Below are 49,929 nucleotides of genomic sequence, written 5' to 3' on the forward strand. Positions count from 1 at the left end.
CCTGGAAACCATCATCGAATTGTCAGCCAAACTGGGCCTGGGCATTGTCGCCGAAGGCGTGGAAACCGAAACGCAGCGCGATTACCTGGCTAGCCATGGCGTGGACTATCAGCAAGGCTACCTGTTCGCCAGGCCCATGCCTGCACAGCAGTTTCTCGAAGCGCTGGCCACCCGCCCCGGCGCCTCGCGGTTGCCGCAAGCCGCGCCCCCTGAGATCATTGGCGGCTGACCTTACCGCTCCACTCCTGTATTCGAGGCATTCGTGTCAAAAGGCATTGTTTCATCCGTCGTGGCGTCCTGCATGTTCGCCGTGATGTACTTCTATACCTCGTTGCTCAGGCCACTCGATGGCGAAGAGATATTCGGCTGGCGCACGCTGCTGACCCTGCCCTGCCTGACCTTGTTCATGCTGGTTTCGAAAGACTGGAAACGCGTCGGCCAATTGCTGGGGCGCGTGCGCCGCACGCCGGTGCTACTGCTCGGCATGCTCGGCACTTCGTGGCTGATGGGGGTGCAATTGTGGCTGTTCCTGTGGGCGCCCCTGCACGGGCGCAGCCTGGAAGTGTCGATGGGCTACTTCCTGCTGCCGCTGGCCATGGTCCTGACCGGGCGGCTGGTGTACGGCGAGCGCCTGTCACGCCTGCAGGCAGTGGCCGTGGCCTGCGCCGCACTGGGTGTGGGCCACGAACTCTACCAGCATGGCAGTTTCGCCTGGGAAACCCTGGTGGTGGTGACCGGCTACCCCGTCTATTTCGTACTGCGCCGGCGCTGCGGCACCGACCACCTGGGTGGCTTGTGGTGCGACATGTGCCTGCTGCTGCCCTGGGCGCTGTATTTCGTGATGCAGGGGCCGCTTTCCAGCGCTGACCTGCAGGCGCACCCAGGGCTGTATGCGCTGATTCCGCTGCTGGGGGCGATCAGCGCCTGCGCCCTGATCGCCTACGTGCTGGCCAGCCGCTTGTTGCCGTTCAGCCTGTTCGGCCTGCTCAGCTACGTCGAGCCCGTGCTGCTGGTGGGCGTGGCGTTGCTGCTGGGCGAAACCATCGGCCCGGACCAGTGGTTGACATACCTGCCGATCTGGGCCGCCGTGCTGGTGCTGGTGCTCGAAGGTTTCAAGCACCTGCTGCGTCAGCGTCGCCGTTCGGTGTAAGCCGCACCTGCCTTACCCGCCGTTCTTCGATCGCCTCCACGGTCAGCGTCCAACCATTCCAGCGCAACTGATCACCCACCATTGGCAGGCGGTCAAGCAGGCTCATCACCAGCCCGGCGAGGGTCTGATAGTCCTCGGTGGCCCGGGCGCTGAAGCCGGTACGCGCCTGCACCTGGCTGAGGTTCAAGGCACCACTGACTACGAAACCCTCACCTTCCTGCACGATGCCAGGGCCGTCAACCTCGCTGGCATCCGGCAATTCGCCAGCGATCGACTCCAGGATGTCGGTCATGGTCAGCAGGCCGGTGAAGTCACCGAACTCGTTGACCACGAAGGCAATGTGCGTGGACTGGCCGCGCATCTGCTCCAGGGCGTTGAGGATACTGAAGCTTTCCAGCAGGTTCAGCGGTACCCGGGCCATGCCTTCCAGGTCGGGCTGGTTACCCGACAGCACCTCCTTGAGCAGCTCTTTCTTGTGCACGAAGCCCAACGGCTCGTCGATTCGGCCGCCGCGTATCAGCGGCAGGCGCGAATACGGCGAGTTGGCCAAGGCCTGGGCAATGGCCTCGGGCGGCTGCGCCAGGTCAATCACATCGACCTCGGTACGTGCGGTCATCACCGTGCGAATCGGCCGCTCGGCCAGGTTCAGCACGCCGCTGATCATCACCCGCTCGCGACGGTCGAACAGCACCTGTTCTTCGCCACCCTCGACCAGGTCGGCGATTTCCTCGCCCACCTCGTCAGCTTCGACGCGGCGGCCGCCCAGCAGGCGCAGCACGGCATGCGCAGTGCGCTCACGCAGCGGCTTGTGCTGCTGCAGGCTGCGCTTGCGCCGGGCGCGCGCCAGCTGGTTGAACAGCTCGATCAGGATCGAGAAGCCAATGGCCGCGTACAGATAGCCTTTGGGTATGTGGAAGCCCAGGCCTTCGGCGGTCAGGCTGAAACCGATCATCATCAGGAAGCCCAGGCACAGCATGATCACCGTGGGGTGGGCGTTGACGAAGCGGGTCAGCGGCTTGCTGGCAACGATCATGATGCCGATCGAGAAAATCACCGCGATCATCATCACCGACAGGTGCTCGACCATACCCACCGCAGTGATCACGGCGTCCAGCGAGAACACCGCATCCAGCACCACGATTTGCGCGACGATTGGCCAGAACGCAGCATGACGCAAGGTGCCGCTGGCTTGGGTCACATGCCCTTCCAGGCGTTCATGCAACTCCATGGTGGCCTTGAACAGCAGGAACACACCACCGAACAGCATGATCAGGTCACGGCCGGAGAAGCTCTTGCCGAACACCTCGAACAGCGGTGCCGTGAGGGTGACCATCCAGGAAATGCTGGCCAGCAGGCCCAGACGCATGATCAGCGCCAGGCTCAGGCCAATGACCCGGGCACGGTCGCGTTGATGCGGGGGCAGCTTGTCCGCCAGGATGGCGATGAACACCAGGTTGTCGATACCCAGCACCAGCTCGAGGACGATAAGCGTCAACAGGCCTAGCCAGGCAGTAGGATCGGCTAGCCATTCCATTAGCGGGTACTCACGAGGGCAGCGTCACGAGGACGGGGAAGGTTTGGCCAGGACGGCCACGAACTGGGGGGCTCCGCGAAGGTGCTCATATAGACCTTGATAACAATTAGGGAGAATGATGCTACAAGGACATCAGGATTGTCCGACAGCGTAAAACTATTACAAAACCTGTAACAGGCCGGCGGGCGGAATGAGGCCGGCCGCTGGGCGCGCATTTCGACGGGTCGCCTGGTGCGGGTACTTTCGTTCAATACACCCCACCGCGCGACCGGCCAGCATAGCCGCCTCACAACAAAATGGATCGCCTTCATGAGCTTGTCCCTCTCCATGGCCGCCTTCGCACTGGCGGCTTCCATCTCCCCTGGCCCGGTCAACATCGTCGCGCTCGGCAGCGGTGCCCGCCATGGCCTGCGGGCCAGCCTGGGCCATGTGACCGGCGCCACGCTGGGCTTCTGTGTGTTGCTGGTGCTGGTCGGCCTGGGCCTGCACCAACTGCTGGTGCGCTGGCCGGTGCTGGGCCTGCTGTTGCACTGGGGCGGTGTGGCGTTCCTGCTGTACATGGCATGGAAACTGGCCAGTGACAGCGGCGAGCTGGGCAGCACGCACCCCGAGCAGGCACCGTCGGCCTGGCACGGCGCCGCCATGCAGTGGCTCAACCCCAAGGCCTGGTTGGCAGCGGTGGCCGGGGTTGGCGCCTACACGGGCGGCGAGCAGCAGCTGCTGTGGCTGTTCACCTGGATCTACGGGCCTATCTGTTTCATTTCGGTAGCCTGCTGGGCCTGGGCCGGCAGCGTTATCCGCCAGTACCTGGGCAACCCGCGGCATATGCGCCTGCTCAACCGAGGGTTGGCCGTGCTGCTGGTCGGCAGTGCGCTTTACCTGGTGATCTGAGACCGGCCCGGGCCCGCCTTTGGCGGCAGACGCTGGCCTATGCAGGCGTGCAACCGCGGGCGCCAGCATTGCGGTAATGCCCCGGTGTTGCCGCCAGGTGCTGCTTGAAGGCGCGCTGCAAGTGCGCCTGGTCGGCGAAACCGGCTGCTTGTGCCACCTCGGCGATAGCCCGCCCTTGGCGCAGGTGCGCCCGCGCCAGTTGCACGCGCTGGTCGAGCAGATAGCCGTGGGGGGTCAGCCCGAAGTGTCGGCCAAACGCGCGGATCAGGTAGGAACGCGAAAGGCCACAGGCAGCACAGATATCCTCAAGCCGCAGTGCATCGCAGCGATGGGCACGGATGAACGCGGCTGCGGCCTCCAGCCGTGGGTTACGCACTTCGGCGGCCTGCGCGCTGCCCTGCAGCAGGGCGGGCAATTCGCGGAACAGCGTGGCCAGGCGCGCCTCGCGGTCCGGCACACTGGCATCGAACAGCTCGGCAAAAGCCTGCAACAGCCGCTGGTACAGCACGGCAGAGGTGCTGAGTGTCTGCACCGGCAAGGTGAACCCCAGCGCCTGCAGCCACGGCCAGTCGACGAACAGCATCAGATAGGACCACGGCTCCCCTGCAATCGGGTTGCAGGTATGCACGACCCCAGGGTTCATCAGGACGGTAGTGCCCGCCGCAACCTCATGGCGCTGATCGCCATTGAGGTAAGTGCTACGCCCACCGGTGATCACCCCAATGGAAAAACTTTCGTGGGAGTGCGCGGCGTAGCACACCTGGCGCCCGTCGCCTACCTTGCGGGCCTCGACAAAGGGTAGCGCAGGGTCGCGCCAGAACCGTGATACCTCGAGCATTGCCATCCCCAGTTGCCGTGTGCCTGGATACTACACAGTTATTGCGGGAACAGGTCCAGGGTGCGTTCCACTTCACCGATATCGACCCTGAACCCGTCGCCTTCCGGCAGGCCGACCACGAAGCCGAAGTGTTGCTGATCCCGGTCGGTCAGGTACTTGTAGTAGCTGACGAAGCGGTTCGGCGGCTGCAGCGTCAGCAGGCAGCCACCGGGCTGCAGCACATTCACGCCATGCACCAGTTGGCTACCCTCCACCCCAATCACCACCTTGGCCCCGGCACAGGCGGCGATGATGCTAGGCACATCCGACTTGAGCGGGTTGACGATGCGAAAACCCCGTGTAACCCGCAGGTGCTCGGCAAGCGCCAGCTCGTTGCGCAGCAGGCGCAGGTCACCATCACCGCCGCGCAGCAGGAACACCCCCGGGTGCGGCGCATGGGCGACATGCGCCAACAGCTTGTCGCCCATGGCACGGTAGCGGGCATGCCGGCTGCGGTTGTTGCTCTGGTCGTCGAACAGCACCAGCTCCCGGAAAAACGCACTGCGCAGGCGCAGCGGCTGCATGTCCAACCAGTCTTCGTAGGCCGGTGCCTGGGTGAACAAGGGGTACCTGGCCGACGGTGCCGTGGTCACCGGCACACCCTCGTTGCAGGCCAGCGCATACGTGGGGCAATCCTCCATCAGCCAGGTACCGAACCACGAGTTGCCATTCTGCGTGCAGTAGATGGCAGCGCGGTCGATTTCATGGTCCACCACAATGCGCGGGAAGGTGTTCGGCTTCTGCGACAGCCAGTGGCTGGCCTTACCCTTGTACAACGCCCCGTCGACCAGCCAGACATCCTTGATCAGGTAACCACGGGTCGGCCCTTGCAGCGCACTGATACCACCCTCCATGGTGCGCGCCGGGTGCACGTAGGGGTAGAACCGCTTGCCTTCCCATCCGGTGACCCGCTCCAACTGCCCCGGCAGGTAAATGGCCGGTGGCGACACCGTGGTCTCGCCCGGGGCGATGTCCCAACTTTTGCTGGCAAGGCTCTTGACGTCGATTGGCGGGGTTCTGCCCAGCCGTTTGCGTGCGATGTAACGGTAGGCAGCCAGGGTCCAGCTGCGTGGCGCAGCGGCCGGCGAAGCATTGAACTGCGAGATGTCGCTTGTCATGAAGCGTCCCCTTGATGGCGAGGTTCAGCGCATGGCGCAATAGGATGACTCAACGCATCCGTGCGCCCCTTCAACTGCACATGACGCGCTGCATGATGGGGGGAGACTGCTGGTTGGCGTAGCGGTTGCGCAGGGCTTGCACGAAGGTTTCGCCAGTGGCGTTGTCGCCGTAGAGGTAGATCTTGTGCAGGCCGCCGAACACCATCTCATGGTAGCGGCTGGCAACTTCGTCATCGCTGGGGCCTGCTGGCAGGCCCAGGTGCAGGGTCAGTTTGTCGCCTTCCATTGCAAACATGGGCGTGTCCCACAGAAACTTCGCCGTACCGGTCTTTGGCAGCCGCACGAACAGGTAAGCATGGTTGCCCAACGAATCGATGTCGCCCCCACGCCGCCGCTTCCACTTCAGCAAGCCGTCGTCCGGGCGCGCCAGGCACAGGCCGATGTCGTAATAATCGAAGCCGTGTTCCAGCGCCCATTCCAAGGCCATGAAGGTGGTGATCGAGTTCACTTCGCGCAACTTCCTGGCGTCTGAAAACACCGCTTCGCAATAGCCGAAGCGCAAGGTGCTCCAGTAACGCTTGCCATCGCGCACCACCTCGCAGCCGAGGTGGCAGCCGATAACCTCATCGCCGCAGGTAATCAGGTCGAGCCGCCCGACACTCTGGGCAATGCGGAACACTTCGTCGGTGGGAAACTGCGCCGCATGAATGCCCTGCCTGGCAGTCGCGTACGGCCGCAACAGCTCACGGTCGGCCATGGCAATTTCATCATCGGCAAGTGCCTGACGCATCTGGTAAAGCGGGCGGTTCTTGCGAATGCTGCGCCGCAGTTCACTGTCGTAGCGCGCGGTGATGTCTTCCAGGGGGCGCCCGAGTGGCACCACGGCGCTCAGATAGTGCGGCACCGATAGCGCGCCGGTAGTGGGCATTTCGCTGATCAGCACCACATGGTCGGCAGGTGCGCTGGCACTGGCGCTTTCCACGATCGCCGCACTGCCCTGCCCCTTGCCGCCAATCAGCAGCTTGGCCATTTCCCGTTGGTGCTTGCGGCCGATGTAAAGGATCTCGTAAGGGCTTTCCTGTTGCAGCCGAAACCTGGCAACTTCCCAGCGCCACAAACAGGCGCGCGCCATTACCTCACGCACTTGGCTGCCCAACTGTCTGATTTCGTAACGGGTGGAGGGCGATATGAATTTTCGCGCCGCTGCGGTCAAGGTCGCTTTCATTTCTTCTTCCACGTCCTTTGAAGTGCCAGGGTGTATCGGAACAAGACAGATAAACAGCGAAAAAACATCTAACCCATTGATATTCAAAGGTTAGGTCGCACAGTAACTTCACATTCAGTAACAATTTAAGGTGGGCGAAATCACTTTGGCAAGTGGCACTTGGCTGGTATTTGTCTGAATTATTCTGGCGTCAAATTTCCTGCCGCCACTGCGTTAAGTTGCGACAGATTGCTATAAGCGTGCCGACATCACGATAACCGGTTACCACTTCGCTATCGATAACTGGCGTTTGATGCCTTCTTTGCATAAAGAGGTGCATCATCATGATAGGCAACAATCCACACCACGCCCTGCTCGCGGCACAACTGCCGCATTGGGCACGCCGTGCCAACCCCGGGCAATGGGGCGCTTTTCAGGCCAGTCAACATGCCCCGTGGCAGTTGCAGGACTGGTTCGACAATGCCGCACCCGACCTGCGCGAGGCGGTTTGCGCCAGCCAGAACCAGTTGCTGCGTGCGCAAGCAGCGTTGGCAAAGGCGCTTAAAGGGCTCAAGCAGATCAGTGAGTTTGCCGAGCCACTGCTAAAAGGCCGCCTGGCAGAACATGGGCTGGACACGCCCTTGCTCCATACCCAACTACTGCGGGTCGAGCATGATTGGCATTGGCTGGGGCTGCGTCATCTTTACAGCCATCGTCGCGATAGCCTGCTGCAGGCTGCCCTGCAGAACTTCGCCGATGATGAAACCTTCACCCCCGAAAGTGCCATTGCCCTGGGTAGTGATATACAGGTGGTTGCAGTTGAAGTACCCGGCACGGTACCGATTGGCATGCAAGCGCCCCCAGCACATTTCACCCTGCGGTCCGAGCGCTATCTGGTGAAGCGCCTGCCGCTGGCACCCCAGGCATTCGCGGCGCTGTGCCGGGAGCTGGACCTGGGCGGCACCTACCAGACCCACCTGGACCAGCAGTTGGCCCGGCCCGAAACCCGGGCACTGGCTGTGCGCGCGCAGCAAGCACGCTTGCGCCTGGCCGCCGACCTGGCCTACCTGCGGCACCTGCTGGACGGGGCCTCACGGGACGAAATCCAGCGGCTGCTGCAAGGGCACCCCGTGCAATGTTGGCAGCTGGCGCTGTTCGGCATCACCCTGCACGAGGTCATGCTGATCGATGCCGGCGCGCACGGGCTGGTGTTGCATATGCCGGGCCACGAACCGGCCCTGCACCCGTGCAGTGACCTGGCGGCGGTGCACGCCACACTGGCAACCCTGCTGGTGGAACCCGCTGAACGCCAGGCATTCGCCGCCTACATCCGGCAGGATGAACAGGCGCACTTCTTCGACATGCTGCAGCAGAACCTGGATGCGGCCGGCAACACCGCCTTCGACCGCCCATGGCCACGCGCAGCGCAGGCTGACCTGCGCCTGACCCGCCAGGCGATCACGAGCGAACCGTTCGGCTACTGCCATGACCAGTATCTGCTGCGTCTCAAGCATGAGGCCAGCCTGCTGGCCGTGCCCACCGCAGCAGCGGACGCCAGCGCCAGGGCCAGGCGGCTCGAAGCGTGGGAAAACCTGGGCTGGGACGCGCTCAATGCCGCCGCATTCTTCGTGCCCGGTGTCGGCACCTTGATGCTGGCGGTGACCGCCTGCCAACTGCTGGGTGAAGTGGTGGAAGGCTACGAGGACTGGCAAGCAGGCGACCGCCAGCTGGCCCTGCGACACCTCGAAGCGATTGGCCTGAACCTGGCCCTGCTCGGTGGCTTCGTGGCGGCGGGCCAGGCGCTGCCCAAACTGTTCGACAGCCCCTTGATGGACAGCTTGCAGGAGGTGCGCAGCAATGATGGGCGCTACCGGCTGTGGAACCAGGACCTGGCACCTTACCGCAGTGACGTGCAACTGCCGGCCGACGTGCATGCCAATGCCCAGGGCCAGTACCTGCATGAGGGGCGCCTGTTCATCCGCATGGACCGCCACCTCTACGAACAACGCTTCGATGACGCCCGGCAACAATGGCGCATCGTTCATCCGCAAGCAGCCGAAGCCTGGCAGCCGCCACTGGAGCACAACACCCAAGGCGCCTGGCGCGGCGAACACGAGCAACCCGGTGATTGGGCGCTGGAGACAAGCATACGCCGCCTGGGCGAGGCCTATGCCGCCTTTACCCCAGAGCAGGTCGAACAAGCCGGCCGCATCTGCGGCATCGACAGCGAGCAGCTGCGCCAGGTGCATGTCGAAGGGCTGCCACCGCCCCCGCTGCTGCTCGACACCCTGCAACGCCTGAATGCGCAAGCCGCGGTGCAGGCCCTTGGCGACAGCGCACCGCCTGGGCTTTTCCGGCATCTTTACCAGGGTAATGGCGCGGTAGCGCCGGCGGTGCAGCAGTTGCTCGACACCTACCCACGGCTAACGTCCATCCTGGCCCGGCGCATGCTGATGCGCTTGAACGCCGCCGACACCGCTGCCTGGCAAGCGCATGGCAAGCTCCCTGCGTGGTTTGGCATGCAGCTGCGACAGCTGGACAGTGAATTGCCGCTGGTGCGTGCCCTCGAGGGTGTGGTGCAACCGGCGTTTGCCAATGACGACAGCGAACGGTTGTTGTTCAGTGCACTCGACGCTCTGCCAGGCTGGCCCCGCGACCTGAGCCTGCAACTGCGCGCAGCCAGCCCTCAAGGGCCGCTGCTGGCACGGGTTGGCAGTGAACACGCCAGCCTGCACAGCCGGGTCATCAAGTCGGCCGAAGGCTACGAAGCTGACCTGGGTCAGCGACCTGCCCCGGCAAAACGGGATCGTGACCTTTGCCGTGCAGTGGCGCAGGCGCTGCCTGCGCATGCCCGGCAATCCCTGGGTACGGCTGCCGACGGCAATGCCTTACGCGAGCACCTGCTGGGCTGGGTTGCCGAACACCGGCAGACCCTGCCACAGCGCCTGTGGGGGCCGCGGGCCGTGCGGCCCAGGCCAACGGGTGGCTTGCGCGGCGGTCGCCCGCTGGCGCCGCTTGCGCCTGAGCCCCGGCAAACCGGTTCGGTAGAAGGCGCTTATCGGCGGATCTACCCCAATGCCAGCGATGCCGAAATCCAGGCCTGGCTGGGCCATGACGAGGACGAGCCATTGGCCGACGACCTGAGCTCGACCACCCAACGCCTGCGCGATCTGCACCAGCGTCTGCAAGACCTGCGCGGTGACCTGCAACGCTGGGTGCAGGCAGACTCTGCGCGCGCAGCGCAGCGCCAGCCCGCGGTACGCCCATTGGTCAACGCCTGGCGGCGCCTTTCAACCCTGCCTTTTGCCGCCACGGGGCGCATGTACAGCCTTGAGCTTTCCGGCCTGGGGCTGAACGACGAGGACCTGGCAAGCCTGGCGCTGCCGGATGATTTCGCTCATATCGAGCATCTTTCGCTCAGCCAGAACAGTGAGTTGAGCCACCTGCCGGCAACGCTTGCGCAGCGCTTCCCCAACCTCAAGCGCCTGATACTGTCGGATTGCCGCTTCGACCGTGTACCGCGCCTGCCCCAGCCGTGGCAATTGCACTGGCTGGACCTGGACAGCAACCGCATTACCTGGGATGCCAATGCCCAGCGAACACTGGACCGCTACACGCGGCTGGTGCAACTGGACCTGTCGGACAACCCGCTGATCAGCGCACCGGACCTGCGCAATCTTGCGCAACTGAAAACCTTGTTCCTGTCCGGTTGCAGCCTCGTCGAGCTGCCGCAAGGCCTGGACCAGATCAGCGAACCGTTCGTGCTGGACCTGGCTTCCAACCAGTTCCAGCACCTGCCTGCAAACTTCGCGGTCACCCGGCCTGTCGCCGATGCCTTGCGCCTTGAAAGCGAGTGGCTGGGCGCGCCCGTGCGGGCTCAGATCGATGCCTACAACGCCGCGCACCAGGTCGACCTGCTGGTCAGCGAAAGCGACTACCTGGATTTCTTCGACGAAACAGGCCCCGACGAAGCGGCGCTGTGGCAGCGCCTGCCGCTGCCGTACCGCCGTGACCTCAGGGCATTGCTGGACATGGAGCCATTCCAGTCTCAACCGCAGCATGCACGCGTGGAGTTCTGGCGGCGGCTGGCCGTGCTCGACGCCGATCCGGCGCTGCGCCAGCAAGGCCTGATGCGCCCGGCCCAGGCACTGTTCACCCTGGCGCTCTGAGCAATCCGCAGCGCCTGGTCGAACAACCAGGCGCTGCGCTCACGGGTGTACCACACTGGTGTTTTTCCCGGCGCCGGTGCATGCTCAGTGCTGAAGCGATTCACCTGGCTTGAAATCCGCCCTGTAACGTGAGGTGCAGTAACCATGGACCGTCTGCTCGATTCACTCTTCCCCACCGCTGATAGCATCCCGGAAACCTGGCGCCTGGGGGGCCCACTGGAACAACGCGAATACCTGGTCAACGGGCAACTGCGACGCTGGGAAGGCCCGCTGGCCACGGTGCGCAGCCCCGTGTGGCTCAAGCAGGGTGACGAGGAACAGCAGGTCATACTGGGCAGCGCACCCTTGCTCGATGCCGATACCGCCCTCACCGCCCTCGATGCCGCCGTGCAGGCCTACGACAAGGGCCGTGGCGCCTGGCCGAACATGCGGGTGGCCGAGCGTATCCAGCACGTGGAGACCTTCCTCGCCCGTATGCGCGAACAGCGCCAGGCGGTGGTCAAGTTGCTGATGTGGGAGATCGGCAAGAACCTCAAGGACTCGGAAAAGGAATTCGACCGTACCTGCGACTACATCGTCGATACCATCAACGCCCTCAAAGACCTCGACCGCCGCTCCAGCCGCTTCGAACTGGAACAAGGCACGCTGGGCCAGATTCGCCGGGCCCCGCTTGGCGTGGCGCTGTGCATGGGCCCCTACAACTACCCGCTGAACGAAACCTTCACCACGCTGATCCCGGCGCTGATCATGGGTAACACCGTGGTGTTCAAACCGGCCAAGTTCGGCGTGCTGCTGATCCGCCCGCTGCTCGAAGCGTTCCGCGACAGCTTCCCGCCTGGGGTGATCAACGTCATCTACGGGCGCGGCCGCGAAACGGTCAGCGCACTGATGGCCAGTGGCAAGGTCGACGTGTTCGCCTTCATCGGCACGCACAAGGCTGCCAGCGACCTGAAAAAACTGCACCCACGCCCGCACCGCCTGCGCGCGGCCCTGGGCCTGGATGCCAAGAACCCGGGCATCGTGCTGCCGCAGGTCGACCTCGACAACGCGGTCGAAGAAGCGGTGACCGGTGCGCTGTCCTTCAACGGCCAGCGCTGCACGGCCCTGAAGATCCTGTTTGTGCACGAGGACGTGGTCGAGGCCTTCCTCGACAAGTTCCAGCGCAAGCTGGCCGCGCTCAAGCCCGGCATGCCGTGGGAACCTGGGGTGGCCCTGACACCCCTGCCCGAGCCCGGCAAGGTCGACTACCTCGATGGCCTGGTCGCCGATGCCAGGGCCAAGGGCGCCCAGGTGCTCAACGAAGGCGGCGGCCACAGCCGCGGCTCGTTCTTCTTCCCGGCGCTGTTGTACCCGGTCAACCACAGCATGCGGGTGTACCACGAAGAACAGTTCGGCCCGCTGGTACCGGTGGTGCCCTACCGCGACCTGCAAACGGTGATCGACTATGTGCTGGACTCTGACTACGGCCAGCAACTGAGCCTGTTCGGCAACGACCCGCAGACCATCGGCAGCCTGGTCGATATATTCGCCAACCAGGTCGGGCGCATCAACATCAACGCGCAATGCCAGCGTGGCCCTGACACCTACCCGTTCAACGGCCGCAAGAACAGCGCCGAAGGCACGTTGTCGGTGGATGATGCCTTGCGGGTATTCTCGATCCGTACCTTGGTCGCCACACGCTTCCAGGACGCCAACAAGGAACTGATCAGCGACATCATTCGCAATCGCCAGTCCAGTTTCCTGACCACGGACTACATCTTCTGACCGCTCGCTTTTGCGCCTGCATGACCGATTCCCGGCAACAGGGCACCGCACCGGTGCCCATTGCCCAGGAGCATCGACTCGGCGGTAACCGAGCGGCCAGTTGAAAGCGGCAGCGCTTTGCTTGAAGCTTGAGGCTCGTAGCTTGGAGCTGCTTCATGCGAATCATCGACAAAACCGCGACCCAGGTGCGCAGCCTGACCCCCGCCGAAGAAGAGCTGCTGGTCGGCTTTGCCACCGGCACCCTGGGCGGCCCGCGCCTGCTGCAGGCCAACCAGCTGCTGATGAAGGTGCGCAATGCCAACCAGTGGCTGGCCTGCGATTGCCGTAACGACGCCTTGCCGGTGCTCAATGTCACGCTCAATGGCAACACCGGCACGTTGTTCCTGAAGAACAACCCGGGGACCGCCGAGCATGCGGCCGGTTGCCCCTTCAGCAAAGACGAGCGCGAAGCCGCCGAGCGCGAAAACGACCCCGCGCCACCCGCCGCCTGGCTGCCACCCGACACGCCCCTGCGGCTGATTGGTGATTTCCGTGCCAGCAGCGCTGGCGACGGTGGCGAAGGCAGCGAGCGACGCGCACAGCAGCGCCTGCTGGCGCTGTTGCTGACCTGGATCGAGACCAGTGGCCTGAACCTGTATGCCACGCACTTGAAGAAGGACCTGACCGGGCAGTTTGCCGAACTGCGCAGCGTGGCAAGCCGCTACCCGCTGCTGGAGCGGGTGCCGGCCAGCAACTACCTGGAAACCCGCCTGGACATGAAGCACATGATGATGCTCAAGGCGCGGTTGCGCGAAGCCAAGGTGTTCGGCAACCACCGCCGGCACGGCCTGTTGCTTGACTGCGTCGATCAGATCAAGGGGCGCAAGCTGTTCAACAACCGCAACGAAGACGGGTTCGATTTCCAGGGGCATCACTTGTACTGGGGCGGCAGCCGCACCAGCGGACCGCTGCTGGCACTGATGCTGTACTCGCCGACCAGTGCCGGCAGCCACTACTACGAGCTGATCCATGTGGCCAGCGTACCCGTGCTGTCCCGCGCCCACCTGTTCCCCGTGTACCGCGACGAGGAGCGCGAGCCGCTCAAGGCGTTGGTGTCGCTGGTCGACTGGATGGCCAGCAAGGGTGTGAAAGTGCAGATGCGCCGGCCGGTGATCGGCGGCGCGCTGGCAGACGAGTTGGTGATGACCTCGGATCAGGACCGGGTATTGTCGATATCGCTACTGGAGCAACCGCTGGGCCCCGAGCCGGACTCGGAGAACTTCAAGCGCTACGCCGATTTCAAGAGCCCGGAAACCTTCCGCAAGTTCGTTGCCGGGTTCTTCATGCGCGAACGCTGAACATCGCCTGTTGTTCGCACCCATTGGCGCCATGGGCCAGCCTGCACTAGCGTTGTGCTACCAGCCAGGCAAAACGTTCATGCGGAGCCCCAACCCATCATGCCGGACCTGCGCCCGAACCCGACGCTGTGCCTGCAGTACCGTGCCGAGCAGCCTATTCACCAAGCCTTCCTGCAACAGGCTGAGCGTTGCCCCGAAGCCCCTGCAATCATCACCGCGCACAGGCTTTGCACGTACGCCCAGCTGGCGCAGATCAGCCAAGGCATCGCTGCGTATTTGCTGGAAAATACCGTCAATAGCGACGACCGTGTGCTGATTGTTGCCGAGCGGGGCGCGGCGCTGGTCTACGCCATGCTTGGCTGCCTGCGCGCCGGGCGGGCGTTCAGCGTGGCCGATGCGGCCTACCCTGCCGCGCGCCTGCAGCAGCTCGCCAGCAGCTTGGCACCTCGGGTAGTCCTGCGCTGTGGCCAGGCACACGTCGAAGCAGCAGACGCCTGTGTGGTAACTGTCCCCCAGGACCCGGTCGAGGCACTGCATGCCTTTCACCGGCCAACGGCGCAACTGCCCGCGGTCAGCGCAGGGCAACCGGCGTACATCACCTTCACCTCGGGCAGCACCGGCGGGCCCAAGGCGATCGTTACCCATCACGCGCCGCTGGTGCACTTCATCGACTGGCATGTGCACCAGCACGGGCTGACCCGGGCCGACACGTTCTCGCTACTGTCCGGCCTCGGCCACGACCCGGTTTACCGCGATGTGTTCACGCCACTGTCGCTGGGCGCCAGCATTGCCTGCCCGGCCCAGGCCAGCCTTACCGACCCTGCACAGCTGGCCAGCTGGATTGCGTTGCACCACGTCAGCGTCATTCACCTCACCCCACCGCTGGGCAAGCTGATCGAGACCGGCGCGCAGCTGCAGGGCCATCTGTTCAGGCAACTGCGTTACCTGTTCTGGGGCGGCGATGCACTCAGCCCGGCGCTGTACCAGCAAATGCGTGCCGTGGCGCCGAATGCCGTCAACGTAAATTTCTATGGCACCACCGAAACCCCGCAAGCCATGGCGTACCACACGCTCGACCCGACCGCGGAACAGGCCCGGGTGCCCCTGGGCAAAGGCATCGCCGATGCGCAACTGCTGGTCGTGAACGCGGCCGGGCAACTGGTGGGCGAAGGTGAAACCGGCGAAATCCTGATCCGCAGCCCCTACCTGTCCCTTGGCTATTGGGGCGACCCGGCGCTGACCGAAGCCAGGTTCATCACCAACCCGTTCACCGGGCTGGCCAGCGACCGCTGCTACCGCACTGGCGACCTGGGCACTTACCTGGCCGATGGCAGTGCCTGTTTCCTCGGCCGGGCTGACGGCCAGGTGAAAGTGCGGGGGCACCGCGTGGAACTGGCGGAGATAGAAAACACCATCAGCCGCCTGCCTGCCGTCCGGCAGTGCGTAGTACTGGCCAACCATGACCACCCATTGCCCCGCCTGATTGCCTACTGCGTGTTGCATCAGCCCGGCAGCGCCGACGACCTGCGCCTGGCTGTCGCCCGCCAGTTGCCGGACTACATGGTGCCGGCACTGTTCATCTTCGTGCAGGCCATACCGCTCACCCCGAACGGCAAGGTCGACAAACGCGCCCTGCCCGCCCCGGTTCAAGCGCCGACCAGCCAACCCTCGTCAGCGCAGGCCGAGAAGCTGTGCAGCGAGTGGGCACGAATACTGCGGGTGCCGCGCCTGGACCCACGCTTGAGCTTTGTCGAGCTGGGCGGTGACTCGCTTTCATTCGTACAGGCGTCGAGGGTGCTCGAGCGGTTGATCGGCCACCTGCCAGACCGTTGGGAAAGCCTGTCGGTCAACCGCCTGGCTGAGCTCAGCGCACCGCATGAAGGCGGCTGGCGGGTCATGGAGATGCCAGTGTTCGTGCGTATGCTCGCCATCATCCTGATCGTGGTCGGCCACCTCAGCGGCATGACCCCTTGGCCGATCGTGGGCGAAACGTCGGTACTGTTCCTGGTCTCTGGGATCAGCCTGGCGCGTTTCCAGCTCAAGGCCATTGAAACCCGGGGGGATGCACGCACACTGCTGCCGTCCCTGGCCGCCATCGTGGTGCCGACCGTGCTGTATACCGCGCTGCTGCAACTGGTGTTCGACCGGGTGCATTGGCAATCGCTGCTGTTGGTGTCCAACTGGTTTGCGACCGGCGAGGTTGGCCTGTTCAACTACTGGTATATCGAAGTGCTGGTGCAGATGATCGTGATCATTGGCCTGGTGCTGTCGAGCAAGCGGGTACGCCAGGCCGTCAACGCCGCCCCGTTCCGCTGGCTGATCCTGGCTGCCTGTACGCTGGTAGCGGTGGATGTGTTGCTCAACCGCTGGGTGTTCGACGCCAGTGGCCTGCTGCACCGGGTGCCGCAATACTTCCTGGCGGTGATGGTGCTGGGCATGGCCGTGCACCATGCCGATACCCCCGCCCGCAAAGCGGTGGCCAGCGCGGTAGCGGTGCTGGTGGTCGCAGAACTGGACCTGATGGCGGTGGCCGGTATTGGCTGGCAGGCCGTCACCCACTATGTCGATATTGCCTTGCCGGCGATGCTGGCGCTGATCTGGCTGCGCGCAATCCCCGTACCCGCCTGGCTGGCACGTGCGGGTGCGGTGATTGCCTCGGCCACCCTGTTCATCTACCTGACCCACTTCCAGTTCCAGTCGGTGGCGGAGCGTATCGCCCCGAACCTGCTGTTCGAGGTTGCCTTGGCCATCGCCGGGGGCGTGGCGGTGAGTGTGGTCTGGAATACCGCCACGCGCTGGCTGCTCAGCCGCTGGCGCGCTGGCCGAAAAACGCGCGGGGATGATGACGGGGTGCAACGCGTGACCTAGCCCGCCAGTTCAGCCAGGACTTCAGCCGACGTGGTGACCTGGCGGAAGTGGTGCTGCCATAGCTCGATGCCAAGCTTGCCGGAACGGTCCAGCGAGGAGCCGACCGTCATGTCGGTGACCAGGGTAGGCATCAGCCCGGCATCGAACAGGGCAAAGCCGGCGGCCAGCACACAGGTTTCGGTCTGCAGGCCACACACCAGCACGCGCTCCACGCCCATTTGCCGGATGTGGGCGATCGCTTCGGCACTTTGCCCGTAGCCGTGCTTGACGAACACCTGGTCAGCCTCCACCAGGCTTTCGTCCTCTGCCGCCGGGTGCCAGCCAAGCTGGCGTGCAAACGGCGTGACCCGCTCGTCGTGCAGTTCGACCGAGGCTACGGTAGGAATATTGGCTGACAACCGACGCAGCCCATCGACCAGCCACTCGGGCGGGCTGAAGGTGGACTGGACATCGACGATTAACAACACCTGGCGCATGGGCGAATTCCGGCACGGGCAAAAGCGCGGAGTATAACGCGCCTGCACGGCTGCTGTGGCTGCCCACGCCTGGCTAGCGCTCAGGCACGGCCAAACTGCCCTGTAAAGGCTTGCCCCCCGGTCACATCCGGCGCTGTTTCAGCTATGATCGGGCATCCCGCCGAGGACGCCGTGAACCATGCCCGTAGACCTGCACGCGTTGTACCCCAGGCTGATCCACCTGATGCTCGACACGGTCTTCGTGGTCGACCGGGACAACCAGATCATCTTTGTCAGCGATGCCTGCGAAGCGCTGTTGGGCTACCGGGCATGCGAGCTGGTCGGTACCGCAATTACCGACTACATGCACCCCGAAGACCTGGCAACCACTCGCGCTTCGATCCTGCGGGTCATGAATGGCCAACCGCATTATGACTTTCACAACCGCTACATCCGCAAGGACGGTGGCGTGGTGCATATACTCTGGGCGGCCTGCTGGTCAGATGAGGCCCAGGCTCGCATCGGCGTGGCGCGGGACATTACCGCCCAGCACCAGGCCGAAGCCGAACTGCGCTTTCTGGCGCATCACGACTCGCTGACCCGACTGGCCAACCGGGCCATGTTCAACCAACGGCTCGACGCCGCCCTGGCCAGCGCTCGGCGGCATGACCGCCCATTGGCATTGCTGTTTATCGATATCAACGATTTCAAGCAGATCAACGATAACCACGGCCACAGCGTGGGCGACCGGGTACTGTGCACACTGGCCCGGCGCCTGGATAGCTGCGTAGCGGGCAGCGCGACGGTGGCGCGGATGGGCGGTGACGAGTTCACCGTGCTGTTGCCCGATTGCCCGTCAGCCGAGGTCGTGGCCACACAGGTGCAGCATATCCTGGCCGTCATGGCCGAACCGCTGGATGGCGAGTTGGCCGGGCTCCAGGCGCCTTCCTGCAGCATTGGCATCGCGCGCTTCCCCGAAGACGGCACCGATGCCGACATGCTGCTGCGCCATGCTGACGGCCACATGTACCGGGTCAAACGGCAACGCACCGCGGCAGGCTGAACACAGATGAACCGGCGCGACCCTGAAGACGCTTTGCTCGACAGCTGGCAGCACAATGCCCAGGCCTGGATTGACGCGGTACGCAGCGGCGCCATCGAGCGCCGCCGCAAGGTGACTGACGCCCAGGCTCCAGGCCACCGCGTGGTCAGAGCACTGGCTTGCGCACCGCGCCGCTCCGGGCTTTGGCCATGGCCGCCAGGCGCACCGCGACGTTAGCCGCACCGTAGCCGCTATAACCCCCCTTGCGCTGGATGATCTCGAAGAAAAAGCGCTCTTCGAAGGGCTCGGTGTACACGTGGAACAGCTCGCCACCCTGGGCGTCGCGGTCATAGAGCACGTTGTAGTAAGCCAACTCGCTGAGGAACTCGTCGTCGAAATCGAAGCGCGCCGCCAGGTCGTCATAGTAGTTCAGCGGAATTTCCAGCAACGGCACACCGGCCAGCTTGGCGCGGGCCACTTCGCTGAAGATGTCGTCGCAATCGAAGGCAATATGGTGCACCCCGGAACCGCGGTAGCTGGACAGCGCATGGGCAATGGCGGTGTTGCGGTTTTCCGAAATGTTCAACGGCAGGCGCAAGGTGCCGCACTGGCTGCGCAGGGCGCGGCTCTTGACCAGGCCGTACGGGTCGGGCAGCACCACCTCGTCGTCGGCGGCGAAATCGAACAGGCTCTTGTAGAACAACACCCAGCTGTCCAGCGACTCGGCTGGCAGCGCCAGGGCCATGTGGTCGATGCGGCGCAGGCCACCGGTGGCGCTCACGCTCGGGTCCAGGCTGAAGTCGGTGTCATACAGCGTATGCCCGGCGGTGCCCTGCTCTACCAGGTACAACAGGCTGCCATCGGGTGCGCGTACCGCCGGCACCTCGCACTCGTTGGGGCCGACCAGGCCGCGGAACGGCTGGCCACGGTAGGCAGTGGCACGCTTGAGCGCAGCCTGCTGGTCCTTGACCCGCAGCGCGGTGGCGCACAATGACGGGCCATGGGCTTCGAAGAAGTTGTGGCCAAAGGAGTAAGGCTCTGCGTTCAGTACGATGTTGATATCGCCTTGGCGCAGCAGCTGCACTTCCTTGCTGCGGTGCTTGCCCGCTTCGGCAAAGCCCAGCCGCTTCAGCCAGCTGCCCAGGCGCGCGCCAACGGCCTCATCGACCGCAAATTCCAGGAACTCGACGCCGTCATAACGACTGGCCGCGGGCGGGGTGAACAGTACGCCAGGCTCGATCGGGGTATTTTCCTGTTCCAGGCGCAGCCGGGTTTGCTCTTCCAGGTACAACAACGAGCGCAGGCCGTCGGCGGCGTTCTGCCGGGTGGGCGCTGCACGGAAGCCGTCATTGAAGATTTCCAGCGACAGCGGGCCACGGTAGCCGGTGGCCAGGATCGGCGCGAGGAAGCCGGCCATGTCCATTTCGCCTTGCCCCGGGAAGCAGCGGAAGTGGCGGCTCCACTCCAGCACGTCCATCGCCAGGATCGGTGCGTCAGCCATCTGTACGAAGAAAATCTTGTCGCCAGGGATGTCGCGGATCGCGCGCGGGTCGCCCTTCAGCGACAAGGTATGGAAACTGTCGAGGATTACCCCGAGGGCCGGGTGGTCGGCCTGGCGCACCAGGTTCCAGACCTGCTGGTAGGTGTTGACGTGGCGGCCCCAGGCCAGCGCTTCGTAACCGATACGCAGGCCACGCTTGCCAGCATGTTCGGCAAGCAGCCGCAGGTCGTCGACCAGCACCTGTTCATCGCCCAGGGCATCGGCCTGGACGTTGCTGCACACTAGCACCAGGTCAGTACCCAGCTCCTGCATCAGGTCGAACTTGCGCTCGGCGCGGTCCAGGTTTTTCTGCAGGCGGTCGCGGCGGCAGCCTTCGAAATCACGAAACGGCTGGAACAAGGTAATGGCAATACCCAGGTCGGCGCACATCTGCCGCACCTGGCGGGGGCTGCCGGCATAGTAGAGCAGGTCATTTTCGAAGATCTCGACGCCGTCGAAACCGGCGGCGGCGATGGCTTCGAGCTTTTCCGGCAGGGTGCCGCTCAAGGACACGGTAGCGATCGAACGCTGCATGGCGGGAGTTCCTTGTTGTTTGGAAGGCATACAGTGCCAGACAGGCAGAAAGACCTGTCACAGTTTATGGCACGATCGATTATTCGCAGGTAGAGTCGCTGCTTCAATCTCTTTGTACGGAATGGTTAGTTTTGCGTTCGATTATCGCACAAAACCCGTTTTAGCGAATTGCCAGTCAACTGGCCCGTGGTCAACATGATCCACAGACGCAGGCACACCGACCGCTGCCTCCTGCCTTGGCAAACACCCCTGGCGGAACCTGCGCAAACAACAATAACAACGGAGACAACGATGGCTCACTCCAGCTCGCAAGCAAAAAAAGCGACCGCCAGTGGATGGATAGGCTCGGCACTCGAGTACTACGACTTTTTCATCTATGCCCAGGCCGCTGCACTGATTTTCCCGCAGATCTTCTTCCCCAATACCGACCCGAAAATGGCCATCATCGCTTCGCTGGCCACCTATGGCGTGGGTTACCTGGCCCGCCCGGTGGGCGCCTTCGTGCTGGGCCACTGGGGTGATACCCGTGGCCGCAAGAACGTGTTGCTGCTGTGCATGTTCCTGATGGGCCTGTCGACCATGGCCGTGGGCCTGCTGCCCACCTACCACGACATCGGCTTCCTGGCACCGGCCTTGCTGGTGGTGCTGCGCCTGATCCAGGGCTTCGCCGTGGCCGGGGAAATCTCCGGCGCCAGTTCGATGATCATGGAGCACGCGCCCTTCGGCCGAAGGGGCTACTATGCCAGCTTCACCCTGCAGGGTGTACAGGCGGGCCAGGTCATGGCAGCGGCGGTCTTCCTGCCACTGGCGTACTTCATGCCCAGCGAGGCCTTCAATGACTGGGGCTGGCGCATTCCCTTCCTGATGAGCGCCATCGTGCTGATCGCCGGTTTCATCATCCGCAAGGAAGTGCATGAAACCCCGGCATTCGTGAAGGAAGAGAAACAGGACAAAGTGGCCAAGTCGCCGATCAGCGAAGCGTTCCGCCACAGCTGGAAGCACATGGTGCTGGTGATGTTCATGGCCCTGATGAACGTGATTCCGGTAGTCGCCACCATCTTCGGTGCGGCCTACGCGGTGCAGCCGGCCTATGGCATCGGCTTCGACAAGAGCGTTTACCTGTGGATCCCCGTGGTCGGCAACATCGTCGCGGTGCTGGTGATTCCGTTCGTCGGCAACCTGTCGGACAAGATCGGCCGCCGCCCGACCATGATTGCCGGCTGCCTGGGCTCGGGCCTGCTGGCGTTCGTCTACCTGTATGCGATCAGCATTCAGAACGTGCCACTGGCATTCATCACCTCGATCGTCATGTGGGGCATGGTCTACCAGGGTTACAACGCGGTATTCCCAAGCTTCTACCCTGAGTTGTTCCAAACCCGCTACCGCGTTTCGGCCATGGCCATTGCGCAGAACATCGGCACCATGCTGACTGCCATGTTGCCGGCGCTGTTCGCCCTGGTTGCGCCACCCGGCTCAGACAACATCCCGCTGGTGGTCGGTGGGCTGGCGTTCTTCATCACTTGCGTGTGTGCCCTGGCGGCCTACATTGCCCCGGAAACCCATCGCCTGGCGATGGAAGACCTGGGTAACCCGCAGGCCAAGCCGATGGAAAAGGAAGCCTATGAAGCCAGCCGCAAAGGCAGCGTCCAGGCGGTAAGCCACTGACAGGCGCGGGGCCGCAAAGCGGCCCCAGCCATTTCAGCCCTGAACCACGCCCTGCAAGCGCGCCCACAGCCGCTCCACATCGCCCCGCTCGGTCGGCAAGGCGCCGATCGACACCCGTACCATCCAGCGGCCATCCAGCGTCGCCGGGGTCACGTAGGCATCACCGCTGGCGTTGAGCCGCTGCGCCCAAGCCTGGGTGTACGTGTCCAACGCCTCGCCCTCCAGCCCCTGCGGCCGATGACGAATGCACAAGGTCTGCAACTGCACGGGCGCCAACAGCTCCCAACCTTGCGCAGCGCTGACCTGCCCTGCCAGCCAGCGGGCATTGTCCAGGTCGCGTCGCAGCCGCGCCTGCAACGCTTCCACGCCCTCGCTGCGCAACATGAACCACAGTTTCAACGCACGGAACCGGCGCCCCAGCGGGATGCCCCAGTCGCGCAGGTTCTTCACCTCGCCATCCACTGCCGACTGCAGGTAGCTGGGGTTGGTGCTCATCACTCGGATCAGGTGCTGCGGGTCACGCACGTAATAGATCGAGCAATCGAACGCCACGCCCAGCCACTTGTGCGCGTTGACCACCACCGAGTCGGCCAGCTCGATGCCGTCCCACATCCAGCGGCATTCCGGCAGGATCATCGCCGAACCGGCCATGGCCGAGTCGACGTGCAGCCACAGGCCGTGGGCCTGGGCAATTTCGCCGATCGGGCGCAGCGGGTCCACGGCTGTGGTGGTGGTGGTGCCGGTGGTGGCCACGACGGCGCAGGGCTGGTTGCCGGCAGCCAGGTCCTGCTCGATGGCTGCCTGCAAGGCCTGCGGGCGCAGCGCGTAGTGTTCGTCGGTGGGGATCAGGCGAATGTTGTCACGCCCGAAACCGGCCAGCAGCGCGGCCTTGTCCACCGAGCTGTGGGCGTGGGCACTGACATACACGATCAATGGCTTGGCTTCGGCCTGCAGGCCACCCCGCACCAAAGCGTAACCGGTGGCGCGTTCGCGCGCGCTGATCAACGCCACCAGGGTGCTGGTCGAGGCGGTGTCCTGGATGACCCCGCTCCATTGGCCGGACAAACCCAGCAACTGGCGCAGCCAGTCGAGGGTGGTTTCTTCCAGTTCGCTCAGGGCCGGGCTGGACTGCCATGACAGGCCCAGCACACCCAGGCCGGTACTGAGGAAGTCACCCAGTACCGAGGACAAGGTGCCATTGGAGGGGAAGTAGCCATAGAAGTCAGGGTGCTGCCAGTGGGACAGGCCAGGCATGAGCAGTGCGTTGACGTCGTCGAGAATGGCCTCGAAGGGTTCACCTTGCTGGGGGGCTTGCCCTGGCAAGGCGGCCTTGAGGTAACCGGGTTCGACCTGGGCCATGACCGGGCGCTCGCCCACGGTCTGGCGGTAGTCGGCGATCAGGTCGATCAGCTGGTGGCCGTATTGGCGGAATTGTTCGGGGGTCACGTGGGCTCTCCTTTGGGTCATCCGTAGCCTGTTATGGCCCTATCGCAGGCAAGCCAGCGCCCACAGAACAGGACGCTGGCCTGGACAGGGCCAGCGCAGGCAACACAATGCCCCCAGTCTAGGCGCCTATGCCCAGACGAATAACCCCATGTCACGCATAGTTGCTATGGCAAACGCGCATGCCCACCCTGCACGCCGAACTGCGACTGGCGCCACAACTCGAATACCCGGTTGCGTAACCAGCGGTGCTCGGCCGAGGCCTGCATACGCTGGTGCCACACCACCCAGTAACGCTGGCTATGGTCGATAAAGCCCAGCGGCCGCCAAGCCAGGCCATGCAAGCGGCTCAGTTGCTTGGCGATGTGCTCGGGGACGGTGGCCACGGCCTGGCTGCCGGCAACCACCTTGACCGTGGCACAGAAGAACGGCACCTCCAGGCTGACCCGCCGCTGCAGGCCCTGGGCGCGCAGGTGGCGGTCGATGAAGCTGTCCTTGTCGCCGCCACCGGAAATCCGCACGTGCTTGTGCGCCAGGTAGTCCGCCTGGCTGAGGGTGGCTTGCGCCGTCAGCGGATGATCGCGGCGCATCAGGCACACCGCGCGGTCCTCACCCAGCAGGCGCCCGTGCAGGTTGGGTGGCGACTCGTCGAACAGCGTGGTCGCCAGGTCGATCTCGCCGCTGGCCAGCAAGGCGTACTGGCCGGCCTGCCAGGTGCGGTATTCCAGGGAAACCCCCGGTGCTTCCTGTTCCAGCGCAGCCACCAGCAACGGCAGCATGTGTTCGGCCACGTAGTCCGAGGCAGCCAGGCAGAAGCGCCGCTCGCAGCGGGCCGGGTCGAAGACTGCAGGCTGACGCAGGGCCTGCAGCTCTTCAAGCACTTGCCGCAGGGGCTCGACCAAGGTTTCGGCGTGTTCGCTGAGCACATAGCCACGGCCTTGGCGGACCAGCAAGGGGTCGCCGAACGCTTCGCGCAGCAGGGCCAGCTGGCGGCTCAGGGCCGGCTGGCTGACGCCGAGGCGCTCGGCAGCATGGCTGAGGTTCTTCAACTGCAGCAGGTGGTCGAGGGTGCGCAGGTGGGCGAGGCTGAGGGAGGCGAAGGTGGGGTTCATCGGGTTCGGCTCCGGACCGCTGCGAGGGCTTCACCCTCGTTTCGCGACACAAGGCCGCGCCTACAGAAGCGGCCTTGCGACGCGATGGGCCGCAAAGCGGCCCCAATTGCACAGATCAGTCGGTCAGACCAACATAAACATTCTGCACATCATCGTTCTCGTCGATCGCTTCGAGGAACGCTTCAACCTCAGCCAGCGCTTCGGCGCTCAGGCTGGCCGCGCTCACCGGGTTCTTCGGGGTATAGCCGATTTTCGCCGAGGTCACGGTGAAGCCATGCTCGGGCAGGGCCTTCTGCACCGCGTCCAGGTCGGTAGTGTCGGTAATGAACAGGGTCGAGCCCTCTTCTTCACCTTCTTCGAAGTCCTGGGCGCCGGCTTCGATCGCGGCCATTTCCGGGTCGGCATCGCCTTCGGGGGTGGCTTCGATCAGGCCGACATGGTTGAAGTCCCAGGTCACCGAACCGCTGGCGCCCAGCTGGCCCTTGCGGAACAGCACGCGGATCTGCGCAACGGTGCGGTTGACGTTATCGGTGAGGCACTCGACGATCAGCGGCACCTGGTGCGGGGCAAACCCTTCGTAGCTGACGGCATGGTACTGCACGGCCTCGCCGTCCAGGCCAGCGCCTTTCTTGATGGCGCGTTCCAGGGTTTCACGGGTCATCGAGGCTTTCTTGGCCTGGACGATGGCCAGACGCAGGCGCGGGTTCATGTCCGGGTCGGCGCCAGATTTGGCCGCAATCTGAATTTCCTTGGCCAGCTTGCCCATGATCTTGCCCTTGGCATTGGCAGCTGTTTCTCTATGCTTGGCTTTCCACTGTGCGCCCATGTCGACTCTCTTTGTTTCAGCGGCCGGTTCAGGAAGCGACCGGCCAAAAGTGGGTGCAGTTTATACGCCCTCGCGCATGGGTTCGACAAGAAATCTCATCAGTCTCGATCCGCTTGCCTGCCGCCCTGGCAGCCGCCTGGCACTGAACTGCCCCTAGCGGGTAGCGATCACGAACAGCCTCGGGAACGGCAACAGCACCTTGCCATCGGTGGCCGGCGGATAGTCGCGCTGCATGGCCTGCAGGTACATCTGCAGGAAATCACCCTGCGCCCGCTCATCGAGCCTGGCCAGGTAAGGGCGCAAAGCCGAGCCTTTGAACCACTCCACCACCGCCTCGGCGCCGCCCACCAGCGGGTGGTGATAGGTGGTGCGCCACACATCGACCCGCGCGCACAGCGGGCTGAGCAAGTCGTAGTAAAAGGCCGCCCCGTGCCGGGGTGGCAGTTGCAGGTCGGCGAACTTCGCGGCCCACGGCCCCTGGCTGGCAATCTCGCGCAATTGCCGGTGGGCCGGCTCATCGAGGTTGTCCGGGGTCTGCACCGCCAGGCTGGCGCCTTCGCTCAACTGGCGCACCAGGTGCGGGTACAGCTTGGCATGCTCGGGCACCCACTGCAGCGAGGCATTGGCAAGGATCAGGTCCTGCGGCTCCGGGGCCGACCAGCCGCTGATGTCGGCAACCACCGTGCGCACCCGGGGGATGCACAAGCGCTTGCGTTCCCGGGCCTTGGCAATCATGTCCGGGTCGCTGTCCAGCGCCATTACCTGGGCATCGGGGTAACGTTGCAGCAGTACCTCGGTGGAGTTGCCAGGGCCGCAACCCAGGTCGGTGGCGTGGCGTACCGGGCGTGACGGCACGGCGGCCAGCAGGTCGCGCACGGCGCGGGTACGTTCGTCTTCGAACAGCGAATACTGGGTGGCGGACCAGGCCATGTGCAGCTCCTCCAGGCGGGTGATAGGTGGAGCATACGCCATGTGGCGGCCGGCGCGTTCGTTGCGGCACGCGCAATGAACTGTCTGGCTGGGTGCAGGGTCATCTGCTGTATGCGCACCCATCTGAAAACCTATATCGCCGTTGCCATCCTGGCCCTGATCGCGGCCGCCGCCCTGCTCGGCTCACCGTGGATGAACCAGGGCTTTCACATGCCCGCCGAAAAAACCCAGGCCCAACAACGCGAAACGGCCGGGTCCCCACGGGAGCCGGCCGTTTCCAAGCGCGAGTGACGCTTAGTGCTGCTTGCTGCCAGAGCGGATCTGGTGCACCACACCCATGGCCACCACGATGGCCGCCGCCACACCGGTGGAGATCACCAGGATCTGGTAGTCAGGCATGAAGGCCATGGTGACCAGTGCCGCCACGATGAAGGCGATGACCAGGTAGGTCAGCCAAGGGAACAGCCACATCTTCAGGCGCACTTCCTTGCCCTCGGCGATCAGCTTGCGGCGCATGCGCAGCTGAGAGAAAGCGATCACCAGGTACACCAGCAGGGCAATCATGCCAGTGGTGTTCATCAGGGTTTCCAGCACGTCTTTCGGGCGCAGGGTCTCGCTGAAGTTGATCAGCGCGCAGACCACGGCCACGGCGCACGAACCCATGATCGCGTACACCGGTACACCGGTGCCGGCGCGGGTGATCTTGAAGAACGACGGTGCATCGCCCCGCTGGGCCAGCGAGAACAGCATGCGCGAAGCGGTGTAATGGCCAGAGATCAGGCAGCTGCTGACCGAGGTCAGTACCACGAAGTTCATCAGCAGTTCGGCGTACGGCACGCCCAGCAGCTCCAGGGTACGGCGGTAGGCGCCATAGCCGGAAACCCCCAGGTGCGGGTCGTTCCACGGTACCAGGCAGACGATCAGGAAGATCGAACCGACGTAGAACAGGCACACCCGCCACACCACCGAGTTGGTCGCCTTGACGATCTGAGCGGCCGGGTCTTTGGCTTCGGAAGCGGCAATGGTGACGATTTCTGCGCCGAGGAAGGCGAACATCACCCCCAGCAAGGCGCCGATGACCGTGGTAATGCCGTTGGGCATGAACCCTTCGGCGGTGAGGTGGCTGATGCCACGCACTTCACCGAATTGCCAGACATTGGTTACCGCAGCGGTACACACGATCAGGAAGCAGACGATCGCGATCACCTTGATCAGGGCGAACCAGAACTCGAACTCACCGTAGTGCTTGACGTTGAAGAAGTTGACGGTGATCAGCAACAGGGTCGTGGCCAGCACGAACACGTTGACGCTCACATCCGGGAAGAACCCATGCAGGATCTTGCCGGCTACGTAAGCTTCCCAGGCCATCAGAATGACCCAGTACCACCAGTACAGCCAGCCAATGGTGAAGCCGGCCCAGCGGCCGATGGCGCGGTCTGCGTAAGTGGAGAACGAGCCGGTATCAGGCGAGGAAGTCGCCATTTCACCCAGCATGCGCATGATCAGCACCACCAGGATGCCGCCTGCCAGATAGGCCAGGACAGCGGCTGGGCCGGCGCTGTGGATCACGCTGCCGGAACCGACGAACAAGGCGCCGCCAATAACCCCGGCGATCGACATCATCGTCAGGTGGCGCGACTTCAGCGAGGCACTGAGCTTGCTCTCGTGCCCGCTTTTCGCGGTGGTGGTAGTGGATGTTGCGTCCATCAGTTGTGTACCCCGTGCTTCTTTTTATCCAAGGAAAACCGTGAAACCCCGATGGCTGGCGGTTTCACCTGTACATCAGTGCTAATGCGGGCAGGATGGTGTGCGCGAACACACGCAGGCCTTCCATGGCGGCCTGCTGACGCGCCCCAGGGCTGGCGCCTGGCGCGAACTGAACATGCTATTGGTGGCGATATCTGACACCTAATGTAAAAATGTCCGACGCAGAGAGCCATGCACAGTGGCATCAAACTCGCACTGCACTGTACAGGTCGCCTATGCAGTACACCCTGCAATTGCCTGGCGATACGCACCCTGAAGGCCCCGAATGTTCGAACTACATCCAGACTCCTCGACCCCGTTGGTGAACCAGATCATCGACGCGCTGCGCGAGCTGATCGATAACCAGACCCTCAAGCCTGGCGCCAAGGTGCCCTCGATTCGCGCCTTTGCCGCGAGCTACTCGGTGAGTACCTTCACCGTGGTCGAGGCATACGATCGCCTGGTGGCCCAGGGCTTGCTGGTGAGCCGGGGCAATGCAGGTTTTTTCGTCAACCGCGCGGCAGCCGAGCTGCTGGAGCAGCACAACGCCGAGGCCGACACCAGTCGACCAACGTTCAACTCCGAGTGGTACCTGCAACAGATCTTCGAGATCCGTCAGTTGCCCTACAAACCCGGATGTGGCTGGCTGCCCAACGACTGGATGTACGAAGAGGGCCTGCGCCGTGGCCTGCGCCAGGTGGCCGGCAGCCCGCTGGAACTGTCGGGGTATGGCGACCCCATGGGCCTGCCGGAGCTGCGTGCACTGACCGCGCAGAACCTGCAGCAGGAATTGTCGATAGTGGCCAACCCGGCGCAGCTGATGCTGACCCACGGCGCCAGCCAGGCGCTGGACCTGGCCGCACGCACGCTGGTCCGGCCGGGGGACGTGGTACTGGTGGACGACCCGGGCTACCCGAACCTGATGAGCATCTTGCGTACCCAGGGCGCGACGCTGGTCGGCGTCCCGCGTACCCCGGCGGGCTACGACCTGAACCAGTTGGAGCAGTTGCTCGCCCATCACCGCCCGACGGCGTTCTTCACCCAGCCGCATTTGCACAGCCCGACCTGCTCGCGCACCCCGCTGCCGCAGCTGCACCGGCTGTTGCAGCTGGCCAGCCAGCACGGCTTCCGCCTGGTCGAGAACAACCTGTACGCCGACATGGTCGCCGAGCCGCAGCCCTGCCTGGCCAGCCTCGACCACCTGCAGCAGGTGGTATACGTAGGCAGCTACTCGAAGAGCATTTCGCCCAATGTGCGCGTCGGCTACATGCTGGCCAACCCCGAGCTGATGCAGAAGCTGCTGCAGCTGAAAATGCGTTCGGGCCTGACCACATCGCAGGTGATGGAGCGTGTGGTCTATGCCGCGGTCATCGACGGCCGCTGGCGCAAGCACCTCAAGCGTCTGCGCCAGCGCCTGGCGGAGGCGCATCAGGAAGTTGGCCGGCATCTGCATCGATTGGGCTTTGAACTGTTCATTGAGTCCGACGAAGGCATGTACATCTGGACCCGCCATCCGGCGCTACCGGACAGCGCGGCATTGCTGGACGACGCGCTGGAGAAAGGCATCATGCTCGGGCCTGGGCAGTTGTTCATGGTCGATGCCAAAGCCACCGGCTGGATGCGCTTCAACGTGGCGTTCAGCACCGACCCGGCGATGTGGGAGTTGCTGGAGAAAGTGTTGGTCAAGCATGTGCGTCGGGCTGGGCTGTAAGCGATACCGGTCGTGTGAACTTGAGATCGAGCGCCGCCCGCGCGGCGCATCGCGAGCTGCGCTCGCTCCTACGTTTGTTTCGGGCCAATTATGCCTGTGGGGTTTGCGCGCGAACCATTTGGCGCATGCCTCAATATCGCGCCGTACAAACATGGCGGTCGCGCGCGCCTCTCCCAGACCTCACTGGCCCGAAACAAACGTAGGAGCGAGCGCAGCTCGCGATGCGCCGCGCGGGCGGCGCTCGATCTAACAGGCGCTGCATATCTTAGGGCAACCACCTGTCAGCCCTGATGCGATCCCTGTGGGGTTCATCCCCGAAATAAACAGCGTGGTAGCACTCACCGCCAATCCGCTATGTCAGCAAAAAACGCCCGAGCATTCGCCTCCAGGCTCTGCAGATGGTACCCGCCCTCCTGCACGATCAGGCATGGCAAGCGCAATGCGCGGATACGCTCGCCCAACACGGCAAAGCCCTCGGTCGTCACCGCCACCTTGCTCTGGGGGTCCAGCTCGTAAATGTCGAAGCCCAGCGACAACACCAACACTTGCGCACCAAAATCCTTCACCGCAGCCAGTGCGGTGTCCAGCCGGCTCAGGAAGTCCGCTTCGCTGGCGCCGTGGGGCATCGGCAGGTTCAGGTTGTACCCCTCCCCCTCACCACGGCCGCGCTCGTCCTCGAACCCGGCCACGCCTGGGTAGAAGTTGGTCGGGTCGCCGTGCACCGACACATACAGCACATCGCGCCGGTCGTAGAAAATTTCCTGGATGCCTTGCCCGTGGTGCATGTCGGTGTCGAGCACCGCCACCCGGCTGTAGCGGCCGCGCAAGGCCTGGGCAGCGACGGCAGCGTTGTTGATGTAGCAGAAGCCACCCGCAGCATCGAACCGTGCATGGTGCCCCGGTGGCCGGCACAGCGCGTAGGCCGCGGGCTCACCCTCGGCAATGGCCTTGGCGCCAGCTACCGCGCTCTGCGCGGACCAGTAGGCCGAATGCCAGGTACGCTCGCCTACCGGGCAACTGCCATCGGCCAGGTAGCGCGCGGCCTGGGCGAGAATGCCACGCAAGGCGTTGGGCTCACGCACGAAGATATTGGACATGACCTCGTCGCCCCAGTCCTCGGGCACTTCCTTCCAGCGCGCATGGGCTTCTTCGAGGAAGGCCAGGTAGGCCTCGCCATGCACCGCCGCCAGCGGCTGCAGGCCAGCATCCTCTGGCTGGCGGATGTCGAAGCCAAGATCCTTGGCAGCCCGCAACAGGCGCTGGGCGCGCTCGGGCACTTCCTGGGGGGTGCGCATGGCGCCACGCGAGTAGTAGCTGCGCGGGTGATGCAGCAATTGTTCAGGGTGGAAGTAGCAACGCATCAGGCTTCTCCTGGTTCGACACGGCCGGCGCGGGCCAGCACGGCATTGAGCAATACATCGGCACCCTGGCGGGCATCGTCGGGCAGCACATCCTCGGCTTCGTTGTGGCTGAGGCCGCCGACGCAGGGAATGAACACCATCGCCGTCGGGCAATAGCGGGCCAACAGGATGGCATCGTGCCCAGCGCCACTGACGATCGACTGCTGCGCATAACCCAGGGCATCCACCGCTTGCTGAACAGCGGCCACACAGTCCACGTCGAACGGCGTGGCCGGGCTGACCCAGTGCCGCTCGATGCGCACCTGCAAACCGCGCTGGCGGGCGATGGCCTGCAGCGCCAGGGTCAGGTCGCGTTCCATGGCCTCGATGGTTTCATCGCGGTGGTGGCGCAGGTCCACCGTGAATTGCAACACCCCGGGGATGGTGTTGCGTGACGACTTGGCGATGGTCAGCTCGCCGACAGTGGTCAGGGCCTCGGGGGCATAGTCTGCCGCCAGCCGCTCAAGCGCCTGAATCATCTGCGCCGCGCCGTACAAGGCGTCCTTGCGCAACGGCATCGGCGTGGTGCCGGCGTGCGCGGCCATGCCTTCGACGGTCACATCCAGCCAACGAATAGCCTGGCCGCCGCTGACCACACCAATGGCCTTGGCGTTATCTTCAAGGATCGGGCCTTGCTCGATATGCGCTTCAAAATAGGCATCCACCGGCCCGCCCAGCGGCCGCTGGCCAGCGTAACCGGTACGCTGCAACGCGTCGGCGACGCTGATGCCTTGCGCATCGCGTATGGCCAAGGCTTGCTCCAGCGCCAGGGTGCCGGTGAACACGGCCGAACCGAACATCGCCGGGGTAAACCGGGCGCCTTCCTCGTTGGTCCACACCGCGAGCTCCAGCGGCTTGCGGGTGCTGATGCCCAACTCGTCGAGGCGGCGCACCACCTCCAGCCCGGCCAGCACGCCGTAGACACCGTCGAAACGGCCGCCCTCCGGCTGGGTATCCAGGTGGCTGCCGATCATCACCGGGGCGGCATCGGGGTCGGTGCCAGGGCGGCGCGCGAACAGGTTGCCGATGGCATCCACGCTCAGCGTCAGGCCCGCTTCGCGGCACCAGTGGCTGAACAGCTCACGGCCAGCCTTGTCTTCGTCGCTGAGGGCCAGGCGGCAGCTGCCACCGCGTGCGGTGGCGCCGATTTCGGCCATGGCCATCAAGCTCGCCCACAGGCGTTCGCCATTGCTTTTCAACATGTGCAGGTACTCCAGAATGAATCGGTTCGCTCAGGCCAGCTCAAGCTGCTGGCTGCGCGCGTACTGGCGCGCCAGGGCAAGCACGCAGACCAGCGAAAGGGTGGCGATCAGCGTGTAGAACACTGCCATCGGCCACCACTGCCCTGTGAAATGGTGGGCCAGCCAGGTGCCGATCAACGGGGTCAGGCCCCCGGCGATGGCGCCACACACCTGGTAGGCCAGGGATATGGCGGTATAGCGCACACGGGTGTCGAACATGCCGCTGACGTAGCCTGCGATGACCGCGTAGAACGAGGCCATGCAAGCAGCGGCCAAGGCGATGCCGAGCACGATCAAAGGGCCTTGGCCCGAGCTGACCAGGGTGAACATGGGGTAAGGCGAGGCCATGGCCAGCACGGCCACCAAGGCCAGGAAGCGAGTGGCGCCGAGCTTTTCCGACAGCCAGGCAGCCAAGGGCTGCACGCAAAACTGGATGATCGCCACGAAGAACAGGCACTCCAGGATCAGCGAGCGCTCCAGGTGCAGCTGCTGGGTGGTGTAGCTGATCATGAAGGTATTGGTGAAGTAGACCCCGGCAATGCCCAGGGTGTTGGCACCGATGCACAGCAACAGCGGGCGCCAGGCGCTGCGCAGCACCTCGAAGACCGGGGCCTGCTCCTTGCGCCGGGCCGTTTCTGCCTGCTCGCGGCTGGCGATGAACTCGGGCGACTCGTTCACCCCCAGGCGAATGGCCAGGCCGACCAACAGCAGCAAGGCGCTGGCCAGGAACGGCACGCGCCAACCCCAGCTCATCAGGTCTTCTTCCGGAAGGCGGGTGACCGCGCCAAAAGCCAGCAGTGACAGAATCAGGCCCGCCGGGCTGCCGAGCTGGGCGAACGAGGCGAAGAAGTTGCGCCGCCCCTTGGGGGCATGCTCGCCGGCCATCAGCACGGCCCCGCCCCACTCGCCGCCCACCGCAATGCCCTGGACGATGCGCAGCAGGACCAGCAGCACCGGCGCGCTGGCGCCAATTTGCGCATAGGTCGGCAACAGGCCGATGCACACCGTGACGATGCCCATCATCAGCAAGGTGATGACCAGCGATTTCTTGCGGCCGATACGGTCGCCCACATGGCCGAAGACGATTCCGCCCAGCGGCCGGGCGAAAAAGCCCACGGCGAAGGTACCAAACGCTGCCATGGTGCTGAACAGGCTGTCATCGGAGGGGAAGAACAAGGCACCGAACACCAGGGCCGCGGCGGTGGCATAGATGTAAAAGTCGTACCATTCGATCATGGTACCGATGAAAGCGGCGGCAGCGGCACGGCGTGGCTGAGCGCAAGTGGCGGGCTTCATGGGGGCTCCTTTGCTTGTTGTTCTGGCAGGAGTGACGGGAATTCACGGTCGCGCTCTGGCGGCGCTTGGCTTGTGGGCCTCGATGCCTGTGATTTATCGGGCCAGGGCTATGATTAGTCAATTTTCTATTTATTATTCCAACTATTAACCCTGCTTATCATAGAGCCATGCCATGTCTGACCGCCTGCTCAACGACCGCCTCGACTGGAACCTGCTGCGTACCTTCCGCGTCATTGGCCAGGAACTGTCCATCAGCCGCGCCGCTGCCCGCCTGCATCTCACCCAGCCGGCAGTCAGCCAGGCCTTGAAGCGCCTGGAAGAACAGCTCGGCCGCCAACTCATCGCCCGCCGTGGGCCGCGTTTCGTGCTGACCGAAATGGGTGAACAGCTGTTCCAGCTGGCCGGCGAGGTGTACGGGCAGATGTCGCAGATCGGCAGCCTGCTGGCGCAGCCCACCGACGAACTGGTGGGCAAGGTGCGCTTGCTGATGATCAGCCGCATCGTCAGCGACCGCTTCGACGACTTCCTGGCCGACTTCCATCGCCAGCACCCACGGGTGGACCTGGAAATCGACGTGATGCGCAGCTCCGACATCGTCGCAGCCTTGCAAGAGAAAACCGCCAGCGCAGGCTTGAGCTTGAACCGGCGGGCCCAGCCCAGGCTGGAGCAACGGCTGTTCCTGCGCCAGCGTTACGCGTTCTTCTGTGGCAAACACCATGCCCTGTTTGGTCAGGCCGAGGGCGACTTGCAGCGGGAGAACTTCGTCAGCTTCACCAGTGACCAGATTGGCGGCATGTTGTCGCCACTGACCATTTTCCGCGACCAGCAGGGCTTTGCCGGGCGCATCGTGGCCTCGTCACCCAGCCTTGAGGAAGTGCGCCGCCTGGTAATTGCCGGGTTCGGCATCGGCTGCCTGCCCGAGCACGTGGTAGCGCCGGATGTTGCAGCTGGGCTGCTGTGGAAGCTGCACCCGCTGGAGGGCATTGCCGATGTGGACATTCACCTGTTGTGGAACCGGGACCAGCGCTTCAGCCGGGCCGAACAGGTGTTCATCGAGGGGCTGCAACAGCGTCTTGACTGACCTGCAGCGCCATCACCGGCGCTGCCAAGCGCGGAACGCGCCGGTGGCCTTGGCCGCCTTGTAGTGCAACTTGGATCCGATCAGGGGAAAGGGTATGCTGATATATAGCTAAATGCCATCACCCAGGTCGGCGCGATGCCTGCCTTCAAGGACGAACCCTTTGCCCAGCCACCCTACCCGCCATACCATTGCCCGCCAGTGGCAATTGCTCAAGCTGCTGCCAGGGCGCCACCCGGGCGTGAGCTCCACCCAGTTGCAACGTGCCCTGAGCGGCGTGGGCCACACCACCAGCAAGCGTACCGTAGAGCGCGACCTGGTCGAACTGGCCGCCCTGTTCCCGCTGCAATGCAACAGCAAGGGCATGCCCTATGGCTGGTACTGGCAACCGGGCCTGAGCCTGGAGCAAGCGCACCAGTTGCAACCCGACGCGCTATGCCCGGCGGCCCAGGTGGAGCTGCGCGCCTGGGTCGATGACGCCCTTGCCCGGCGCCTGGAGCAGGCGCCGCTGTCGGCCGACATGCAACTGACCGCGCAAGCCGACGGTGGCGCTGTGCTGGTGGCCACGGTAGACGACAACCGGGCGCTGATGAGCTGGCTGCTGTCCCAGGCCGGCGCTATTAGCGTGCAGGCCCCCAAGGCGCTGCGCCTGGCCATGCTGGCGCAATTACGCCAGAGCCTGGCCCTGCACGAAACGGTTGGTTGAAACCGTTGGCGGGCGCTACTGGCGCAGCCGCTCCAGCGCCTGCAGCACGAATGCGGTAGCGCGCTCCACCTGCCCTTCCCTGCAGGCGATACCCAACTGCCGCCACAGCCCGGGCCGCAGCGGCCGGTGGGCAATGCGCTGATCAAGCTCGGCGGCCTCCCCCTCCTGCGGCAGCAACGTCGCGCCATACCCGGCACCGACCAGCTTCTTGATGGCATCGTTGTAGTTCAGCTCGATACGCGGCTCGGGGTGCAACCCCGCCGCCGCAAACCACTCGTTAGTCACCCGCGACAGCTGGGTACTGCTGTCATTCAGGATCAACGCCCGTTGCGCCAGCCAGGCCGGCGTGACCTTGGCCGGGGGCTGCCAGTCGGCCGGCACGTAGGCCAGGATCGGGTCGCGTCGCCAGGGTGTTACGGCCAGCCCCTTGACCGCCACCTGCGGCAACGCCACCAGCGCGACATCCAGGGTGCCCTCGCGCAAACGCGCCAGCGACGCTTGCGAAGTGAGCACCTGCACTTGCACATCGATCCCCGGATGCTCCACCCGCAAGGCGGCCAACGCCTGTGGCAGCAGGTGGGCGATGGCCCCGGTCGAGGCCCCCAGGCGTACCCGGCCGCTCAGGCCCTGCACCTGGCGGCGAACTTCGTCCAACGCCAGGTCCGCGTCGGCCAGCAAGCGGCGGGCGCGGGCCAGCAGCGTTTCACCGATGGCCGTGGGCCGTACCTGGCCGCGGGTACGGTTGAGCAACGGGGCGCCGACGCGCGCCTCCAGCTCGGCCACGTGCAGGCTGATGGTGGGCGGCGCCAGGTTGAGCTGGCGAGCCGCCTCGGCAAATGAACCCAGGTCGCTAATGACCACCAGCGTACGCAGGCGGTCGAGGCTGATTTCGCGCATGGTCGCTGCGGCTTCCTCACAAAACAAAGACTGACGGCTGAATGCCAAGGCAGCTTTCAGGGGTAGGTTGACCGCCAAAAGGCCAGCACATCGTTCAGAAAAGCTGAATGCGGTGGTCATGATATTCAAATTTTCTTTATCAACGCCACCCGCGAACATAGGCCATCCCCTCCCCAACCCGGACCCCGACCATGCATACCCCTGTTGTCTTCATCGACGGCGACCAAGGCACCACCGGCCTGCAGATCCACGCTCGCCTGCAAGGCCGCAGCGACTTGCGCCTGCTGACCCTGCCCGAAGCCGAACGCAAAGATCCTCAACGGCGTGGCGAGGCGATCAACAGCGCCGACATCGCCCTGCTGTGCCTGCCCGATGCCGCCGCGCGCGAAGCGGTGGCCGCCATCCACAACCCGCAGGTGCGGGTGATCGACGCCAGCTCGGCACACCGCACCAGCCCAGGCTGGGTGTATGGCCTGCCCGAACTGGACCCGCACCAAGCCGAACGCATTGCCCAAAGCAAGCGCGTCAGCAACCCCGGCTGCTACCCCACGGGCGCCATCGCGTTGCTGCGCCCGCTGGTCAAGGCCGGCCTGCTGCCTGCCGATTACCCGCTGAACATCCACGCCATTTCCGGCTACTCCGGCGGCGGCCGCGCGGCGGTAGAACGGCATGAACAGCCCGCTGCCGACAAAGCACCGGCCTTGCAGCTGTACGGCCTGGACCTGGCGCACAAGCATGTGCCCGAGATCCAGCAGCACGCCGGGCTCTCGGCACGGCCCCTGTTCATGCCTGGCTACGGCGCCTACCGCCAGGGCATCGTGCTGAGCATCCCGCTGCAATTGCGCCTGCTGCCCGGGCAGGTCAGCGCCGAACAGCTGCAAGCCTGCCTGGAACAGCATTACCAGGGAGCCCGCCATGTTCAGGTAATGCCCCTGCACCAACAAGGTGGCGCGGCCAACCTCGACCCTGAAGCCCTGAACGACAGCAACGACCTGCGCCTGGCGCTGTACGCCAACCCTGAACACGGCCAGGTGCTGCTCACCGCCATCTTCGACAACCTGGGCAAAGGCGCGTCGGGTGCGGCGGTGCAAAACCTGGACTTGATGCTCGGCGCACTACAGGCACGCGGCTGATGGGTCAAAACCGGTTAGACTGTACAGCCCGCGCCCTCCCGGTGCGGGCTGTACAGTCTAACCGCCGGAGCCTGCCCCCCGATGTTCATCCTGAGCCGCCTTGACAGCGTGCCGCCCGAGTCTTTCCAGAACCAGATCCGCGAGCTGGTCATTCACAACGTCGGTGAATTGAGCAGTGTCGCGATCAGTGCAGACAACCCGCTGTACCCGCTGTACCAGTACGGCGTCGGCATGGAGGTGCACCAGTACCTGCAAGCCCTGGACGGCAATCGCGGCCTGGCCGTGGCACTGACCCTGGCACTGGATGCCGAAGCGCCAGACCAGTTGTTGGGCTTTGCCTTGTCGCTACCCGCCGAGGACGATGAGCAGGCCTGTGCCCTGGCATTCATGGCCGTACGCGCCAGCCATCGTCGCCAGGGCATCGCCCGGGCGCTGCTGGGCGACCTGCAGGCGCGCCATGCCTGCGTCGAGCTGAACGCCTTCGCCAACCAGGTACCGTGGTTCGAAGCCATGGGTATGCAGGTGGTGGCCGCCAAGGGTCCGCAGGTGCTGATGAGCAGCACCGGCCAGGCCAGCGGGGCACTGATCGGCCGCCTGGACATCGCCCCCATCTACCAGACCGCCGAGGTGCTGCAGATTCATACCTACCTGCTCAACCAGCAAGGCGAGGATGCGATGATCGAAGCGGAGCAGATGCGCGACGAGCGGCTGGACGCGCTGACCGCACAGGCGCAGGAGTGTGTGCGCCAGCGCCAGCACGTGCACTGATCGCACCGTCAAGCACAACGCTCAGGGCCGCACCGGTCAAGCTCGGCGCGGCCCGGCGGCTCAGCCATGCACCCAGCGCCGGTGCAGCCCGCGCGCCAGGGCATCGAGCAGAAAGCCCAGCACTCCGATCAACAGCACCATGGCCATCAGCTCGGAGTACGCCAGGCGGTCGCGGGTATCGAGAATGAAATAGCCCAGCCCTGCACTGACGCCCAGCATTTCGCAGGGCACCAGCACGATCCACAAAATCCCGATGGCCAGGCGCACGCCCGTCAGCACATGGCCAATCACCCCCGGCACGATCACCTTGCACAAGGTTTCCCAGCGCGTGGCACTCAGGCTGCGGCTCAACTGCAGCCAGCGCGGGTCCAGTTGCCGCACCCCGGCGGCGGTGTTGAGCAGGATCGGCCACAACGCGGCGAACGCCAGCAAAAAGTAGATCGGCTGGTCACCCACGCCCATCAGCATCACCACCACCGGCATCCACGACAACGGCGAGATCATGCGCAGGAACTGGAATGCCGGCGTGGTCGCCGCCTCCAGGTGCCGGTAGCTACCTACCAGCAACCCCAACGGCACACCGATCAGCAACGCCAGCAACAAACCGACCAGGATGCGCTTGAGGCTGACCCAGATATGCCCGTAGACCTCGCCCTGCCCTAGCAGCTCGACCAGGCTGGCCAACGTGGCCTGCGGTGCAAACCGGGCCGACAGGCCATCGGCCTGGCCGAACACGGCGACCCCGGCCCACCACAGTGCCAGCAAGCCCAGCAAGCCGGCCAGGCCAAGCCCGGCATGTACCACGTGCGTACGCATCAGACGGCGAACTCCTCGCTGCGCTCGTAGTTGTCGGCTATGCCGAACACTGACGGCCCGCCCACGGCGGCAATGGCGTTACGCACGAAGCGGTCATCCACCAGGTCGCGGGCAGTCTGCGCCGGGTCCAGGCCGGCGAGGAACGCGTGGTCACCTTCGATCAGGGTGTGCTGCAAGCGCTTGACCAGTGCTTCGGTGTAGCTCGGGAACGGGTAAGGCTGGAAATCGATGCGCTTTTCGTCCCACTGCTGGTGGCGAATAGCGCCGCTGGCGATGTAGCCGGCACGGTCCTCGGCCGCCGGGGCAAGGACCTTGGCCAGCACCGCCGGGTCATGGGGCGTGTACTTGTTGGTGCCAGCACGCGACAGCAAGGCTGCTGCTTCGGCGCGGTGGTCGCGGGTCCAGTGCTGGGCCTTGACGATGGCATTGACCACCTTCTGCGACCACTCGGGGCGGTTGTCGAGGTCGTGTTCGTGCATGAACACCACGCAGCAGGCATGGTTGCGCCAGACATCGCCCGTGAAGCGCTGCACGCGGCCAACCTTGAGGTTCTCGGCCAGGGCGTTGAACGGCTCGGCGACGATGTAACCTGCTATGCGCTTGCTGGCCAGGGCCGGTGGCATGTCGGAGGGCGGCAGCACCAGCAGGTTCACTTCATTGTCTGCCAACGCCGCACTGGCCGGCTTCGACACCGGTGTCAGGCCGTTGTCGTTGAGCATCTGCTGCAGCACGACATTATGGATCGAGTACCAGAAAGGTATGGCCACGGTCTTGCCACCCAGTTGCTTCATGTCGCTGATGTCGGGGGCGACGGTCAGGCCCGAACCGCCCACGTGGTTCCACGCCACCACCTTGGCCGGCACCTTGCTGGCATAGCGCGCCCACACGGTCATCGGCGACAGCAGGTGAATCACGTTCACCTGGCCAGAGATGAACGCCTCGATCACCTGTGCCCAACTGCGCAGCAATACCGGGCGTTCGGCCTTGATACCCTCGGCTTCGAACAGGCCGTTGTTGTGCGCCACCAGCAAGGGCGTTGCGTCGGTGATCGGCAGGTAGCCGATACGTACCGGCGCGTCGGGTTCGGCAGCGGCGCGGGCCTGCAGGCTTGACAGCAACGGCAGCGCACCGGCGGCGGTGAGCATGGCGCCCAGCTTGAGAAAATCACGTCGTGAAGACGAGGAACAGCAGTCATCCATGCACATGGACAGCCTCCGAGGCCTGGGGGGTTGGGGTGGGTTCGACCGTGCGGCTTGCTCGCCGGAGCGTCTTGAGGATTTCGATGCGCAGGGCGCCCAGCTCTTCGACCCGCTGGGTGCGTGGCTGCGGCAGGCCGATCTGCCATTGGCCGAGGATGTGCGCTGGATGGTCGCCCAGCAGCAGCACACGGTCGGACAGCAACAGGGCTTCGTCGATATCGTGGGTGATCAGTACCGCTGCCGTGTTGTGGGTAGCGATCAATTGCAGCAGCAATTGCTGCATGTCGGCACGGGTGACTTCATCCAGCGCGCCGAACGGTTCGTCGAGCAACAGCACTTCGGGCTGCCGTGCCAGGCAACGGGCCAGCGCGGTCCGCTGGGCCATGCCGCCAGACAGCTGCGCCGGGTAGTGGCTGCGGGCGTGGCCCAGGCCCACGGCGGCGATAGCGTGGTCGATACGTGCACGGCGTTCGGCAGCCGCCAGCTTGGGCTGGCGGGCGAAGTCCAGGCCGAAGGCGACGTTTTTCTCCAGGCTCAGCCAAGGCAGCAGGCTGGGGTCCTGGAAGGCTACCGCCAGGCGCGGGTGTGGGCCCTGCAGCGGCTGGCCATGCAGCCGCACGCTGCCACCACCCGGCTGCTGCAGGCCGGCCAATACCCGCAACAGGCTGGACTTGCCAACGCCGCTGGGGCCCAGAATGCTCACCACCTCGCCGCGCCCCAACTGCAGGTCGAACTGCGCCAGCACTTGCTGCCAGCCGCCCTCGCCCGGGTAGCCCAGGCTGATGTCACGGGCTTCGAGCAACATTGCACTCATGCCCCGGCTGCCTGGCGGTGCAGCTCGGCCCGCAGCTGCACCAGGCTGGGCGTGACGATCGGCACGAACGCCGATTCGCGCCAGCGGCGGGCGAAACCTTCGCCATACTCGCTGAGGTAGGCTTTGCCACCACTGGCCTGCAATTCCAGTTGCACCGCGTCGGCGGCACTTTCGGCCAGGGTGATGCGCAGCTTGAACAAAGCCGCCGGTTGTTGCAGGAAGCGGCCATCGAGCAAACCTTGCTTGAGTTCGCTGACGGTATTCTCCAGGCGCTCGCTGAGCACCTGGCGGGCTTCGTCCAGGAATGAGGCACGCCCCTGCAGGTGGGCCTGCACTTCGTCCAGTGCCCGGCGCGCCAGGCCAATGGCCATGCCGCACTGCAACGCCAGGAAGGCCGGACGTACCTGCGGCAGGAACGCGCGGGCATTGTCGTGCAGCAACCAGTCACGTGCCAGCGGCACCTGGTGGAAGGCCAAGGCAGCGGTGTTGCTCGACTGCAAGCCCATCAGTTGCAAGTCGTCGGAACGTTGCAGGCCCTGGGCATCCGAAGGAATGGCCAGTACGAACGGAGCACCGCCCGCGTCGTCCTCAATGGCCGCCGCTACCACGAACCCACTCTTGCGCAGGTTGGTCACCCAGTGCAGGCGGCCCTCCAGGTGCCAGCCATCGCCCGCCGGGCGGCCGCGCACTTGCAGGGCTTCGATGCCAGAGAGGAACTTCATGGCATTGGACAGGCCGGTGGCACCGGCCAGCTCGCCGGCCAGCAGCTGTGGCAGCAAGCGCGCGCGCAGCGGCTGGTTGGGGCTTTGCAACAGGTACTCGATAAAGGCGCGCTGGCCCCAACACACGAAAGCGGCAGCCAGCGAGCGGCTGGCAATGGCAGCGATGGCCTCGACGGCGTCGGTCACCTGCCCGCCCGTACCGCCCAGGGCCGGGTCGACGCCCACGCGCAGCAGTTGCGATTCGGCGATTTGCGCCAGCACGTGCTGCGGCTCGCACAGGCCCCGATCTATGGCCTCGGCATTGGCATCCAGCCACTGTCGAAATGCACAATCCTGCATGGTCTTGCTCCTTTGAGAACGCCGGGCCGCCTAACGGCCCCTTTGCGGCACATGGCCACTCCTACAACTACGGCTGTACCGCCGCTAGCAGGGGCAGATCATGCAGTGGGCTGCCAGCGGTACTTGCCAAGCTCGTCATTGAGCGGCGTTTGGGCGAACACATTAGCAAAGTTGCACAGGGTTGCGAGGCTCACGCCAAGAATCACTTCCAGCGCATTGCCTTCGCTGAAGCCGGCATCCCGGAATGCCTTGTACGTGGCCTGGCTCACATTGCCGCGGGTCGCGATCACTTCGCGGGCGAAGGCGGCCAGGGCTTCGTAACGGGCATTGGGCAGCTCGCCGCGGGCCCGCAGGGCATCGACCACCTCCTGCGGCAGCTTGGCCTTGTTCAACGCCACGGCGGTGTGCCCCGCCACACAGAAATCACAGCCATGTTGGATGGCGGCAATCAGTTGCACCACTTCGCGGTCGGCCAGGCTCAGGTCGGACTTGCCGTTCAATGCCGAAACAGTCACGTAGGTTTCCAGTGCCGCTGGCGCGTTGGCCAGCACGCCGAGCAGGTTGGGGATGAAGCCCGAATTCTTCTGCGCGTTCTCAAGGAACGGGCGCGCTGCTTCCGGGGCGCTTTCCAGGGTGTGTAAGGTAATGCGCGAGGACATGGAGTGGTCTCCCTGATGGATGTCACTACAGTCTGGTGGTTATAAGAAGTACCCTCCATATTCATCAGTCGCCTTTCCTTGCTCCTGAGTCTTTGCATTAGATGATTTCGTCCGCCGCGCTCGTCGATTGGTTATTAGAAGGCCTGGAGCTGGATGCCAGCCTGTTTCATGTCGGCCGCTACTGTGGCGGCTGGCACGCCAGCACCCAGGGTATGGGCCATGCCAGCTTCCACTTGGTGGTGCAGGGCGATTGCTGGCTGCACCTCGACGGCCAGGCGCAGCCGGTGTGCCTGAGAAAAGGCGACGCCGTATTCCTGTTGCGCGACCTGGGTTATCGCCTGTCCAGCGACCAGGACGCGGCAGGCGCCTGTGCGCAACCGCGTCAAACCATGCAGGCGCTGGACAGCGCCGCCAGCGATGGGGTTGGCCTGGTCTGTGGCTTCTTCCGCTTCCAGTCGGGTTTGTCTTCGCTGATTGTCGAGGGCCTGGCCGACTGGATCCTGCTGCGTGCCGAAGACCCCGCCGGGAGCGCGGCGGGGGCGTTGTTCGGGCTTATCCTGGACGAATGCCAACGCCAAACCGGGCCTTCGCAAACTTTTCTGGAGCGCCTGACGCACTTGCTCTTTCTGTATGCACTGCGCCAGCAAGTGCATGCCGGGCAGCCCCTGGGCGGGCTGATCGCGCTTGCTCGGCAGCCGGCGTTCGCCGGGTTGCTCGAGCAACTGATCGAGCAACCCGGCAAAGCCTGGACACTGGAGAGCATGGCGGCCTGCACCGGGTTGTCGCGCTCGGCTTTCTTCAAACGCTTCAGCGAGCTGGCCGGGCAGTCGCCAGGCCAAGTGCTGCTGGCGTTGCGCATGCGCCATGCTTGCCGGTTGCTGCAGGCGGGCAACACGGTGGAGCAAGTGGGTGCACAGGTGGGGTACCAATCGGTGGCCGCTTTTACCCGGGCCTTCGCCAAGGCAGTAGGCATACAGCCAGGGGCTTACCGGCGGGGCCACGAAGGGCGTTAAGCGGCTCTACTGCGCCGCAAGCCGGCTTGCGAGGCGCCACGTTGAAGCTGATTTACCGGATAAAACCGACAATTTTCCTTGGGTTTATCAGCAGATCCCGTAACTTGAATGCCTGTTCAAGAATGATGGCCATATGGCATCATCGCATTCAAAAACAGTAAAGAGGGTGAGACCTACAATCGACTTTGCGGTGCATCCCGAGCCTGGCGCCACTGCGGTGACACCGGTAGCCGCCTGCGTTCTCGAGGCCTGCACGCCACCATCAAGGAGTACTTCATGCAGTTAAGGAATTTGAAGATCGGCATTCGCGCAGCAAGCGCATTCACCCTGTTGGGCATTCTGGTGCTGGTGATGGGCCTGATCGCACTTTACGAGACCCGGCAGATGGACACCGCCACAGACGAGATCCGCATCACCTGGATACCTGCCGTGGTGGCCCTCAGCGAAATCAGCACCGACCTCGGTCGCGCCCGGGCCGTCACCCTGCGTGCGACACTCAGCAACGAGACCGGCGAACACGCCCGCGACCTTGAGATGCTACAAGGCATCAACCAACGCCTGACAACCAGCCTGAAAAACTACGACAGTACCATCGTCGAGGCCGACGATCGCGCCCTGTTCAATGCCTTCATGGCGGCTTACCAGCAGTATGCGGGCCTGCAGGCCAAGGTGCTGCAAGACGTCACAGCCAACCGCATTGCCGAAGCCGAGCAGCAAGTCAGCGGGCCATTGAGCCAGTATGCCGACAACATGATGCATGCCATGGCCGCCTTGATCGACTACAACGGCAAGGGCGCCGAGCAAGCCTCGCAGCGCAGCAGCGATGTGGCTGACGAAGCGTTCCAGGCGCTGATAGGCGCGCTGTTGGTGATTGTACTGGCGCTTGCCGCCATCGCCACCCTGCTCACCCGCAGCATCGTGCGGCCGCTGGCCGAGGCCGTGGCCGTGGCTGAACGCGTGGCCACCGGCGACCTGACTCGCGAAATCCAGGTGGTGGGCCGTGACGAACCGGCCTTGCTGCTGCGCGCGTTGAGCCGCATGCAGACCAGCCTGCGCGACACCATTCGGCAGATAGCCGCCTCGTCCGACCAGCTGGCCTCGGCGTCCGAAGAGCTGCACACCGTCACCGAAGACACCAGCCGCGGCTTGCACCAGCAAAGTGCCGAAATCGACCAGGCGGCCACGGCCGTCAACCAGATGACCGCGGCGGTCGAAGAAGTGGCCAACAATGCGGTGAGCACCGCAGACGCCTCCAGGGGTGCCGACCAGACTACCCGCGATGGCCGCGACCGGGTCAACCAGGCGCTGGCCTCCATCCAGCACCTGGTGGCGGACGTGACCGGCACTTCCAGCGAAATCGAACAGCTGGCCAGCAATGCCAACGAGATCAGCCGGGTGCTGGATGTGATCGGTGCAATTGCCGGGCAGACCAACCTGCTGGCGCTCAACGCCGCCATCGAAGCCGCCCGCGCCGGTGAGGCAGGCCGTGGCTTTGCGGTGGTGGCGGACGAAGTTCGTGCCCTCGCCCATCGTACCCAGCAGTCGACGGCCGAAATCGAGCAGATGATTGCCGGGATCCAGAACGGCACCGAGCGCGCGGTGACCGCGATGCACAGCAGCCAGGGGCGTGCCACGGGCACGCTGGAAGTAGCCGAGGGCGCCGGGCAGGCGCTGGAGGTGATTGCCGAAGCGATGGCCTCGATCAACCAGCGTAACCTGGTGATAGCCAGTGCCTCGGAACAACAGGCGCAGGTGGCCCGTGAGGTGGACCGCAACCTGGTGAATATCCGTGACCTGGCCATGCAGACCTCGGCGGGGGCCAACCAGACCAGTGCGGCAGCGCAGGACCTGTCGCGCCTTGCCGTGGACCTGAATGGCATGGTGGCACAGTTCAAGGTCTGATCTGAGATAGCCGGGGCCGCATCGCGGCCCATCGCAGGCAAGCCAGCTCCCACAGGGATCGCCTTAGGGCTGACAGGTGTTTGTCACAAGATATGCAGCGCCTGTGAGATCGAGCGCCGCCCGCGCGGCGCAATCGCGAGCTGCGCTCGCTCCTACGTTTGTTTCGGGCCAATTATTCCTGTGGGATTCGCGCGCGAACGCCTTGGTGCATGCCTCAATATCGCGCCGTACAAACAAGGCGGCCGCGCGCGCCTGTCACAGGCGTTACTGGCCCGAAACAAACGTAGGAGCGAGCGCAGCTCGCGATTGCGCCGCGCGGGCGGCGCTCGATCTCACAGGCACTGCATATCTTGTGACAAACACCTATCAGCCCTGATGCGATCCCTGTGGGAGCTGGCTTGCCTGCGAAGCAGCCCTGTTGCAGCCACACGTGACTATCAGTCATTCACACTCAAAACCCGCCCCGCCTTCTGGCCAGCCTTGCTACGCGTGGCCAGGCAGTAGTACAGCGGCACCGTCACCAGCAAGCCGAACAGCCAGGACAGGTCGGCGCCTTCGACCAGGTTGGAGTACGGCCCGACATACAGCGAGGTATTGGCAAACGGCAGTTGCACCAGGATGCCGCAGGCATAGGCAACGATTGCATGGTGATTGAAACGGCCATAGATGCCGCCGTCGGCACTGAAGATCGAGGCGATGTCGTACTGGCCCTTCTTGATCAGGTAGAAGTCGATCAGGTTGATCGAGGCCCACGGCACCAGCACCAACAGCAGCGCCAGGATCAGGCCGATGAACTGGCCGATGAAGTCTGCCGAGGCGTTCAGCGCGACCATACCGCAGCCCAGCAGTATGACCGAGGCCAGGATCACCCGAACCTTCACGCTGGGGGTCCACTGGGCAACGAAGGTCTGGATTGCAGTCACGATCGACAGCACCGCGCCATACAGGTTGAGGGCGTTGTGGCTGATGATGTTGAGCAGGAACAGCACCATCAGGATCGGCCCCAGCCAGCCGGTGGCCTGCTTCACCGCGTCCATCGCATCGGTGCCTTGCGGCACGCACAGCACCGCCACCGCACCAAAGCTGAAGCACAAGATGGTGCCCAGGGTAGCGCCGAAATAAGTCGCCCAGAACGGCTTGGCAATGCCGACTTCACGCGGCAGGTAGCGTGAGTAGTCGGAGGTGTACGGCGAGAAGCTGATCTGCCAGATCACACCCAGCGAAACAGTGGCGATGAAGCCCGACAGGTTGAAGGCGCCGCGGCTGAAGAAATCGGCTGGCAGGTCCTGGATGAACATCATGATGAAGCCGGCCAGCAGTGCCGAGCCCATCACCCAGGTGCCGATACGGTTGAGGATGTGGATGAAACGGTAGCCGATCACGCCGATGGCGGTGGCGCTCAAGGCGCCGATCACGATCGCCCCTGGCATCGGCACGCTCGGGCTGATGCCGTGGATGGTCTTGCCGGCCAACACGATGTTGGAAATGAAGAAGCCAACATAGATCAACGCCGTGAAGAACACGATCAGCAAGGCGCCATAGCGGCCGAACTGGCCACGGCTCTGCACCATCTGCGGAATGCCCAGCTGCGGTCCCTGCGCAGAGGCCAGGGCGATGACCACGCCCCCGACAAGATGGCCCAGCACAATGGCCACCAGCCCCCACAACAGGTTCAGGTGGAACACCTGTACCACCATGGCACCGGTGACGATCGGCAGTGGCGCAATGTTGGTACTGAACCAGAGGGTGAACAGGTCGCGCGCCTTCCCATGGCGCTCGGCAGGTGGCACATAATCGACCGTGTGATTCTCGACAAACTGGTGTTGCGACGACGGTTGGGACATGGTTTTCGGCTCGAAAGGTCGTTTTTATCGTTGTAAGGAAACCGCATCTAGGCGGCCTCTCAGCTGCGGACCATATTATGGTATTCCAAACTTTTGACAACACTGATCCGCACGAAAAAGCGGCCACTGTTCTGCTTGAAAAACCCCTGCGACAAACCACCACACCGAGCAAAGCCCCGTATTCCGTGGCCTTGTGCCGCTCATCGTGAAAATGTGCGGCTGAAAATTCTGCTTGCAAAATAGGTATTACGGTATACCATCAGACACATCAAAGATAAAAACCGCGGACCACCGCAGCCTTTTAGAGGTAAACCCGATGATCGACGCAACCGTCTACAAGAACGTCCTGGGCTCCTTCCCGTCCGGCGTTACCGTCATCACCACCCTGGACGACGACGGCTCGGTCGTCGGCCTGACCGCCAGCGCATTTTCCTCCCTGTCGATGGAGCCGCCGCTGGTGCTGTTCTGCCCCAACTACAGCTCCGACTCCTACCCGGTACTGATCAAGCAGAAGCGCTTCGCCATTCACCTGCTCTCGGGTGAGCAGCAGGCACACGCCTATGCGTTCGCCAAGAAAGGCAAAGACAAGGCCAACGGTATCGAGTGGACCCTCAGCGAGCTGGGCAACCCGATCCTGGCCGGCGCCACGGCGGTCATCGAGTGCGAACTGTGGCGCGAATACGAAGGTGGCGACCACGCCATCATGGTCGGCAAGGTGCACAACCTGATCGTTCCAGCCCAAGCGCCGCGGCCGATGGTGTATTGCCGCGGCAAGATGGCCAGCCTGCCGGCCTTGGCTTGAAGCCCATTGTGAATCGAGACAGCTGGCGCCACCCTGCCTGGCGCCAGCCCCTTTCAAGCGTTGAGGAAAGCCCCATGAAATTTTCGTTGTTCGTACACATGGAACGTTGGGATGAACAGGTCAGCCACCGCCAGTTGTTCGAAGACCTGACCGAACTGACCCTGATGGCCGAAGACGGCGGTTTCAGCACCGTGTGGATCGGCGAACACCACGCCATGGAATACACCATTTCGCCAAGCCCGATGCCATTGCTGGCGTACCTGGCGGCACGCACCGATAAGATCCGCCTGGGTGCCGGCACCATCATCGCACCGTTCTGGAACCCGATTCGCGTGGCAGGTGAATGTGCCCTGCTCGACGTGATCAGCAACGGCCGCATGGAAGTGGGCCTGGCCCGTGGCGCGTACCAGTTCGAATTCGACCGCATGGCCGGTGGCATGCCGGCCACCGACGGCGGCAAGGCCCTGCGCGAGATGGTGCCGGTGGTGCGCAAGCTCTGGGAAGGTGACTATGCCCATGACGGCGAAGTCTACAAATTCCCCACTTCCACCAGCGTACCGAAGCCGTTCAACGCTACGCCGCCCATGTGGATCGCCGCCCGCGACCCGGACTCGCACAACTTTGCCGTGGCCAACGGCTGCAACGTCATGGTCACGCCGCTGATGAAGGGCGACGAAGAAGTACTCGACCTGAAGAACAAGTTCCAGGCCGCCCTGGACAACAACCCCGACGTACCGCGCCCGCAATTGATGGTGCTGCGCCACACCCACGTGCACAGCCCGGCCGAGCCGGACGGCTGGAAGGTCGGCGCCCAGGCCATTTCGCGCTTCTACCGCACCTTCGATGCCTGGTTCGGCAACAAGACCACCCCGGTCAACGGCTTCCTGGAGCCGAGCCCGGAGTCCAAGTTTGCCGAAGTGCCGGCGTTCCAGCTGGAGAACATCCGCAAGAACACCATGATCGGCACCCCGGAAGAGATCATCGCGCGCATCCGCTATTACCAGGAGCTGGGTGTCGACGAGTTCAGCTTCTGGTGCGACAACAGCCTGCCCCACGCCGAGAAGAAGAAGTCCCTCGAACTGTTCATCAAGGAAGTGGTACCGGCGTTCGCCTGAATTCCCATTGCCTGAAACATTGCGGGACACAGCCCGCTCCCGTAGGCCCATGCGGCTTGCGCGAGCGGGCTTTTTTAGCGGCAAGCGGCAAGCGGCAAGCGGCAAGCGGCAAGCTACAAGCTACAAGCTACAAGCTACAAGCAAAAGCAAAAGCAAAAGCAAAAGCAAAAGCAAAAGCAAAAGCAAAAGCAAAAGCAAAAGCAAAAGCAAAAGCAAAAGCAAAAGCAAAAGCAAAAGCAAAAGCAAAAGCAAAAGCAAAAGCAAAAGCA

At 64.1% G+C, this 49,929-nt stretch carries 41 protein-coding genes and 1 pseudogene (1 of these 42 only partly in view); 21 read left to right on the forward strand and 21 right to left on the reverse strand.

Translation table 11 applies throughout. The features are described 5' to 3' along the window. Nucleotides 1-229: the final stretch of an EAL domain-containing protein gene (locus DMX12_RS09595; protein WP_110677242.1), read on the forward strand. Its footprint begins 1,358 nt before the window's first position; only the last 229 of its 1,587 coding nucleotides appear in the window; the start codon falls outside the window, past its left edge; the stop codon is at nucleotides 227-229. 33 nt (nucleotides 230-262) lie between these two features. Further along, entirely contained in the window at nucleotides 263-1,150 is an 888-nt protein-coding gene (gene rarD / locus DMX12_RS09600; protein WP_029887129.1) for an EamA family transporter RarD, read from the forward strand. On the opposite strand, the gene DMX12_RS09605 is transcribed toward rarD, so the two are convergent. Next, a complete protein-coding gene (locus DMX12_RS09605) occupies nucleotides 1,113-2,684 on the reverse strand; it encodes a TerC family protein (protein WP_054903822.1) in 1,572 nt (523 codons plus the stop codon). The two genes, rarD and DMX12_RS09605, sit on opposite strands and share 38 nt — an antisense overlap. A gap of 309 nt (nucleotides 2,685-2,993) precedes the next feature. Here DMX12_RS09605 and DMX12_RS09610 point away from each other — a divergent pair, with 309 nt between their 5' ends. Continuing rightward, a complete protein-coding gene (locus DMX12_RS09610) occupies nucleotides 2,994-3,575 on the forward strand; it encodes a LysE family translocator (RefSeq protein WP_110677244.1) in 582 nt (193 codons plus the stop codon). Nucleotides 3,576-3,612: 37 nt separating this feature from the next. Here DMX12_RS09610 and DMX12_RS09615 read toward each other — a convergent pair whose 3' ends face one another. The 3 genes from DMX12_RS09615 to DMX12_RS09625 form a co-directional block, all read right to left on the reverse strand. Beyond that, nucleotides 3,613-4,413, reverse strand: a complete 801-nt coding sequence (locus DMX12_RS09615; protein WP_110677310.1) for an AraC family transcriptional regulator — start codon at nucleotides 4,411-4,413, stop codon at nucleotides 3,613-3,615. Nucleotides 4,414-4,451: 38 nt separating this feature from the next. Further along, nucleotides 4,452-5,570: a glycosyltransferase 61 family protein gene (locus DMX12_RS09620; RefSeq protein WP_110677246.1), complete on the reverse strand. Its 1,119-nt coding sequence runs from the start codon at nucleotides 5,568-5,570 to the stop codon at nucleotides 4,452-4,454. Nucleotides 5,571-5,640: 70 nt separating this feature from the next. Then, nucleotides 5,641-6,795: a hypothetical protein gene (locus tag DMX12_RS09625; protein ID WP_009685564.1), complete on the reverse strand. Its 1,155-nt coding sequence runs from the start codon at nucleotides 6,793-6,795 to the stop codon at nucleotides 5,641-5,643. A 323-nt stretch (nucleotides 6,796-7,118) separates the two neighbouring features. Between DMX12_RS09625 and DMX12_RS09630 the strand changes: the two genes are divergently transcribed. From DMX12_RS09630 to DMX12_RS09645, 4 genes are all read left to right on the forward strand, one after another. After that, nucleotides 7,119-10,943 (forward strand): dermonecrotic toxin domain-containing protein, encoded by a 3,825-nt coding sequence (locus DMX12_RS09630; protein WP_110677248.1) that lies wholly within the window; start codon nucleotides 7,119-7,121, stop codon nucleotides 10,941-10,943. A 144-nt stretch (nucleotides 10,944-11,087) separates the two neighbouring features. Continuing rightward, nucleotides 11,088-12,707, forward strand: coding sequence for an NADP-dependent glyceraldehyde-3-phosphate dehydrogenase (locus DMX12_RS09635; RefSeq protein ID WP_029887123.1), 1,620 nt, complete (start codon nucleotides 11,088-11,090; stop codon nucleotides 12,705-12,707). A gap of 155 nt (nucleotides 12,708-12,862) precedes the next feature. Then, nucleotides 12,863-14,044, forward strand: a complete 1,182-nt coding sequence (locus tag DMX12_RS09640) for a hypothetical protein (protein WP_110677249.1) — start codon at nucleotides 12,863-12,865, stop codon at nucleotides 14,042-14,044. Between the two features lie 99 nt (nucleotides 14,045-14,143). Then, nucleotides 14,144-16,912, forward strand: a complete 2,769-nt coding sequence (locus tag DMX12_RS09645) for an amino acid adenylation domain-containing protein (RefSeq protein WP_110677251.1) — start codon at nucleotides 14,144-14,146, stop codon at nucleotides 16,910-16,912. Here DMX12_RS09645 and DMX12_RS09650 read toward each other — a convergent pair. Beyond that, a complete protein-coding gene (locus DMX12_RS09650; protein ID WP_054903815.1) occupies nucleotides 16,909-17,388 on the reverse strand; it encodes an isochorismatase family protein in 480 nt (159 codons plus the stop codon). The two genes, DMX12_RS09645 and DMX12_RS09650, sit on opposite strands and share 4 nt — an antisense overlap. Nucleotides 17,389-17,566: 178 nt before the next feature. Between DMX12_RS09650 and DMX12_RS09655 the strand changes: the two genes are divergently transcribed. Together DMX12_RS09655 and DMX12_RS29915 are read left to right on the forward strand one after the other, a co-directional pair. Beyond that, nucleotides 17,567-18,430, forward strand: coding sequence for a sensor domain-containing diguanylate cyclase (locus DMX12_RS09655; RefSeq protein WP_110677253.1), 864 nt, complete (start codon nucleotides 17,567-17,569; stop codon nucleotides 18,428-18,430). Nucleotides 18,431-18,436: 6 nt separating this feature from the next. After that, nucleotides 18,437-18,550, forward strand: a pseudogene (locus DMX12_RS29915) (class I SAM-dependent methyltransferase); the annotation flags it as partial. A gap of 25 nt (nucleotides 18,551-18,575) precedes the next feature. Here DMX12_RS29915 and quiC read toward each other — a convergent pair. Then, nucleotides 18,576-20,483 carry a 3-dehydroshikimate dehydratase QuiC gene (gene quiC, locus DMX12_RS09665; RefSeq protein ID WP_054912277.1) on the reverse strand — a complete coding sequence of 636 codons (1,908 nt, stop codon included), beginning with the start codon at nucleotides 20,481-20,483 and terminating at the stop codon, nucleotides 18,576-18,578. Nucleotides 20,484-20,774: 291 nt separating this feature from the next. Here quiC and DMX12_RS09675 point away from each other — a divergent pair, with 291 nt between their 5' ends. Further along, complete coding sequence (locus tag DMX12_RS09675) at nucleotides 20,775-22,148, forward strand: MFS transporter (RefSeq protein ID WP_029885538.1); 1,374 nt, start codon at nucleotides 20,775-20,777, stop codon at nucleotides 22,146-22,148. A gap of 33 nt (nucleotides 22,149-22,181) precedes the next feature. Here DMX12_RS09675 and DMX12_RS09680 read toward each other — a convergent pair whose 3' ends face one another. The 4 genes from DMX12_RS09680 to tam form a co-directional block, all read right to left on the reverse strand. Then, a complete protein-coding gene (locus DMX12_RS09680; RefSeq protein ID WP_110677255.1) occupies nucleotides 22,182-23,594 on the reverse strand; it encodes a DOPA decarboxylase in 1,413 nt (470 codons plus the stop codon). A gap of 164 nt (nucleotides 23,595-23,758) precedes the next feature. Further along, nucleotides 23,759-24,703, reverse strand: coding sequence for a LysR family transcriptional regulator (locus DMX12_RS09685; RefSeq protein ID WP_110677257.1), 945 nt, complete (start codon nucleotides 24,701-24,703; stop codon nucleotides 23,759-23,761). Between the two features lie 115 nt (nucleotides 24,704-24,818). Continuing rightward, nucleotides 24,819-25,529, reverse strand: a complete 711-nt coding sequence (locus tag DMX12_RS09690; RefSeq protein WP_009685578.1) for a YebC/PmpR family DNA-binding transcriptional regulator — start codon at nucleotides 25,527-25,529, stop codon at nucleotides 24,819-24,821. 153 nt (nucleotides 25,530-25,682) lie between these two features. After that, entirely contained in the window at nucleotides 25,683-26,459 is a 777-nt protein-coding gene (gene tam, locus DMX12_RS09695; protein WP_110677259.1) for a trans-aconitate 2-methyltransferase, read from the reverse strand. A gap of 111 nt (nucleotides 26,460-26,570) precedes the next feature. Between tam and DMX12_RS09700 the strand changes: the two genes are divergently transcribed. Continuing rightward, nucleotides 26,571-26,750, forward strand: a complete 180-nt coding sequence (locus DMX12_RS09700) for a hypothetical protein (protein ID WP_110677261.1) — start codon at nucleotides 26,571-26,573, stop codon at nucleotides 26,748-26,750. 3 nt (nucleotides 26,751-26,753) lie between these two features. Here DMX12_RS09700 and DMX12_RS09705 read toward each other — a convergent pair whose 3' ends face one another. Continuing rightward, the gene (locus DMX12_RS09705) at nucleotides 26,754-28,166 is read right to left on the reverse strand and encodes an amino acid permease (RefSeq protein ID WP_009685581.1); all 1,413 of its coding nucleotides are present in this window, start codon (nucleotides 28,164-28,166) and stop codon (nucleotides 26,754-26,756) included. 325 nt (nucleotides 28,167-28,491) lie between these two features. On the opposite strand from DMX12_RS09705, the gene DMX12_RS09710 reads away from it, so the two are divergent. After that, on the forward strand, nucleotides 28,492-29,916 hold the full coding sequence (locus DMX12_RS09710; protein ID WP_054912274.1) for a PLP-dependent aminotransferase family protein: 1,425 nt from the start codon (nucleotides 28,492-28,494) through the stop codon (nucleotides 29,914-29,916). A 338-nt stretch (nucleotides 29,917-30,254) separates the two neighbouring features. Here DMX12_RS09710 and DMX12_RS09715 read toward each other — a convergent pair whose 3' ends face one another. Genes DMX12_RS09715 through DMX12_RS09725 form a run of 3 tightly spaced genes read right to left on the reverse strand, consistent with a single transcriptional unit; the run spans nucleotide 30,255 to nucleotide 33,853 of the window. Continuing rightward, nucleotides 30,255-31,277, reverse strand: coding sequence for a histone deacetylase family protein (locus DMX12_RS09715; RefSeq protein WP_110677263.1), 1,023 nt, complete (start codon nucleotides 31,275-31,277; stop codon nucleotides 30,255-30,257). Next, a complete protein-coding gene (locus DMX12_RS09720; protein ID WP_110677265.1) occupies nucleotides 31,277-32,518 on the reverse strand; it encodes a Zn-dependent hydrolase in 1,242 nt (413 codons plus the stop codon). Before DMX12_RS09720 ends, DMX12_RS09715 begins: the two co-directional genes overlap by 1 nt. 30 nt (nucleotides 32,519-32,548) lie before the next feature. Next, on the reverse strand, nucleotides 32,549-33,853 hold the full coding sequence (locus DMX12_RS09725; protein WP_009685588.1) for an MFS transporter: 1,305 nt from the start codon (nucleotides 33,851-33,853) through the stop codon (nucleotides 32,549-32,551). Between the two features lie 172 nt (nucleotides 33,854-34,025). Between DMX12_RS09725 and DMX12_RS09730 the strand changes: the two genes are divergently transcribed. Beyond that, a complete protein-coding gene (locus DMX12_RS09730; protein ID WP_054903805.1) occupies nucleotides 34,026-34,934 on the forward strand; it encodes a LysR family transcriptional regulator in 909 nt (302 codons plus the stop codon). A 160-nt stretch (nucleotides 34,935-35,094) separates the two neighbouring features. Further along, nucleotides 35,095-35,637: a WYL domain-containing protein gene (locus DMX12_RS09735; RefSeq protein ID WP_110677267.1), complete on the forward strand. Its 543-nt coding sequence runs from the start codon at nucleotides 35,095-35,097 to the stop codon at nucleotides 35,635-35,637. A 15-nt stretch (nucleotides 35,638-35,652) separates the two neighbouring features. On the opposite strand, the gene DMX12_RS09740 is transcribed toward DMX12_RS09735, so the two are convergent. Next, nucleotides 35,653-36,534, reverse strand: coding sequence for a LysR family transcriptional regulator (locus DMX12_RS09740; RefSeq protein ID WP_054912281.1), 882 nt, complete (start codon nucleotides 36,532-36,534; stop codon nucleotides 35,653-35,655). A gap of 191 nt (nucleotides 36,535-36,725) precedes the next feature. Between DMX12_RS09740 and argC the strand changes: the two genes are divergently transcribed. Together argC and DMX12_RS09750 are read left to right on the forward strand one after the other, a co-directional pair. Then, entirely contained in the window at nucleotides 36,726-37,667 is a 942-nt protein-coding gene (gene argC, locus DMX12_RS09745) for an N-acetyl-gamma-glutamyl-phosphate reductase (protein ID WP_110677269.1), read from the forward strand. A gap of 81 nt (nucleotides 37,668-37,748) precedes the next feature. Beyond that, nucleotides 37,749-38,435 carry a GNAT family N-acetyltransferase gene (locus DMX12_RS09750; protein WP_110677271.1) on the forward strand — a complete coding sequence of 229 codons (687 nt, stop codon included), beginning with the start codon at nucleotides 37,749-37,751 and terminating at the stop codon, nucleotides 38,433-38,435. Between the two features lie 60 nt (nucleotides 38,436-38,495). Here the strand turns inward: DMX12_RS09750 and DMX12_RS09755 are convergent, their stop codons facing one another. From DMX12_RS09755 to DMX12_RS09775, 5 genes are all read right to left on the reverse strand, one after another. After that, nucleotides 38,496-39,251, reverse strand: a complete 756-nt coding sequence (locus tag DMX12_RS09755) for an ABC transporter permease (RefSeq protein WP_009685594.1) — start codon at nucleotides 39,249-39,251, stop codon at nucleotides 38,496-38,498. Next, the gene (locus tag DMX12_RS09760; RefSeq protein WP_110677273.1) at nucleotides 39,251-40,456 is read right to left on the reverse strand and encodes an ABC transporter substrate-binding protein; all 1,206 of its coding nucleotides are present in this window, start codon (nucleotides 40,454-40,456) and stop codon (nucleotides 39,251-39,253) included. Before DMX12_RS09760 ends, DMX12_RS09755 begins: the two co-directional genes overlap by 1 nt. Next, nucleotides 40,443-41,264, reverse strand: coding sequence for an ABC transporter ATP-binding protein (locus tag DMX12_RS09765; RefSeq protein ID WP_110677275.1), 822 nt, complete (start codon nucleotides 41,262-41,264; stop codon nucleotides 40,443-40,445). The genes DMX12_RS09760 and DMX12_RS09765 overlap by 14 nt, the downstream gene beginning before the upstream one ends. After that, complete coding sequence (locus tag DMX12_RS09770) at nucleotides 41,261-42,325, reverse strand: acyl-CoA dehydrogenase family protein (RefSeq protein WP_110677277.1); 1,065 nt, start codon at nucleotides 42,323-42,325, stop codon at nucleotides 41,261-41,263. Before DMX12_RS09770 ends, DMX12_RS09765 begins: the two co-directional genes overlap by 4 nt. 98 nt (nucleotides 42,326-42,423) lie before the next feature. Further along, nucleotides 42,424-42,984 (reverse strand): carboxymuconolactone decarboxylase family protein, encoded by a 561-nt coding sequence (locus DMX12_RS09775; RefSeq protein WP_110677279.1) that lies wholly within the window; start codon nucleotides 42,982-42,984, stop codon nucleotides 42,424-42,426. Between the two features lie 101 nt (nucleotides 42,985-43,085). Here DMX12_RS09775 and DMX12_RS09780 point away from each other — a divergent pair, with 101 nt between their 5' ends. Further along, nucleotides 43,086-43,997: an AraC family transcriptional regulator gene (locus DMX12_RS09780; RefSeq protein ID WP_110677281.1), complete on the forward strand. Its 912-nt coding sequence runs from the start codon at nucleotides 43,086-43,088 to the stop codon at nucleotides 43,995-43,997. 276 nt (nucleotides 43,998-44,273) lie between these two features. Beyond that, entirely contained in the window at nucleotides 44,274-45,899 is a 1,626-nt protein-coding gene (locus tag DMX12_RS09785; protein ID WP_110677283.1) for a methyl-accepting chemotaxis protein, read from the forward strand. Nucleotides 45,900-46,336: 437 nt separating this feature from the next. Here the strand turns inward: DMX12_RS09785 and DMX12_RS09790 are convergent, their stop codons facing one another. Continuing rightward, nucleotides 46,337-47,743: a cytosine permease gene (locus tag DMX12_RS09790; protein WP_110677285.1), complete on the reverse strand. Its 1,407-nt coding sequence runs from the start codon at nucleotides 47,741-47,743 to the stop codon at nucleotides 46,337-46,339. A gap of 316 nt (nucleotides 47,744-48,059) precedes the next feature. On the opposite strand from DMX12_RS09790, the gene DMX12_RS09795 reads away from it, so the two are divergent. From DMX12_RS09795 to DMX12_RS29615, 3 genes are all read left to right on the forward strand, one after another. After that, nucleotides 48,060-48,545, forward strand: a complete 486-nt coding sequence (locus tag DMX12_RS09795) for a flavin reductase family protein (protein ID WP_009683734.1) — start codon at nucleotides 48,060-48,062, stop codon at nucleotides 48,543-48,545. Between the two features lie 74 nt (nucleotides 48,546-48,619). Continuing rightward, nucleotides 48,620-49,660 (forward strand): LLM class flavin-dependent oxidoreductase, encoded by a 1,041-nt coding sequence (locus DMX12_RS09800; RefSeq protein WP_110677287.1) that lies wholly within the window; start codon nucleotides 48,620-48,622, stop codon nucleotides 49,658-49,660. A 56-nt stretch (nucleotides 49,661-49,716) separates the two neighbouring features. Next, nucleotides 49,717-49,929, forward strand: a 213-nt coding sequence (locus DMX12_RS29615; RefSeq protein ID WP_218277981.1) for a hypothetical protein, incomplete at its 3' end; no start/stop codon positions are given.

Origin of the sequence: Pseudomonas sp. MB-090624 (genome assembly GCF_003205245.1) — a bacterium.
GTDB lineage: Bacteria > Pseudomonadota > Gammaproteobacteria > Pseudomonadales > Pseudomonadaceae > Aquipseudomonas > Aquipseudomonas juntendi.

What these genes read in the sequence shown, in the direction of transcription:
- DMX12_RS09715 (WP_110677263.1), bottom strand. Translation starts at nt 31,277, where the DNA reads ATGCGTTGCTACTTCCACCCTGAACAATTGCTGCATCACCCGCGCAGC.
- DMX12_RS09650 (WP_054903815.1), bottom strand. Translation starts at nt 17,388, where the DNA reads ATGCGCCAGGTGTTGTTAATCGTCGATGTCCAGTCCACCTTCAGCCCG.
- DMX12_RS09760 (WP_110677273.1), bottom strand. Translation starts at nt 40,456, where the DNA reads ATGTGCATGGATGACTGCTGTTCCTCGTCTTCACGACGTGATTTTCTC.
- DMX12_RS09765 (WP_110677275.1), bottom strand. Translation starts at nt 41,264, where the DNA reads ATGAGTGCAATGTTGCTCGAAGCCCGTGACATCAGCCTGGGCTACCCG.
- DMX12_RS09740 (WP_054912281.1), bottom strand. Translation starts at nt 36,534, where the DNA reads ATGCGCGAAATCAGCCTCGACCGCCTGCGTACGCTGGTGGTCATTAGC.
- DMX12_RS09630 (WP_110677248.1), top strand. Translation starts at nt 7,119, where the DNA reads ATGATAGGCAACAATCCACACCACGCCCTGCTCGCGGCACAACTGCCG.
- DMX12_RS09755 (WP_009685594.1), bottom strand. Translation starts at nt 39,251, where the DNA reads ATGCGTACGCACGTGGTACATGCCGGGCTTGGCCTGGCCGGCTTGCTG.
- DMX12_RS09645 (WP_110677251.1), top strand. Translation starts at nt 14,144, where the DNA reads ATGCCGGACCTGCGCCCGAACCCGACGCTGTGCCTGCAGTACCGTGCC.
- DMX12_RS09700 (WP_110677261.1), top strand. Translation starts at nt 26,571, where the DNA reads ATGCGCACCCATCTGAAAACCTATATCGCCGTTGCCATCCTGGCCCTG.
- DMX12_RS09605 (WP_054903822.1), bottom strand. Translation starts at nt 2,684, where the DNA reads ATGGAATGGCTAGCCGATCCTACTGCCTGGCTAGGCCTGTTGACGCTT.
- DMX12_RS09655 (WP_110677253.1), top strand. Translation starts at nt 17,567, where the DNA reads ATGCCCGTAGACCTGCACGCGTTGTACCCCAGGCTGATCCACCTGATG.
- DMX12_RS09775 (WP_110677279.1), bottom strand. Translation starts at nt 42,984, where the DNA reads ATGTCCTCGCGCATTACCTTACACACCCTGGAAAGCGCCCCGGAAGCA.
- DMX12_RS09720 (WP_110677265.1), bottom strand. Translation starts at nt 32,518, where the DNA reads ATGTTGAAAAGCAATGGCGAACGCCTGTGGGCGAGCTTGATGGCCATG.
- DMX12_RS09800 (WP_110677287.1), top strand. Translation starts at nt 48,620, where the DNA reads ATGAAATTTTCGTTGTTCGTACACATGGAACGTTGGGATGAACAGGTC.
- argC (WP_110677269.1), top strand. Translation starts at nt 36,726, where the DNA reads ATGCATACCCCTGTTGTCTTCATCGACGGCGACCAAGGCACCACCGGC.
- DMX12_RS09725 (WP_009685588.1), bottom strand. Translation starts at nt 33,853, where the DNA reads ATGAAGCCCGCCACTTGCGCTCAGCCACGCCGTGCCGCTGCCGCCGCT.
- quiC (WP_054912277.1), bottom strand. Translation starts at nt 20,483, where the DNA reads ATGCAGCGTTCGATCGCTACCGTGTCCTTGAGCGGCACCCTGCCGGAA.
- DMX12_RS09785 (WP_110677283.1), top strand. Translation starts at nt 44,274, where the DNA reads ATGCAGTTAAGGAATTTGAAGATCGGCATTCGCGCAGCAAGCGCATTC.
- DMX12_RS09635 (WP_029887123.1), top strand. Translation starts at nt 11,088, where the DNA reads ATGGACCGTCTGCTCGATTCACTCTTCCCCACCGCTGATAGCATCCCG.
- DMX12_RS09675 (WP_029885538.1), top strand. Translation starts at nt 20,775, where the DNA reads ATGGCTCACTCCAGCTCGCAAGCAAAAAAAGCGACCGCCAGTGGATGG.
- DMX12_RS09730 (WP_054903805.1), top strand. Translation starts at nt 34,026, where the DNA reads ATGTCTGACCGCCTGCTCAACGACCGCCTCGACTGGAACCTGCTGCGT.
- DMX12_RS09795 (WP_009683734.1), top strand. Translation starts at nt 48,060, where the DNA reads ATGATCGACGCAACCGTCTACAAGAACGTCCTGGGCTCCTTCCCGTCC.
- DMX12_RS09710 (WP_054912274.1), top strand. Translation starts at nt 28,492, where the DNA reads ATGTTCGAACTACATCCAGACTCCTCGACCCCGTTGGTGAACCAGATC.
- DMX12_RS09705 (WP_009685581.1), bottom strand. Translation starts at nt 28,166, where the DNA reads ATGGACGCAACATCCACTACCACCACCGCGAAAAGCGGGCACGAGAGC.
- DMX12_RS09690 (WP_009685578.1), bottom strand. Translation starts at nt 25,529, where the DNA reads ATGGGCGCACAGTGGAAAGCCAAGCATAGAGAAACAGCTGCCAATGCC.
- DMX12_RS09610 (WP_110677244.1), top strand. Translation starts at nt 2,994, where the DNA reads ATGAGCTTGTCCCTCTCCATGGCCGCCTTCGCACTGGCGGCTTCCATC.
- DMX12_RS09790 (WP_110677285.1), bottom strand. Translation starts at nt 47,743, where the DNA reads ATGTCCCAACCGTCGTCGCAACACCAGTTTGTCGAGAATCACACGGTC.
- DMX12_RS09640 (WP_110677249.1), top strand. Translation starts at nt 12,863, where the DNA reads ATGCGAATCATCGACAAAACCGCGACCCAGGTGCGCAGCCTGACCCCC.
- DMX12_RS09750 (WP_110677271.1), top strand. Translation starts at nt 37,749, where the DNA reads ATGTTCATCCTGAGCCGCCTTGACAGCGTGCCGCCCGAGTCTTTCCAG.
- DMX12_RS09615 (WP_110677310.1), bottom strand. Translation starts at nt 4,413, where the DNA reads ATGCTCGAGGTATCACGGTTCTGGCGCGACCCTGCGCTACCCTTTGTC.
- tam (WP_110677259.1), bottom strand. Translation starts at nt 26,459, where the DNA reads ATGGCCTGGTCCGCCACCCAGTATTCGCTGTTCGAAGACGAACGTACC.
- DMX12_RS09780 (WP_110677281.1), top strand. Translation starts at nt 43,086, where the DNA reads ATGATTTCGTCCGCCGCGCTCGTCGATTGGTTATTAGAAGGCCTGGAG.
- DMX12_RS09770 (WP_110677277.1), bottom strand. Translation starts at nt 42,325, where the DNA reads ATGCAGGATTGTGCATTTCGACAGTGGCTGGATGCCAATGCCGAGGCC.
- DMX12_RS09620 (WP_110677246.1), bottom strand. Translation starts at nt 5,570, where the DNA reads ATGACAAGCGACATCTCGCAGTTCAATGCTTCGCCGGCCGCTGCGCCA.
- DMX12_RS09685 (WP_110677257.1), bottom strand. Translation starts at nt 24,703, where the DNA reads ATGAACCCCACCTTCGCCTCCCTCAGCCTCGCCCACCTGCGCACCCTC.
- DMX12_RS09625 (WP_009685564.1), bottom strand. Translation starts at nt 6,795, where the DNA reads ATGAAAGCGACCTTGACCGCAGCGGCGCGAAAATTCATATCGCCCTCC.